Annotated in this window: 38 protein-coding genes and 1 pseudogene; 19 read left to right on the top strand and 20 right to left on the bottom strand. The window is 68.1% G+C overall.

Features of this window, described 5'->3' with window-relative positions; all coding sequences use genetic code 11:
• Window positions 1–54 precede the first annotated feature (54 nt).
• Window positions 55–2,364, bottom strand: coding sequence for a transglycosylase domain-containing protein (locus DWV11_RS06995; RefSeq protein ID WP_115788170.1), 2,310 nt, complete (start codon window positions 2,362–2,364; stop codon window positions 55–57).
• Between the two features lie 157 nt (window positions 2,365–2,521).
• On the opposite strand from DWV11_RS06995, the gene DWV11_RS20370 reads away from it, so the two are divergent.
• Entirely contained in the window at window positions 2,522–3,322 is an 801-nt protein-coding gene (locus tag DWV11_RS20370) for a DUF2637 domain-containing protein (protein WP_245953478.1), read from the top strand.
• A gap of 62 nt (window positions 3,323–3,384) precedes the next feature.
• Here DWV11_RS20370 and DWV11_RS06985 read toward each other — a convergent pair whose 3' ends face one another.
• Window positions 3,385–3,789 carry a VOC family protein gene (locus DWV11_RS06985; RefSeq protein ID WP_074586776.1) on the bottom strand — a complete coding sequence of 135 codons (405 nt, stop codon included), beginning with the start codon at window positions 3,787–3,789 and terminating at the stop codon, window positions 3,385–3,387.
• A gap of 21 nt (window positions 3,790–3,810) precedes the next feature.
• Window positions 3,811–4,236: a helix-turn-helix transcriptional regulator gene (locus DWV11_RS06980; protein ID WP_115788169.1), complete on the bottom strand. Its 426-nt coding sequence runs from the start codon at window positions 4,234–4,236 to the stop codon at window positions 3,811–3,813.
• Window positions 4,237–4,365: 129 nt separating this feature from the next.
• Here DWV11_RS06980 and DWV11_RS06975 point away from each other — a divergent pair, with 129 nt between their 5' ends.
• Both DWV11_RS06975 and DWV11_RS06970 read left to right on the top strand, forming a co-directional pair.
• Window positions 4,366–5,238 (top strand): NAD-dependent epimerase/dehydratase family protein, encoded by an 873-nt coding sequence (locus tag DWV11_RS06975; RefSeq protein WP_115788168.1) that lies wholly within the window; start codon window positions 4,366–4,368, stop codon window positions 5,236–5,238.
• Between the two features lie 18 nt (window positions 5,239–5,256).
• Window positions 5,257–6,288 carry an aldo/keto reductase gene (locus DWV11_RS06970; protein ID WP_115788167.1) on the top strand — a complete coding sequence of 344 codons (1,032 nt, stop codon included), beginning with the start codon at window positions 5,257–5,259 and terminating at the stop codon, window positions 6,286–6,288.
• Between the two features lie 128 nt (window positions 6,289–6,416).
• On the opposite strand, the gene DWV11_RS06965 is transcribed toward DWV11_RS06970, so the two are convergent.
• Window positions 6,417–8,147 (bottom strand): amidase, encoded by a 1,731-nt coding sequence (locus DWV11_RS06965; RefSeq protein WP_115788166.1) that lies wholly within the window; start codon window positions 8,145–8,147, stop codon window positions 6,417–6,419.
• A complete protein-coding gene (locus DWV11_RS06960) occupies window positions 8,147–9,214 on the bottom strand; it encodes an agmatine deiminase family protein (protein ID WP_115788165.1) in 1,068 nt (355 codons plus the stop codon). The genes DWV11_RS06965 and DWV11_RS06960 overlap by 1 nt, the downstream gene beginning before the upstream one ends.
• A 107-nt stretch (window positions 9,215–9,321) precedes the next feature.
• Between DWV11_RS06960 and DWV11_RS06955 the strand changes: the two genes are divergently transcribed.
• Genes DWV11_RS06955 through DWV11_RS06945 form a run of 3 tightly spaced genes read left to right on the top strand, consistent with a single transcriptional unit; the run spans window position 9,322 to window position 10,520 of the window.
• Window positions 9,322–9,963, top strand: coding sequence for a TetR/AcrR family transcriptional regulator (locus DWV11_RS06955; RefSeq protein ID WP_115788164.1), 642 nt, complete (start codon window positions 9,322–9,324; stop codon window positions 9,961–9,963).
• Window positions 9,873–10,127, top strand: a complete 255-nt coding sequence (locus DWV11_RS06950; protein ID WP_115788163.1) for an amidohydrolase family protein — start codon at window positions 9,873–9,875, stop codon at window positions 10,125–10,127. Before DWV11_RS06955 ends, DWV11_RS06950 begins: the two co-directional genes overlap by 91 nt.
• Window positions 10,128–10,187: 60 nt before the next feature.
• Window positions 10,188–10,520 carry a putative quinol monooxygenase gene (locus DWV11_RS06945; RefSeq protein ID WP_115788162.1) on the top strand — a complete coding sequence of 111 codons (333 nt, stop codon included), beginning with the start codon at window positions 10,188–10,190 and terminating at the stop codon, window positions 10,518–10,520.
• 66 nt (window positions 10,521–10,586) lie between these two features.
• On the opposite strand, the pseudogene DWV11_RS06940 reads toward DWV11_RS06945, so the two are convergent.
• Together DWV11_RS06940 and DWV11_RS06935 are read right to left on the bottom strand one after the other, a co-directional pair.
• Window positions 10,587–11,227, bottom strand: a pseudogene (locus tag DWV11_RS06940) (NADPH-dependent F420 reductase).
• Between the two features lie 65 nt (window positions 11,228–11,292).
• Entirely contained in the window at window positions 11,293–12,558 is a 1,266-nt protein-coding gene (locus DWV11_RS06935) for an ammonium transporter (protein ID WP_210725679.1), read from the bottom strand.
• Window positions 12,559–12,897: 339 nt separating this feature from the next.
• On the opposite strand from DWV11_RS06935, the gene DWV11_RS06930 reads away from it, so the two are divergent.
• Entirely contained in the window at window positions 12,898–13,635 is a 738-nt protein-coding gene (locus DWV11_RS06930; RefSeq protein ID WP_115788160.1) for a glutamine amidotransferase, read from the top strand.
• Between the two features lie 1,380 nt (window positions 13,636–15,015).
• On the opposite strand, the gene DWV11_RS06920 is transcribed toward DWV11_RS06930, so the two are convergent.
• From DWV11_RS06920 to DWV11_RS06875, 11 genes are all read right to left on the bottom strand, one after another.
• Window positions 15,016–15,675 carry a hypothetical protein gene (locus tag DWV11_RS06920; protein ID WP_115788158.1) on the bottom strand — a complete coding sequence of 220 codons (660 nt, stop codon included), beginning with the start codon at window positions 15,673–15,675 and terminating at the stop codon, window positions 15,016–15,018.
• A gap of 201 nt (window positions 15,676–15,876) precedes the next feature.
• Complete coding sequence (locus DWV11_RS06915) at window positions 15,877–18,210, bottom strand: SulP family inorganic anion transporter (protein WP_115788157.1); 2,334 nt, start codon at window positions 18,208–18,210, stop codon at window positions 15,877–15,879.
• A 193-nt stretch (window positions 18,211–18,403) separates the two neighbouring features.
• Window positions 18,404–20,014: an alkaline phosphatase D family protein gene (locus DWV11_RS06910; protein WP_115788156.1), complete on the bottom strand. Its 1,611-nt coding sequence runs from the start codon at window positions 20,012–20,014 to the stop codon at window positions 18,404–18,406.
• A 132-nt stretch (window positions 20,015–20,146) separates the two neighbouring features.
• Window positions 20,147–20,884, bottom strand: coding sequence for an aspartate/glutamate racemase family protein (locus DWV11_RS06905; RefSeq protein WP_115788155.1), 738 nt, complete (start codon window positions 20,882–20,884; stop codon window positions 20,147–20,149).
• A complete protein-coding gene (locus tag DWV11_RS06900; protein WP_342767720.1) occupies window positions 20,874–22,112 on the bottom strand; it encodes an MFS transporter in 1,239 nt (412 codons plus the stop codon). Before DWV11_RS06900 ends, DWV11_RS06905 begins: the two co-directional genes overlap by 11 nt.
• Window positions 22,113–22,115: 3 nt before the next feature.
• A complete protein-coding gene (locus DWV11_RS20365) occupies window positions 22,116–22,340 on the bottom strand; it encodes a hypothetical protein (RefSeq protein ID WP_245953475.1) in 225 nt (74 codons plus the stop codon).
• A 215-nt stretch (window positions 22,341–22,555) separates the two neighbouring features.
• Complete coding sequence (locus tag DWV11_RS06895) at window positions 22,556–23,392, bottom strand: alpha/beta fold hydrolase (RefSeq protein ID WP_115788154.1); 837 nt, start codon at window positions 23,390–23,392, stop codon at window positions 22,556–22,558.
• Window positions 23,393–23,570: 178 nt separating this feature from the next.
• Window positions 23,571–25,196, bottom strand: a complete 1,626-nt coding sequence (locus tag DWV11_RS06890) for an FAD-dependent oxidoreductase (RefSeq protein WP_115788153.1) — start codon at window positions 25,194–25,196, stop codon at window positions 23,571–23,573.
• Entirely contained in the window at window positions 25,193–26,278 is a 1,086-nt protein-coding gene (locus tag DWV11_RS06885; RefSeq protein WP_115788152.1) for an alcohol dehydrogenase catalytic domain-containing protein, read from the bottom strand. The genes DWV11_RS06890 and DWV11_RS06885 overlap by 4 nt, the downstream gene beginning before the upstream one ends.
• A 4-nt stretch (window positions 26,279–26,282) precedes the next feature.
• Window positions 26,283–26,591: a YciI family protein gene (locus DWV11_RS06880; RefSeq protein WP_115788151.1), complete on the bottom strand. Its 309-nt coding sequence runs from the start codon at window positions 26,589–26,591 to the stop codon at window positions 26,283–26,285.
• A gap of 105 nt (window positions 26,592–26,696) precedes the next feature.
• Window positions 26,697–27,590: a LysR family transcriptional regulator gene (locus tag DWV11_RS06875; RefSeq protein ID WP_115788150.1), complete on the bottom strand. Its 894-nt coding sequence runs from the start codon at window positions 27,588–27,590 to the stop codon at window positions 26,697–26,699.
• A 40-nt stretch (window positions 27,591–27,630) separates the two neighbouring features.
• Between DWV11_RS06875 and DWV11_RS06870 the strand changes: the two genes are divergently transcribed.
• The 9 genes from DWV11_RS06870 to DWV11_RS06830 all read left to right on the top strand — a co-directional run bounded on the left by DWV11_RS06870 (window position 27,631) and on the right by DWV11_RS06830 (window position 40,652).
• On the top strand, window positions 27,631–28,431 hold the full coding sequence (locus DWV11_RS06870) for an IclR family transcriptional regulator (protein WP_115788149.1): 801 nt from the start codon (window positions 27,631–27,633) through the stop codon (window positions 28,429–28,431).
• Between the two features lie 208 nt (window positions 28,432–28,639).
• Window positions 28,640–30,010, top strand: a complete 1,371-nt coding sequence (locus DWV11_RS06865; protein ID WP_115788148.1) for an MFS transporter — start codon at window positions 28,640–28,642, stop codon at window positions 30,008–30,010.
• A gap of 68 nt (window positions 30,011–30,078) precedes the next feature.
• The gene (locus DWV11_RS06860) at window positions 30,079–31,224 is read left to right on the top strand and encodes a Gfo/Idh/MocA family protein (protein ID WP_115788147.1); all 1,146 of its coding nucleotides are present in this window, start codon (window positions 30,079–30,081) and stop codon (window positions 31,222–31,224) included.
• A gap of 3 nt (window positions 31,225–31,227) precedes the next feature.
• Window positions 31,228–33,276, top strand: a complete 2,049-nt coding sequence (locus tag DWV11_RS06855; protein WP_115788146.1) for an FAD-dependent oxidoreductase — start codon at window positions 31,228–31,230, stop codon at window positions 33,274–33,276.
• 13 nt (window positions 33,277–33,289) lie between these two features.
• Window positions 33,290–34,123, top strand: a complete 834-nt coding sequence (locus DWV11_RS06850) for a sugar phosphate isomerase/epimerase family protein (protein WP_115788145.1) — start codon at window positions 33,290–33,292, stop codon at window positions 34,121–34,123.
• Window positions 34,120–34,971 (top strand): aldo/keto reductase, encoded by an 852-nt coding sequence (locus DWV11_RS06845; protein WP_115788144.1) that lies wholly within the window; start codon window positions 34,120–34,122, stop codon window positions 34,969–34,971. The genes DWV11_RS06850 and DWV11_RS06845 overlap by 4 nt, the downstream gene beginning before the upstream one ends.
• A gap of 67 nt (window positions 34,972–35,038) precedes the next feature.
• Entirely contained in the window at window positions 35,039–36,826 is a 1,788-nt protein-coding gene (locus DWV11_RS06840; RefSeq protein WP_115788143.1) for an FAD-dependent oxidoreductase, read from the top strand.
• Window positions 36,827–36,885: 59 nt separating this feature from the next.
• Window positions 36,886–38,619, top strand: coding sequence for an ABC transporter ATP-binding protein (locus DWV11_RS06835; RefSeq protein WP_115788142.1), 1,734 nt, complete (start codon window positions 36,886–36,888; stop codon window positions 38,617–38,619).
• Window positions 38,620–38,726: 107 nt separating this feature from the next.
• A complete protein-coding gene (locus DWV11_RS06830) occupies window positions 38,727–40,652 on the top strand; it encodes an ABC transporter ATP-binding protein (protein WP_168404592.1) in 1,926 nt (641 codons plus the stop codon).
• An 80-nt stretch (window positions 40,653–40,732) separates the two neighbouring features.
• On the opposite strand, the gene DWV11_RS20055 is transcribed toward DWV11_RS06830, so the two are convergent.
• Window positions 40,733–40,906, bottom strand: a complete 174-nt coding sequence (locus tag DWV11_RS20055) for a hypothetical protein (RefSeq protein ID WP_175453480.1) — start codon at window positions 40,904–40,906, stop codon at window positions 40,733–40,735.
• A gap of 287 nt (window positions 40,907–41,193) precedes the next feature.
• Between DWV11_RS20055 and DWV11_RS06825 the strand changes: the two genes are divergently transcribed.
• The gene (locus DWV11_RS06825) at window positions 41,194–41,625 is read left to right on the top strand and encodes an SRPBCC domain-containing protein (RefSeq protein ID WP_115788140.1); all 432 of its coding nucleotides are present in this window, start codon (window positions 41,194–41,196) and stop codon (window positions 41,623–41,625) included.
• A 21-nt stretch (window positions 41,626–41,646) separates the two neighbouring features.
• On the opposite strand, the gene DWV11_RS06820 is transcribed toward DWV11_RS06825, so the two are convergent.
• The gene (locus tag DWV11_RS06820) at window positions 41,647–42,222 is read right to left on the bottom strand and encodes an MOSC domain-containing protein (protein ID WP_115788139.1); all 576 of its coding nucleotides are present in this window, start codon (window positions 42,220–42,222) and stop codon (window positions 41,647–41,649) included.
• Between the two features lie 101 nt (window positions 42,223–42,323).
• Between DWV11_RS06820 and DWV11_RS06815 the strand changes: the two genes are divergently transcribed.
• A complete protein-coding gene (locus DWV11_RS06815; RefSeq protein ID WP_115788138.1) occupies window positions 42,324–42,683 on the top strand; it encodes an ArsR/SmtB family transcription factor in 360 nt (119 codons plus the stop codon).
• Window positions 42,680–43,177 (top strand): SRPBCC family protein, encoded by a 498-nt coding sequence (locus DWV11_RS06810; RefSeq protein ID WP_115788137.1) that lies wholly within the window; start codon window positions 42,680–42,682, stop codon window positions 43,175–43,177. The genes DWV11_RS06815 and DWV11_RS06810 overlap by 4 nt, the downstream gene beginning before the upstream one ends.
• The last annotated feature ends 62 nt before the right edge of the window (window positions 43,178–43,239 follow it).

Below are 43,239 nucleotides of genomic sequence, written 5' to 3'. Positions count from 1 at the left end.
ACGACGACGGCGGAAGCGTCCGCCGTCGTCGTCCCGCCTGTGCTTCCGGAAACTTCAGCGCTTGGGCGGCTTCGGGCCGGGCGTGGGTTTCGGTGCGGGGGCAGGCGCGGGCGTCGGCGTGGGCGAAGACTCCGGGACAGGAGTGGCGTCCACGTTCTTGACCGGCTCGGGGGCCGGCGGAGGGCCGACCTTGCTGGGGCGCGGGCCCGGGCCGCGCATCATCGACTCCGGCGGATCCGGGAAGGCCCCGCCGGGGTAGAGCTTGACGACGTTGACCATGTAGTTGGCCCACTGCGGACCGGCGATCATGTAGCCGTCCAGCACCTGGTAGAACTTGCCGTTGATGGTGACGTTCCGGCCCTCGCGCTTCTGGCCCTTGGACGTGTCGCCGAAGAACGACGCCGTGGCGAGCCCGCGCGTGTAGCCCACCACCCAGGTGGCGCCGTTGGTGTTGGACGTCCCGGTCTTGGCAGCCGTGGGCATCAGGTCCTGGACCTTCGGGTGGATGTACCAGCCCGAGCCCTGGATCAGGACATCCTGGAGGACGGCGTTGACGCCGCGGGCCACTTCCGGTTTCACGGCGTCCCGGCAGCTGGTGCGGTTCGCGGCCAGCCGGTGCCCGTCCGGGACGACCACCGAGACAAGGGCGATCGGCTCGCAGTAGCGGCCGTCGTTGGCGAAGGTGGCGTAGGCGGTGGCCAGGTCAAGGGGGGAAACGCCGATTGCCCCGAGCAGGTTGCCGATCTGGTGCATGTTGATCTGTGCCCGGTCCACGCCGCTGTGCAGGCCCACGGCGTCCACCATCTTCTGGATGCCGCAGAAATCGAGCTGGGCCGCAGTGGCGAACGTGGCCGTGTTGATCGAGTTGAAGAGGCCGTAGTTGATGGGCATTGGCCGGTAGTAGCCGGGATCGTTGTTCTGCAGGTCGTCGTCGGCGCCAAGGTTGGCGGCCTTCTGCGCCGAACTGTAACCGCCCAGCACCCGCTGGCCACAGCTGGAACGCCACGGGAAGCCCACCGGGTAGACCCGCCGCGAGGCATCCACGATCGCATTCAGCGGCTTGCCCTCGTTCAGCCACTCGGCAAAGGTGAACGGCTTCATGGTGGAGCCCGGCTGGAAGCCGCCCGCGCCGCTGAGGTCGTAGCCGTTGGCGTCCTGGGCATCGACGTTGAAATTCAACTGGGTGTCGAACTTCCCCGGTGCGGGGAGGAACACGGTGTTCTGCGCCATCGCCAGGATCCGGCCCGTACCCGGCTGGACGGTCACCAGGGACGCCCCCCACTTGTCCGGGTTGGCGCCGGCGGACAGGTTCACCTGCGTCTGGGCCGCGGCCTGCAAGCGGCTGTCCAGGGTGGTGGTGATGGTCAGCCCGCCCCGGTACAGCAGCTTCTCGCGGTCGTCGAAGGTGGCACCGTAGGCCTTGTTGTTCAGGATCAGGTGGGACACGTAGTCACAGAAGTAGGGTGCAATTGCGGCCCCGGCGCATCCTTGCCGGGCCGGCGTGATCTTCAGCTTCAATGGAGTGGCGACGGCGGCGTCGTAGGCTTTCTGCCCGATCATGCCCTGGCCGAGCATCTTGGACAGCACCACGTTCCGGCGCTGCACGGCGGCCTTCGGATTCACGATCGGGTTGTAGTAGCTGGGGCTGTTCACGAGCCCGGCCAACAGGGCCGACTGCGGCAGGGTGAGGTTCTTGGCGGAGGTGCTGAAGAACAGCCGGGCCGCGGCCTCGATGCCATAGGCGTCCCGGTTGAAGAAGACGATGTTCAGGTACCCCTCCAGCACCTGCGCCTTGCTGTACTTCTTCTCCAGCTCCAGGGCCAGCTTCATTTCGCGCAGCTTGTCCAGCATGGTCTTCTGGTTGCCGAGGACTATCTCGTCGATGCGCCCGGCGGAGAGGCGTTGTTCATTGAGCACGTTGGACACGTACTGCTGGGTAATGGTCGAGGCACCCTGGCGGTTCCCGCCGCTGAGGTTGACCCGGAGCGCCCTGATGATGCCCTGGGGATCCACGCCTGAGTGTTCGTAGAAGCGGTTGTCCTCCACTGCCACCACTGCTTGGCGGACGTAGGGGGAGATGTTCTCCAGCTTGACGGGCACCCGGTTTTCGACGAAGAAGGTGGCGATCAGCTTGCCGTCGGCGGTCAGCACCTTGCTGGATTGCGACGGCGGACCCACCTTCAGCTCTGCCGGCAGCCCCTTGAAATACGAGACCGAGCCGTTTACGGCGAACCCCGTGGCCGCCACCACCGGCACCACGAGGCTGGCTGACAGGATGCCGCCGATAACGCTCAGGACGAAGTATCCGAAGACCCTGCCGAGGGTCGTCGCCATTGTGAACCTTGGACCGTTCCTCATTGTCATGCCCCAGACCCAATTCCCAGCCATGTGGCCTGTCTCGGATTCCGTAACACCGGCTTAAGGCCCAGACTACGCCCGGAATCCGCCCGGAGGGGAGAGGCCATTGGGCCCGGCGCGGCCGGCGGAAACCGGGGACGGCCCGTGCCGGTAAACTCATCCGGTGAACACCAGGATCCCCAACGAGCCGCACAAGGCCGTACTCCTCACCGCGGTCGGCACCACTGTGGTGATCGCCATCGGCGCCTTTATTCTGTCCTTCGCGGCGCTGACCGACCTGGCGCAGCGATCCGGCATTGAGGCCCATCTTGCCTGGATCTGGCCGATCATCGTGGACGGCATGATCGTGGCTTCCACCGTGGCCATCGTGGCGCTCAACGGGCACAGCCGCAGGGCCATGGTGTACCCGTGGACGCTGCTTTTCTTCGGCGCGATCGTCTCGACGGCGGCCAACTCCGTGCATGCGATCCTCACCGTGGACGCGATCCGTTCGGGCATCCCGCCGATGGTCTCCGCACTGGTGGCCGCGATGCCGCCCGTGGTGCTCCTGGCCATCACCCACCTCACGGTGCACATGTACCAGAAACGCGCGGAGGCGGCCGAGCTGCACCGCGAATGGGCGGCCCAGGCGGAGGCCGAATCCTACGAGGCAGAACGGGAGCGGGCGGCACTCGAAGAGGCCTACCTGGCTCCGGATTACCGCGCCCCCGAACACCACGCCGCGCCTACGTATGCTCCGCCCGCGCCCGTGTCGGCCCCGGTCACTGCCGCACTTCCGACGCAGGCTCCCACCCAGCGGGAGGACGACGTCGTCCCCGCCCTTTACGAGGAAATGGTCCAGGCACTGGACCCGGTGGATCCGGCTCCGGCCGGACTCGCCGGGGTCAGCTTCTCCGACGAGGAGCTGAGCCAGGAGGACCTGCCCGACGACGACCCCCGGCTCACCGCTCCGGCGAAGGCCTGAGCCACCCGCCAAAGAAAGCACGACGGCTGCATCCCGCCGTCGTGCTTTCCGTGCCCGGCCGGCTAGGACTTCTGGTTGAAGCGGACGTGGTTTCCCGAAGGGTCGCGGAACGCGCAGTCCCGCGGGCCCCACGGCTGGTCGATCGGTTCCTGCAGCACCTCGGCACCGGCGGCGCGGAGGTGTTCAAACGTGGCGTCGACGTTGTCGGTGCGGAAGACGATCACCGGCAGGACACCCTTGGTCAGGAGCACCTGGAGGGCATCGCCGTCGTCCTTGGAACGGCCGGCGTGCGGCTCGGACAGCACCAGTTCCAAGTCCGGCTGGGAGGCGCTGCCGAGGGTGACCCAGCGCTGCCCGTCGGAGCCGACGTCGTTGCGCACTTCGAGGCCGAGTGCGTCACGGTAGAAGGCGAGCGATTCGTCGAGGTCGTTGACGGTGATCTGTGAGTACTGAAGTGAAATGTTCATGCCTCAAACGTATGGCGGCGTTCAGGCGGATGCTTCTTCAATCCTGCTCGGCTTGCGGTCCGGCTTGGTGCGCTGCCGGGCGATGCAGGATGGCATGGCCTTGACCGCTTCGTGTTCCCGGTCCCGGTAGGCACTCGGGGTCATCCCCACCACCTCGGTGAAGCGCGAACTGAAGGAGCCAAGGGAGGTACAGCCCACCTCCATGCAGGCATCGGTCACGCTGCTGCCGGACCGCAGCAGGGCCATGGCCCGCTCGATCCGCCGGGTCATGAGGTAGTTGTAGGGCGTCTCCCCGTAGGCGGCCTTGAACTGGCGTGAGAAATGCGCCGGCGACATCAGGGCGCCGCCCGCCATGGTGGGCACGTCCAGCGGACGGGCGTATTCGCGGTCGATCAGGTCCTTGGCCCGGCGCAGATGCGCAAGGTTGGCCAGTTCCTGGGGAGTCATGCGGCCAGTCTAGCCCCAACGCGGGGTCACTTAGGGCCCATGTTTGGCAGCAACATGGGCCGTAGCTGACCCCGCGTTGGAGTGGCGCCTAGAGTGTTACGACAGAATCCCTTGCAGAGGAGACCCCCGATGAGAATTGCTGTCACTGGCGGAAGCGGAAAACTTGGCCGGAGCGTGGTCCGGAGGCTGGGCAGGGATGGCCACGAGGTGTTGAACCTGGACCGGGAAGGCCGGAAGGGGCCCGGGTACGTCAACGTTGACCTGCGCGACTACGGGCAGGTCCTCGACGTCATCCTTGGCCTGGATGACCGGCACAGCGGATTCGACGCGGTGGTCCACTTGGCCGCCATCCCCGCCCCGGGCCTGGCGCCGGATGCTGCCACCTTCGAGAACAACATGCTCTCCAGCTACAACGTCTTCCAAGCCGCCCGGCGGGCGGGAATCAAGAAGATCGTCTATGCCTCCAGCGAGACCGTCCTCGGCCTGCCCTTTGACGTGGCTCCTCCGTATATTCCGGTCGATGAGGAGTACCCGGCCCGGCCCGAGAGCACGTACTCGCTGGTCAAGCACCTTGAAGAGCAGATGGCCATCCAGCTCACGCGCTGGGACCCTGAACTGAGCGTCGTGGCCCTGCGCTTCTCCAACGTGATGGATCCCGAGGACTATGAGGCCTTCCGGTCCTTCGACGCCGATGCCAGGCTCCGGAAATGGAACCTGTGGGGCTACATTGACGCCCGCGACGGGGCCCAGGCGGTGGCCCGCGCCCTGGAAAACGGGCAGCCGGGATTCGAGACCTTCATCATCGCGGCCTCGGACACGGTAATGGGCAGGTCAAGCGCGGAACTGGCCGCCGAAGTCTTTCCCGGCGTCGAGGTGGTCAAGGAACTGGACCGGCACGAAACCCTGTTGTCCATCGACAAAGCCCGCAGGCTGCTGGGCTTCGAGCCTGAACACAGCTGGCGCGACTACCACTCGAACCTGACGACACCCACCGAAGACTGAAACGAACTGAGGAGCAGCATGGAATACCGCACACTGGGCAGCAGCGGTGCTGTCGTGTCCGCTTACGCGCTGGGAACCATGACTTTCGGGGCCGAGGCGAGCGAAGAGACTTCCCACCTCATCCTGGACGACTACCTCGACGCCGGCGGCAACTTCCTGGACACCGCCGACGTCTACAGCCAGGGCGCGTCCGAGGAAATCATCGGGCGCTGGTTGGCCAGCCGGAGCGGCGCCCGGGATCGGGTGGTGCTCGCCACCAAGGGACGCTTTCCGATGGGAAAAGGCCCCAATGACCTCGGCACGTCACGCCGGCATTTGGGCAAGGCACTGGACGACTCCCTGCGCCGCCTGGGTGTGGAGCAGATCGACCTGTACCAAATGCACGCCTGGGACCCCATCACCCCGCTGGAGGAAACCCTCCGCTTCCTGCACGACTCCGTCTGCAACGGAAAGATCGCCTACTACGGCTTCTCCAATTTCCTTGGCTGGCAGCTGACGAAGGCCTTCCACCTGGCGAAGGCACACGGCTGGAACCTTCCGGTCACCCTGCAGCCCCAGTACAACCTGCTGGTGCGGGACATTGAACTGGAGATTGTTCCCGCGGCGCTCGACACCGGCATCGGCCTCCTGCCGTGGTCGCCACTGGGCGGTGGCTGGCTTTCGGGGAAGTACAAGCGCGATGTGGACCCGAGCGGCGCCACCCGCCTGGGGGAGAACCCGAAGCGTGGCATGGAAGCCTGGGAAGCCCGGAACGCAGACGAACACACCTGGCGGGTCCTCGACGCGGTCGAGGCGACAGCATCGTTGCACTCCGTCAGTCCCTCACAGCTTGCCCTCGCGTGGCTGGCCGGCAGGCCCGCGGTGACGTCGGTGATCCTGGGCGCACGGACCCCCGATCAGCTGGCCGACAACCTGGCGGCGGCGGATCTTGAGCTGACATCCGAGGACATCGAGCGGCTGAACGGGGCGAGCAACCCCCGGCTCGGGGTGTATCCGTACGGGCCGAACGCGCAGGAACAACGCAGCCGCAAGATGGCGGGTGGCCGCTGAAGGCCGGGCCGTAAGGCGCACGAACGCGGTCCCGGGAGCTTCCGACGGCGGTGCTGCCGCCGCCGGAAGCTGCGGAATGCCGGAAAACTGCTAGGGGCCGGGTGCTACCCGGCCCCAAGCAGATCAGTTCAGTCCAGCCGCGGGGTGCGCGGCGGGACGGTGCGGCGGGAGCCCGTTGCTTCGAACGCGGCTGCGAGGGTCAGCAGCGCGGTGTCGTCGTAGGCGCGGCCAGCGAAGGTCAGGCCCACCGGCATGCCGATGTCTGACATCGTTCCCATCGGCACGGTGACCGTGGGAATCCCCAGGTGCCGCGGTACCAGGTTGCCGTTGGCCACCCACACCCCGTTGCGCCAGCCGAGGTCCGCGGAGGCCGGGTTCACGTCCATGTCCGCCGGTCCGACGTCGGCCGCGGCCGGGAACAGCACGGCGTCCAGGCCCAGCCCGTCCATCCAGTCCTCGAGGTCCAGTTTGCGGGTCAGCTCCAGGCCCCGGACGCCGGCGGCGAGTTCCGGGATCCCGGTCACGGACTGTACCGGGTTCGAACGGACGTGGGCGGGGTAGCCGGAAATGTTGTCATCGAATCCGTCATAACGGTCCGGCAGGGCGCCTTCCGGGTGCGGGAAGATCGCGGCGCCGTCCACCTGCGACAGCGACTGCAGCGCCGGGTCGCCGTTGGCGGCCAGGAAATCGTCCCAGGACCAGGCGGAGAGGTCCACGATTTCGCGGTGCAGGTACTCCGGGCTGACCAGGCCGCGGCTGAAGATGGTGGGCGCGCCGGGCCGGTCGCCCTCGTAGTTGCTCACCACGGGGAAGTCCACCAGCAGCACCTCGGCGCCGGCGGCTTCCAGGTCGCGGCGCGCTGCCTCCCACAGTTCGATCACGGAGGCACGGGTTTCGATTCGCTGCCCGGTCGGGCCACCGATTCCAACAGCCCCGCCGATCCCCGGCGCCTCACTGGTTCCTGCCTCGGAATCGGCGTTCACGTACATGCGCGGCACCCCGAAGCGCTTGCCCCGCAAAGCCGCCCGGCCGCCGTCGGGATCCGCCGGAGCGAGCGCCGGGTACGATTCCGGCCGCACTTCGGAGGCCTTCGGGATCTCCACCCAGGGCTGCACACGCCAGAAATCCCCGCGCGTCTCGGCGTCGTCCGCCACGATCACATCCAGCAGTTCCAGCAGGTCCGCCATCGAGCGGGTATGCGGCACCACCACGTCCATGGTGGGGACCAGGGGCCAGTTGCCGCGCACCGAGATGACGCCGCGGGAGGGCGTGTACGCGCACAAGGCATTGTTCGACGCCGGTGCGCGGCCGCTTGACCAGGTCTCCTCGCCCAGGCCGAAGGCCGCGTAGCTGGCCGCCGTCGCGGTGCCGGAGCCGTTGGAGGAACCGGATCCGAAAGCCGCCGTCAGGAAGTCCGCGTTGTAGGGGCTCTCGGCACGGCCGTAGACGCCGCGCTGCATGCCGCCGTTGGCCATGGGCGGCATGTTGGTCAGGCCGATCAGGACCGCGCCGGCGTCGCGCAGGCGTTCGATGGTGTAGGCGTCGCGCTGGGCTACGAGGTCCTTGAACGCCGGCGAGCCGGCGGCCGCGGTGAGGCCCTTGGCCAGGTAGGAATCCTTGGCGGTGTAGGGGATGCCCTCCAGCGGGCCCAGGCTCTCGCCGCGGGCGCGGCGCTCGTCCGAGGCGATGGCGTCTGCCCGCGCCGCCGGGTTCATGACCACCATGGCGTTGAGTTCGCCGTCGTAGGCTTCGATGCGTGCCAGGTACGCGTCCAGGAGTTCCACGGACGTGGTTTCGCCGGATTCGAGTGCCGCGCGCAATTGGGCGATGGACGCCTCGACGACGTCGAAACGGGCCATTACGCCACCCCTCCGTTTGCCGGGACAGGGTTTGCCGGGACAAGGGCAGGCTGCTGCTGGGTGATGCAGTGGATCCCGCCGCCGCGGGCCAGGATGGGCCGGGCGTCCACGGTGACTACGCGCCGGCCGGGGTAGGCCTCGGCCAGGATCTCGGCGGCGAGGGCGTCGGCGCGTTCTTCGCCGTAGCCGCAGGCGATGACGCCGCCGTTGACCACCAGGTGGTTGACGTAGCTCCAGTCCACGAAGCCGTCCTCGTCGCGCAGGGTCTCCGGGGCGGGCAGCTGGACGATTTCGAAGGGCTTGCCCGCGGCGTCCGCCTGGGTTTCCAGGAACGCGAGCAGGCTGCGGCTGACTTCGTAGTCCGGGTGCTCCGGGTTGCCCTGCGAATGCAGCAGGATACGGCCGGGGGCTGGCAGGGTGGCCACCATGTCGATGTGGCCGCGGGTGCCCATGTCCTCGTAGTCGCGGGTGAGGCCGCGTGGAACCCAGATGACCTTGGTGGCGCCGATGGTGCGGGCCAGTTCGGCCTCCACCCGGGCCTTGTCGGCGTAGGGGTTCCGGCTCGGATCGAGCTGCACCGTCTCGGTGGCGAGCACAGTGCCTTCGCCGTCCACGTGGATGGCGCCGCCTTCGTTGACCAGCAGGGAGCTGACCAGTTCGGCCCCGGACTGTTCGGCCACGAAGCGGGCCATCCCGGCGCTCTTTTCCCATTCGGCCCACTGCGGTGCGCCCCAGCCGTTGAAGACCCAGTCGACGGCGCCAAGCACGCCGGGACGCTCGTCGTCGAGCACGAAGGTGGGTCCGACGTCGCGCATCCAGAATTCGTCGAGGGGGGCCTCGAGCAGTTCGATGCCGTTGTCGAGCATGCGGGCGGCACGCCCGCGCTCGCTGGGGTCCACCACCATGGTGACGGGTTCGAATTCGGCCACCGCGTGGGCGACGGCGGTCCAGGCCGCGTACGCCTCCTCTGCCGAGGCGGCGTCGTCGCCGAGCGTCAGGCCGGTGCGGGGGAACGCCATCCAGGTGCGTTCGTGGGGTGCGGTTTCGGCCGGCATTTTCCAAGCCATGGAGACTCCTCTGTACTGCAAGCTTCTGTGCATGCAAGCTCGTTGAGTGCGAAGCTTGTTGATCATGCGATCAATAATGCTGAAAAGTTACTTTAGACTGATCTGTGATGTCAAGCACCACGCAGAAACGCGCTACCCGGAAGTCCCCCGCCGAGCGCGCCGCCGAAATCACCGAAGCCGCCCGCGGAATCGCCCTGGAGCAGGGGCTTTCCGCCATCACCCTGCGCAATGTCGCCTCCCGGGTGGGTGTGGCCTCGGGCCTGGTGGCGCACTACGAGCCGAACGTGGATGCCCTGGTGGCCGGCACCTTCACGGCAATCGTGGCGGCCGAAACCGAGGAAGTGGCGGGCATGCTCGCGGCCCTTCCCGGTCCCGTGGAGCGGCTGGCCTTCCTGCTGGGCACCCTCATGGATGGCAGCCGGCTCGACGTCACCGCCGTGTGGGTGGAGGCCTGGACCCTGGGCCGCCGGAACGAGGCGCTCGCCGAATGCGTGCGCGAACAGATGGACGCGTGGCAGGCCGTGTTCCAGGCCGTGGTGGAGGATGGCGTTGCCGGCGGCCACTTCAACACGGGCGACCTTGACGCAGGCGACGCCGCCTCGCTCGCCTGGCAGATCCTGGGCATGATCGACGGCCTCACCGCCCAGTCCCTGGTGCGCTGGGGCGGAGTGAGCGACCGCGGCACGCACCTGGCCCGCGCCGTCGAGGGCATGGTGGGCGCCGCCCGCGGCTCGCTGCAGATGCGCTGATCCGCGGAACGGCGGCCGGGCTCAGCGCGGTGACCGGGTCCATCACGGCCGGGAAACGCGCCGACTTCACGGTCTTCGCCCGCGACCCCCTGGCCGTGGGTCCCGAGGAACTGGCCCGCACCGCGGTCGTCGCGACGCTCCTGGACGGGGTGCCGGTGGGCTGAACGGGTCGGCATAGCCCGTCGCTGACCCGGCCCGCGGGCGGGGCGTGCCATGATGGCCCCATGACTTTCGCAAATGTGGGAACCTTGGGGACGAAGGCCGGCCAACGTGACGCACTCGTGGAGATCCTGCTCCGGCCCAAGCCCGCGCTGCGCGAGGCCGGATGCCTGCTGTACGAGGTAGGCATCAATGACGACGCGCCGGACACCGTGTTTGTCTGCGAACTTTGGGAATCCGCCGAAGCACACCGGGCATCGCTGCAGCTGGCGGGCGTCCAGGCCGCGATCAGCGAAGCGATGCCGCTGCTGTCCGGCGACAACGGCGGCCACCGCTTCACCGTGCTGGGCTCGCCGCTCCGCACGGACGGCGCGCGCCAGTCGCGGCATTCGCTCTAGAGGCACACAAGCGCAGAAGACGACGGCGGGAGCACCCGCCGTCGTCTTCTTTCCTGTGCTTTCGCGTCAGATGGTCCGTTGCGCCCTGGCCAGGTTCGCCTCAAGTTCGGCAGCGTCCTGCCGGACCACGTAGGCGGGACGGTCCCGTTCGGCCCGCCAGCTCTCGGAAAGCGGGCCGATGTTCACGGTGTCGAAGCCGAATTCGTCATAAAGCCTGGTGACCAGTTCGGCAGCCTCCGGATAATCGCTGGCCGTGGCCAGGGCACGCCGGCCGGGAGTTCCCGAAGGCAAACCGTCCGCGGTGATTTCCTTGGCGCGGATGTGGTTGAAGCCCTTGGCCACCTTGGACTGCGCGAGATGTTTCTGGACCAGCCCGAGGTGGTGGCCTGGCCGGCGTCGAGCGCCGGGACGCGGCCGTCCCGCTCCCAGTAGTAGTTGTTGGTGTCGATGACCACCTTGCCCGCCAGCTCATCCGCCGGAAGGTCCCGGTAGTGCCCGAACGGGACGGTCACGACGGCGAAATCGCCTGCCGCGGCTGCCTCCGCCGCGCTTGCCGCACGGGCCCTGGGGCCGAGTTCCGCGACCAGCGCAGCGAGTGTCCCGGGTCCGCGGGAGTTGCTGATCACCACGTCGTAGCCGAGTTCAACCGCCTTGCGGGCCAGCTGGCTGCCGATGTGTCCTGCACCGATGATTCCGATTGTCGTCATATCTGCGGCAACACCGGCTGGCCGGCTCCGATTCCATGCGTTACGCCGGGTGTCCCGGCGGGGATTCAGTCCTTGGCCGGTGCCGGTGCCGGCACGGCTGCCGGGTGGAGCGCCGAGTGGAAGTGGCTGCGGGACATCTCGCCGAACTCGTACGCGGTCTCGGCGTGCTCGGAAAGGTCCACGCCCACGGTCTCAGCCTCGTGGCTGACGCGGAAACCGATGGTCTTGTTGATGACCAGGCCGATGACGGCGGTCATGACGCCGGAAACCAGCATCGTGATCACCACAGCCACGGTCTGGGCGGTCAGCTGCCCGAAACCGCCGCCGTAGAAGAGGCCGCCGCCCACGCCGTCCACCGGCATGGCAATGAAGCCGAGGGCGAGGGTGCCGATGAGGCCGGCGCCCAGGTGCACGCCCACTACGTCGAGCGAGTCGTCGAAGCCGAACTTGTACTTCAGGTCCACGAACACCACGCAGGCCGCGCCGGCCACCGCGCCCAGGCCGAGGGCGGCCACCGGGCTGACGTTGGCACAGGACGGGGTGATGGCTACGAGGCCGGCAACCACGCCGGACGCGGCACCGAGGGAGGTGGGGTGGCCGTGGCGGATCTTCTCGGTAATGAGCCAGCCGATCATGGCGCCGCACGGCGCGAGCAAGGTGTTGACCCAGATCAGGCCGGCCTGTTCCGCGCTGCTGGCGGCGCCGCCGTTGAAGCCGAACCAGCCGAACCACAGCAGGCAGGCGCCGAGCATGATGAAGGGAATGTTGTGCGGGCGGTGGTTCGGGTCCTTGCCGAAGCCGTGACGCTTGCCGAGGATGAGGGCCAGGACGAACGCGGCGGTACCGGAGCTGATCTCCACGACCGTACCGCCGGCGAAGTCGATGACCTGGCCGAACACCGCGGTCAAGGCGCCGCCGGCGCTCATCAGGCCGCCGCCCCACACCATGAAGGCGAGCGGGCAGTAGACCAGGGTGACCCACACGGGAACGAAGACCGCCCAGGAGCTGAACTTGGCACGGTCCGCGATGGCTCCGCTGATCAGGGCCACGGTGATGATCGCGAACGTGGCACTGTACCCCACCTTGATGAGGTCGGGGGAGCCGATGAGGTTGGCCAGGCCGAAGTGGGCGAAGGGGTTGCCGAACAGGCCGAGGAAGCCCTCGCCGCCGATCATCGAGTATCCCCAGAGCGCCCAGACCGCGCCGGCGATGGCCGCGGCGAGGAAGCTCATCATGATCATGTTGAGGGAGGACTTGGCACGGGTCATGCCGCCGTAGAAGAGCCCCAGTGCCGGGGTCATCATGAGGGTGAGGGCTGCCGCCACCATCATCCAAATCTGTTCCGCAGTGATGTGCACTTGCGTGTTCCCTTCTCCGTCAGCAGTCCGTCTGCGGGAGGCCGTGGCTCCCGTATTCATCCCCCCGTACCAGTGGCACGGTTCAATGGTTCACGGCTTGTGTTTCAGGAAAGGAGGGAAAAAATTGCGGCCAAGTTACAGAAATCCGGCCCACGTGAAGACCGCATGACGGCCATGTTTCAAGCATGTTTCCACGGTCGTTTTGGCTGCGGTTTGCGGGCTGACGCGACCCGACGTTTCCTCCATGTAAACCCAGGCTCACCTGCTTTCCCGCCACTGGCGCAGCGTCCGGGACGGGCGCAAACTTGCTGTGTGAAGCCGTTCCTGTTGCTCGCCTCCCGTGCTGAAGACATTGCGGCCGAGGAGGAATACCGCTCATACCTGCGTTTCGGCGGGCTCGACGAGTCCGAGCTGAGGCGCATCCGGCTCGAGGCGGGACCCCTGCCGGAGCTGGACCTGGCTGACTACTCCGGGGTGATTGTCGGTGGCAGCCCTTTCACCTCCAGCGACCCGCCGGAGCGCAAAAGCGAGACCCAGCACCGCGTGGAGCGTGAACTTGCCGGGCTGCTGGACCGCATCGTGGCGCTGGACTACCCGTTCCTTGGGGCCTGCTACGGGGTCGGCACGCTGGGCCGCCACCAAGGCGCCGTCATCGACCGCACCTACGGCGAAACCCTGGGTGCTGTGACCGTCAAACTGACCGCCGACGGCATCCAGGACCCCCTGCTGACCGGAATGGACGAGCGCTTCGAAGCGTTCGTCGGCCACAAGGAGGCCTGCACGGTGCTGCCGGGCCATGCCGTCCTCCTGGCCGGGTCGGCGGCATGCCCCGTGCAGATGTTCCGGATCAAGCGGAACCTCTATGCCACCCAGTTCCATCCGGAGCTCGACGCCGACGGGCTGGCCCTGCGGATCAACACGTACCGGCACGCGGGCTACTTTCCGCCGGACGACGCCGAGCGGCTCATCATCGAGGCCCATAAGCATACGGTGACTGAGCCGATGAAGCTTTTACGGAACTTCGTGAGCCGCTACGCAAGCCAGCAATAGCTTCAGAGCGTAAGCACAACCTGCCCGGCCACCATGACGCCGGCCGTGCAGTCAAGCTGACTGCACGGCCGGCGTCGTTTCTTGTCTATCGTTCTTGCCTTCAGGCGCCTGGACGCCTCCGGTGGCTATGCTCCTTTCCGCATGGGGTCGGGCCAGTTGCCGATGAATGCGTTGAGGTGATTGCTGCGGTCTTGAACGTGGATATGGTCTCTCATGGCTTCTCTTCTTGACTGAGGCCGGATCCTGCGCGGTGTAGCGCAGGTGGTCGTGCCTGCCCAGGGCAGGGACGGCCTGCTCAGTCGGGAGAAGAGCCGGGATCGAACGCAGGTCCGGCTGCGGGGACCTGTGGTCCGTCGCGGACGGCCGCGTTTCCCTTCGGTGGTGCCAGTGCCCGTTGATCAGGAAGATCTGCGGCGCCATGGGCTGAACCGCCCTGTGGTCCGTTCGTAGCCCCGGCTTGGGCCGGGGGTGTGGCCGGAGGGAGGGGCTTGCCCGGCGGGGCACCATCTGGAGGCGGTCTTTCTGCCGTCGCCGACAATGCAGCGGGCACAACGACCAGCAGGTGCGGGATGAATCCGGGGCTCCCTGTGTTCGTTGCCGGTCCGGCCTGGGCCTTTGGCGGAAGCACGTTGGTATGGCGAAAAGCGGTGGCGGCAGCCGGCACGCGTGGTCCGGCGGCGGACGCGGCGGGATCGGAGCCGGGAGCCAAGGGCAGCAGCCCGGGCACCGGCAACTGCCCGGGCACCGGCAGCGTCGGCCTGTCGACGGGGTCAATCAGGGGCGTCACGGCGTCGATCACCCCGACGACAGGTGTTGCGACGGCATCCGGCAGCTCATTGATGACGGCTTGCGGAATCTCGGCTAATTGCGTCGGTGCCAGCGGAAGGGTAGGAGACGGGATCGTGGGGACGGCAGGTATCGAGGGCACTGCCGGGCCGAGGTCCAGGGCTGATGGCACTGTAGGGGCCACTGCCAGGTCCAGAGTGGGGGCTGGCGCCAGATCCAAGGTCGGCGTCGGGGCCGGGGCCAGCGAAACGGCCGGCAACGGAACAGTGGGGAGGGTGGTTGTCGAGGGTCCCGCCGGAACCGGGGGCAAGAGATCACTGGCCTGCGACGGACCGGCGAGCCACACCAGCCACACCAAGGCGCCAAAAAGGGCGGGAAGAGCAGGGCGAAGAAAGGAAACGGCGCCATGGCCTAAATATCTGGCCAAAACACTCACCTCCCCAGCACAGCGTTTGGACGTTAAGTTACGCCGGTCGCGGTCGTCGGTCCAGAGCAACGGGTCCGTTGGGCGGGGGGTCAACGATCCCGCGTTACTGTGAACGCTGAAGGTGAACGCTGAAGGTGTTTTCCCGGGTCCCTGCGGCCCGGGTTCCGCTACGCAACCGGGCCCGGGATATCGGGCAGTTCGACGTAGATGGGCTTGCCCGGAACCAGCCGCGGATGCGTCCATACCGGGCGATAAACGTGGCCCTGGGGATCAGTGACCCGGAGATCCCCATGCTGGCGCAACGCAGCGGTGCGGTGATCGACTTCCGGCAGCGCCGGAAGGTCCTCGGTCCTGCCATCGGCCATCACCTGCCATGGATTTCCGGGCGCCGGTGCGCCTTGCTCGAGGGCAAGGGTTTCGAACAGTCCTGCCAGCAGTCCGGCGCGTGCCGGCAGGAAGCGGCGCAGCCGGTGCGCCGAGGGATGGGTTTTCAACGCGTCCGTCCAGGCCCGCATGAGCCATTCCAAATCCACTTCTCCAAGGCCTTGGCCGAGGCGCAGCTTGCGGTTTCTGTCCAGCACAAGCCGGTGCTGGATGCCTGCCCGGTCGAGGATGCATGCCGCCTCCTCGACATACTCAAACCCGGCAAGCAGGGCCGCTTCGGAGGGATGGTAGGCGAACTCACCAGTCTCATCGATCGAAACATAAGCCCCGCCTCCGGAAGCCGGTGTGCCTTCCTGCGGTCCCCTGGCCATCTCTGGATCTCCTGTCCGGAAGGTATTGGCGCTGTTTGCGCCGGCTTTCACCTTCCATGGGAACACCGCCATTGCTTTTCCGACACAGGCCTTAACGAATTCCAAACGCCGGCATTGGACGCTGAAGGACGGACAGCCGTCATGCCGGCCGGGTGTCAAGGACCCGTCAAGGGTTCGGCTGCGCCGGGTCTGAGTGGTGGAGTGTTGCCGGCTACGGCCCCCGCCTCTGCGCACGGCGGAGACGGGGGCCGTAGCCATCTACAAGTGCATCCCCTACCGGACCGCCGCCATGCTCGGATCCAGTTGCTCGATGCCCTCCGTGGTCACGAGGACCACGCGGGCCGTACGGATGTCGTAGAACAGCCCGGTGGCCTGGACCGCGCCCGACGCCAGGGCAGGGCCGGTGACCGGGTGCTCTTCGAGTTTCCGGAGCTGGACGGCCACATTCACCATGCTGAGCTGGTCGAGGCGGCTGTACCCTGCCGCCTCGGCGGCCAGGGCGACAGGATGCCCCGCCATCAGCTCGCTGTAGCTCGGGCGGGCGTGCCCGAGCCAGGTGTCAAAGCCGGAGCCCAGGGCGGCGTTGCCCGCACCTTCGGCATCCGCCAGGACGGCTTTCATGGCGCCGCAGTTGGAATGGCCGCAGACCACGATCGAGTCCACCGACAGTCCTTTGACCGCGAACGACAACGCCGAGTCAATGGAGGCATCGTGGCCATCGCTGCACACCACGTTGCCGATGTTGCGCAGCGTCAGCAGGTCGCCCGGGCCGCTGCTGGTGATCAGGTTCGGGTTCACGCGGGAATCGACGCAGGCCACAAAAAGCGTGTCCGGGTTCTGTCCCTCGGCAAGGTCCCGCACCAGCGGGCGGACCTTGTCCGCATGCCGCCGGTGGTACTTGTCGATCCCCAGGAGGATCGAGCGCAGGCGCGGCTGCCCGTCGTCGTCGACGGCGGCAGGGGAGTCCGCTGGGAGCGGCGCCTGCCAGGAATTCCTCGGCGGGAGCGGAAACTCCCGCGGGTCCCGGCGCTGCGGCGTCCGGTCCGCGGCGTCGCGGAAGGCAGTGGTGCCGTGTTCTTCCAGCACCACGGAGGCACCGGTGCTCCGGTGCCGGCTCTGCCAGGCGAGCAGGGCTTCGCGGAAGGCATGGTCAAGGTAGTCGGCGTTGAGTTCCACCATGACGTCCTGGCCCTCGGGCACGGAATGGAGGACACGGTTCAGCCGGGGCAGGGCGAAGAAGCTGCAGGACCCGGCGATGGTCACGCGCCACGGAAGGTGCGCGGCGGTGGCTTGGTGGGCGTGGATCTGGGCCCGGAGCACCCGCCACAACACGCACAGCGCGGCCAGTGCCAGGCCGATGATGACGCCTTCGAGCAAGTTGAGGAAGACGACGCAGGCCAGGGTGACCACGTACACGAGGAGGTCCCCGGTACGGCGGCTCGTCCGGATGTCGGCCACTTTGATGAGTTTGGCGCCGATCACCAGCAGGAGGCCGGCCAGCACGGCCAGCGGGATGAGCTGGATCAAGCCCGCGGCGAGGACGGAGAACACCAGCACCCACACGCCGTGCAGGATCGCCGAAGCCCGGCTCGCGGCGCCCGCCTCCACATTGGTGGCGCTGCGGACGATCACGCCCGTGACGGGGAGGCCGCCGAGCATGCCGGAGACCATGTTCGCGGAGCCTTGCCCGACGAGTTCGCGGTCGAGCCTGGTGCGCGGCCCCGAGTGCATCTTGTCCACGGCGACGGCGGACAGCAGCGATTCGATGCTCGCGATCATCGCCACGGTGAGGACGGCCATGGCTGCGGCACGCCAGTTGCCGTCGGGCAGGCTGGGCAGTGCGACGGCGTCGAACAGGGAACCGCTGAAACTGATGCGTTCGACGCCAGGCGCCACGGGCACGGACAGCGCTGTGACGAGTACGACGGCGGCCAGCGGCCCGGGAACCTTCCGCACCGCGGCGGGCAGGAACTTCCAGGCGAGCAGGATCGCCACGACGGCGATGCCGAGCAGGGCGGAGTGCAGTTCCACGTTCGTGATGGCCGCCGGCAGGGCAGTGAGGTTTTCGACCGCGGACCCGGCGGCTTTCCCTCCGAGCAGGACGTGCAGTTGCTGCAGGATGATCGTGATGCCGATGCCGGCAAGCATCGCTTTGACCACCACCGGGGACACCGCCAAGGCGGCGCGGCCCACGCGGCTGACTCCAAGGAGCAATTGCACGACGCCGGCAGCGGCGGTAATCGCGCAGGTCACCTGCCAGCCGAACTCGTCCACGAGGCCCGCGACGACGACGGTCAGCCCGGCGGCCGGGCCGCTCACCTGCAGGGGCGAGCCGCCCAGGCTGCCGGCCACGATTCCGCCGATTGCTGCTGCGATCAGGCCCGCCATGATGGGTGCCCCCGAGGCCGCGGCGATGCCGAGGGAGAGGGGGAGCGCTACCAGGAAGACCACGAGTGAGGCGGGGAGGTCGGCGCCCAGGCTGCTGAGGAAGGAGAGCCGCCTTGTGCCGGGCCCGCCGGCCTTGCCCGCCTTGTTGCCCGCCGGAGGCTCGCCCGGCGGGCTGTGGGCGTCGTTGGGAACGGCTGCGGAAGCTGATGGGTGAGGCATGGTCTGTCCTTGGCTCGGGAATACTGACCCGTTAACTCAAGGAAATTTCCGGAGAGAGTGACAAGAAAGTGTGACGCTTGTGACAGAACCTGTAAATATTTGCCGTCGCACTATGACAAAGAGGAACTTTTGGCCGGGCGGCTGCGTTGGTGAGGCCGCCCGGCCTGAAGCCGCAGCACCGCCCGGCCTGAGGTCAGGCGCGCGCCTGCAGCCCGGGCACGGTGTCCACGATGTCGAAGGAGGCCTTGGTCCGCACCGCGGAGCCGGGGGTGCTGACATAGTCCAGTACCCGGAAGTCGGCCCGCATGGCGTCCTTTGTGATCTTCGTGTTCACGTAGCCGCGCTGGTCGTTGTAGAACTTCAGGTGCTGGTTCCAGGCCATGGTGGCATCGGTGGCGGTGGCGCTTCCGTTGCCGCCGGAGGTGATGGAACTGCACACCAGTTCCGAACCGACCACCGGGGACTCCGGATCCTTGAAGTCCACCTTCAGGTCGCCGGCCCAGTGCCGGTGCACGTCGCCGGTGAGCACCACGGCGTTGCGCACGCCGGCATCCACCCAGCCCTGGGTGATGCGGCGCCGGGATGCGGCGTAGCCGTCCCAGCCGTCCATGGAGACGTCGTCCACGTCCAGTGCCTGGGCCCGGTCGCGCTCGGCGAAGAACACTTGCTGGCCCAGCACATCCCAGCGGGCCCCGGACGCCTTGAAGCCGTCCAGGAGCCATCTTTCCTGCTCGGCGCCGGTGATGGTGCGGTTCTCGTCGAAGCGTTCCATGACGTTCTTCTTCCAGCCGTCGCCGGCGAGCTGGTCGTCGCGGTACTGTCGCGTGTCCATCATGTGGAAGTTGGCCAGGCGGCCCCACTGGACGCGGCGGTAGATGGTCATGTCCGCGCCGGACGGCAGGGCCGAGGGGCGCAGCGGCATGTTCTCGTAGTACGCCTGGAAGGCGGCGGCCCGGCGCAGGCGGAAGTGCGCGGCGGAGTCGTTCAACTGCGCCGGATCCTGGTTTTCCGGGATTTGGTCCGCCCAGTTGTTGTCCACCTCGTGGTCGTCCCAGACCACCAGCCACGGCGCGATGGCGTGCGCGGCCTGGAGGTCGGCGTCGGCCTTGTACTGGGCGTGGCGCTGCCGGTAGTTCGCAAGGGTGACGGTTTCGGGGCCATCGTGGTCGCGGACGTTTCCGCCGCCCACCACGTACGAGTCCTTCTTGTACTCGTACTGGTAATCGCCCAAGTGCAGCACCAGGTCCGGCTGGTCTTCGGCCATGCGCTTGTAGGCGGTGAAGAAGCCGTGCTCGTACTGGGCGCAGCTGGCGAAGGACATGGCCAGGGCGGCGGGCATCTCATTCAGGGCCGGGGCGGTGAGGGTGCGGCCCACCGGGCTGAGGTAGCGGCCGCTGCGGAATCGGTAGAAGTATTCGCGGCCTGGGCGCAGGCCGCGCAGTTCCGCATGCACCGAGTGGGCGGAGCCGATCGAGGCGATTGCCACTCCGCGCTTGACCACGCGCGCCATCCGCTCGTCCTCGGCGACTTCCCATTCAACGGGGACATCACGGGACGGCATGCCGCCCAGGCCGTCGTCTGCCAGCGGGTCCACGGCCAGGCGCGTCCAGATGACGAAGCCGTCCGGCCACGGCTCGCCCGAGGCGATGCCCAGGCTGAAGGGGTCCGTCCTGAGTCCCGCCGGACCCTGGTTCGTGGACGCGGCGGCGATGCCCGTCCCGGGAACTGCGACGACGAGTCCGGCGCCAAGGCCGGCAGTGAGCAAGGACCTGCGCGAAATATTCGAGCTGCGTGAAATAGTCATGCCTGTCACGCTAGGTGTCACATTTTGACAGCCCTTGAAGGGCGTGTGAATACAGCTTGAACTGTGGCATTCGCGCACAGGCATTCGCGCGGCGAAGTCCGGCGCCCCGCAGCAACGGGGGCGCCGGACTTCCTAGTGCACCGAGTCGGCTGGAACGCCGAGCTGTTCCAGCAGCAGCGCGCAGGCGCCGGGAATCGGCTGGATGATCTCGGCAGAGGTGGTCCGTGCCAGGCGGCGGGCCGTTTCGCTGAGCGGACCGCCCGCGATGATCACCGCTTCCGCGCCGTCCAGCGTGGTGGAATCGCCGACGGCGGCGGCCAACTCCCGGTACTGCCGTTCCGGATCCGCGGCGAGCACCAGGGGTTCGGAAGCGGTAAGCCGGACCCCGCTGAAGTTTTCCGACTTTCCGTGCGAGCCGACCAGCGCGGCGAGGGAATCCGCCAGCAGCGGCGTGCTCGTTGCCATCCCGAAGCGGCGTCCACCCTTGGACGCTTGGTGGATGGAGCCCTGGCCGATGCCGAACACGGCAATGTCCTGCCCTGTGAGCTCCAGGGCCAGGGCTTCCCGGCCCGGGTCGCCGATGGCGGAGACGATCACCGCGGCCACCGTGCCGCCGTCGGGCCCTGCCAGATAGTCCAGCACCGCGGTGCGGACGTGCGCCGCCGAGGCGGCCAGCGACTCCGGGTCGATGATCATGGCCGGGCCTTTGGCCGCGGTGAGCCCGACGACCCCGAACCCAAGGGGTGCGAGGGATTCTTCCGCCAGCCCGGCCATCATGGCCGTGGTGCGGGAATTGCTGTTCGGGTTGACCAGCAGTACGGTGCGCCGCGCCCGCAGTCCGGAACCGGTGCGTCCGGAGTCAGTGCCCATGGATCGCTGCCTCCTCTTCGCCGGGCGCCTCGCCGTCTTCCTCCATCGGCTTGCCGAAGGTTTCGGGCGGGAACTGCACGGCGACCGCGAGCACGATGAACAGGATCGCGAGCGTGGTGAACATGCCGCCCAGGCCTGCCGAGTCGAAGACCGCGCCGGAGATCAGCGGGAAGAGGCCGCCCGAGAGCGAGCCCGCCGCGAGGATGATCGACGTGCCGAAACCACGGGTGCGGGTGGGGTAGAGCTCCGGGGCGAACAGCCAGATGGTGGTGTTCAGGATGATCACGGAGAAGTTGAACAGGGCACCGAAGACCACCACGAGCACGATGCTGCTGGCCAGGAACGCCATGGACAGGCCGGCTGCGCAGCCCAGGACCGCAGCTGCGGTGAGGACCTTCTTGCGGGGCAGGCGGCTGGCGAGGAACGCCGCGGTGCAGGCGCCCAGGAGCGAACCGGACTGCATGATCAAGGTGAACCACAGGCTGGTGTTCACGGCATAGCCGAGGGATACCAGGATGGTGGGCATCAAGGTGAGCATGGAGATCTGGGCGGCGTAGGACATGCAGACGGCGATGCACAGCAGGACGGTGCGCTTGAGGAGCTTGCCGCGCAGGGCGTCCTTCCAATGGCCCGTGGACTTCGCCTCGACGGGCTCCGGGGCGGCCGTAATGAACTGCCCGGGATCGTTGATGGGTCCGGAAAGCTTGCCCCGGGCGAGGCGGGTGATGACCAGGTTGGCTTCGTCGAGCCGGCCCTTCGATGCCAGGAAGCGCGGGGTTTCGGGAACGAAGCGGCGGAAGAACATCACCAGCAGCGCCGGGATGAAGAGCAGCCCGAAGACCCAGCGCCACTTGTCCGGGCCGTCGAACAGGGTGAAGACCAGGATGCCGAAGGCCGGGGCGAGCATGTTGCCCAGGCCCGCTGCGGTGACGTTGATGAGGCCGACGGCCGTGCCGCGCTGTTTCGCCGCGAAGAATTCGGCCATCATGATGACCGCGACGGCGATTTCGCCGCCCAGGCCGAAGCCGACGATGAAGCGGCCCGCCGCGAGGACCGGATAGTTGGGTGCAACAGCGCAGAGGAGCGAACCGCCGGCGAAGATGATCAGGTTGATGACCAGCATCTGGCGCCGGCCGTACTTGTCGACGATCAGGCCGGTGGCAATGCGGCCGAGCGCGGTGGCCGTGAAGGTCATGGTGTTGAGCAGGCCGATCTCGGCGCCGCCCAGGCCTCAGGACTGGCGCAGGATGGGGCCGGTGATGCCGACGGCGTTTTGTTCCAGGGCGTCGAAGAAGACGCCCAGGAGGATCATGAAGACGATCTGGCGGTGGGCGCCGGTGACGCCGATCCGCTGGTAGGCGCCCTCGATCTGCTGCGCCAGGGAACCCTTGCGGGGGCCGGCTTCGGGGCCGCCGGCTGGCCTTGTGGCGGCTTCCGGGGAAGCGTTTCTCTCCACGGTGTGCTCCTCACTGAGCTGGAAGGGGATCGGTCGGCGCCTCCAGGCGCCGTTCCATGATGCGAAAATGAGTTTTCATTGCGGTGACGTGTGACTCAGGTTACATCTTGGGATCCCAGAAGCTCAATGCTTAGGCGGCAAACAAAATATGACCGCCGACCCACAACTGGGCCGGCGGTCATACGCATATTTCGGCGGAATTCGCGGGGGTGAGGCTACTTCCGGAGGAAGGCCAGGAGCGCCTCGTTGATCTCGGCGCCATGCGTCCAGAGCATGCCGTGCGGGGCGCCGTCGATCTCCACATATTCGGCGTCCGGCAGCGCGCGGGAGAACGGGCGGCCGGTGACATCGATCGGCAGGATCCTGTCCGCCGTGCCGTGCACGATCAGCGCCGGGACGTCGATCTTGGGAATGTCCGCCCGGAAGTCCGTGGGCCAGGTGGGCTGCGCGGCCACGGAGGCAAAGGCTCCCGACTGCGCGGCCAGTCCCCAGCTGGCCCGGACGGACTCCTCGCTGAGCCGCGGCGTGCCCAGGAAGGTGTCGCTGTTGTAGAAGTTCTTGAAGAACTCGGTGAAGAAGGCGTACCGGTCCGCTTTCACCGCCGCCAGGAGCCCGTCGAACACGTCCTGCGGAACGCCGTCGGTGCCTTCCTCCGGGTCCAGCAGGTACGGTTCCAGCGAGCCGAGGAACACGGCCTTGGCCACCCGTGCCGAACCGTGGTTGGAAAGGTAGCGGGCCACCTCGCCGGTGCCCATGGAGAATCCGACCAGCACGGCATCGTTTACCTCGAGGGTGTCCAGCAGGGTCTTCAGGTCCGCGGCGAAGGTGTCATAGTCGTAGCCGGTGGTGGTCTTGCTGGATTTGCCGAAGCCGCGGCGGTCGTAGGTGATGACGCGGAATCCGGCGTCCAGCAGCGCAGCGGTCTGTTTCTCCCAGGAGGAGCCGTCCAGCGGATAACCGTGGATCAGCACCACCACCTGCCCGCTTCCGTGGTCTTCGTAATAGAGCTCGATGTCAGTGCTGTTCTCGGTTCCGACGGTGACAAAAGCCATGGCAATGCATCCTTCCGGTGACGGTGACGATCGTTCCCCAGCCTAACCGGCGAGGGACCCGAATCGAGCGGAGCGAGATTTGGGAGCCGGTTCGGCGCTAACCGGCGAGGGACCCGAATCGAGCGGAGCGGGATTTGGGAGCCGGTTCGGCGCTAACCGGCGAGGGACCCGGCCCCCGTCACACGCTGCCGGCCAAGTGCTCGCCCACGGCGAAGGCCCGCGCAATGGCGGAGCCAAGGGTGGCGCCGCCGCCGGGGTAATTGTTCCGGAAGGCGCCGGCGGACACGTTTCCGGCTGCGTACAGTCGGGGGACCGGGGACCCGGTCCGGTCGAGCACCCGGCCCTGGAAATCGGTGGCCAGGCCGCCGGAGGTTCCCAGCGTGCCGGCCGCAATGGGCACCGCGTAGAAGGGCGCCCGGTCCAGCGGCGCCAGGCAGGGATTGGGCGTGTTGCCGGCATCTCCGAGGAAACGGTCCTGCGCAGTGGCCCCGCGGCCGAACTCCGAATCAACACCCGCCGCAGCATCGGCGTTGAACGTCTCCACGGTTGCGCGCAGGCCGGCCGGATCGATGCCGAGCCGGCCGGCCAGCTTCTCCAGGGTGGGCGCGGCGGTCATCCAGTCGGCGGGTTTCCCCGGGGTGGATCCTGCCACCGGGTACTTGGACAGGTAATGCGAATCGAAGACCAGCCAGGCCGGGTTGTTCTGTTGGCGGCCGGTGCGGGGGTCGATCGAGGCGAACACGCGGGAGGCATCGTGGTAGTTGAGGGCTTCGTTCACGAAGCGCTTGCCCGCCGCGTTGACAGTGATGGAGCCAGGCAGTGTCATCTCCACATTGCCCATGCGTCCCGATTGCACGCCGTCGTACACATGGGCCGGCGTTGAAATCACGGGCACTCCCCAGAATGCCGTCATGTCCTCCACGGCGGCGCCGGCCCTGAGGCCCAGCTCCAGGCCGTCGCCTTCGTTCGACGGCGCGCTGATCGGCGTCACGGGGAACGGCAGGAACGCCCGCCGCAGGCGGGGGTTCCATTCGAAGCCGCCGGAGGCGATGACGACGGCGGCGGCCCGGACCGGGGTGGCCTCACCGGAACTGCCACCCAGCTGCACCTCCCAGCCATCCGACGTCGGGCCCAGCTCCGTCACGGGGGCCGGGGCTACGATCCGGACGCCGCGGTCGAGGGCGCTCGCCAGCAGGCTGCCCACCAGGGCGCCGCCCATGGTCCGCACCCCGGTGGCCGCACGCTCGGCCAGCAGCCGCGGCTCGGCGGCCCGGCCGTTGAGGGCGTCCCGCTCGGTCATGGTGAGCAGGGGAAAGTACGACGACGGCCGGATCAGTTCCGCCATTCCCGGATAATCCGAGGGGTCGAACGCGGAGTTGTCCAGGCTCCTGCCGCCGTCGGCCGCTCCTTCCCACTCCAGGTGGTAGTCCGGGCGCCGGATGGGCTCAAGCGAAACCCTGGTGCGGGAGGTCAGGTACCGGACGGCTTCGGCGGCCGTGCGGACGTACCACTCGATGTCCCCGGAGCTGAGCACGTGGCCCGCCGCGCGGCGCAGGTAGGCGACCGCGGCTTCATGGCTGTCCGGGAAGCCCGCCGCGCCGGCCAGGTGGTTGTTCGGCGCCCACATGACGCCGCCGCCCACCGCGGTGGTTCCGCCCAGCTGCCGGGCCTTTTCGGCCACGAGGACGGACAGGCCGGCGTCGGCTGCGCGCACCGCGGCCACCAGGCCTGCCGCACCGCTGCCCATGACCACCACGTCATAGGCAGGGGCCAAGTCCGCAAGCGGGGTCAGGATCCCGTTCATGCCGGAACTCCCGCCGCTACGGCGGCCGGCCCAAGCACGGGAGCGGCCGCGGCGGGCAGGTCTATCACGATCTTGCCCACCGGCTCGCTGCGGCCCTGCATCAGCTCGAACGCCTGCTGCAGTTCCCCGAAGGGGAAGCGGTGGGTCACCAGTGTCCGCGCCAGGTCAGGATGGCGGGAAAGCAGCTCGAGGCCCTGGGGGATGAGGTTGAGGCTGTTGCGGCTGCCCATGATGTCCAGCTCCTTGAAGGGGATGTCCTTCATGGACAGCATGGCGATCCGCGGCGAAATGCCCACCTGGACGATGCGCCCGGCGCTGGCCACGAGCCGGACGGCTGCCTCGAACGAAGACGCCACGCCGGTTGCTTCGATCACCAGTGCCGGGCCGTCGCCGCCGCTGAGCCGGTCCAGCAGGGCGGCCTGGCCGGCGTCGGGAAGCCCGACGCCGGGAGTCACCAACATGGTCCCCGCCGCGCCGAAGCGCCGGGCGAGCTCCAGGCGGCTGGCTTCGGTGTCGGCGCACACCACGTTGACGCCGAGTTCAGTGAGGTACAGGGTGGCCAGCAGCCCGATGGGTCCGCTGCCCAGGACGACGGCGGTTTCCCCCGCCTCCGGCCGGCCGCGGTTGACGGCCTGCATGGCGATGGACGTCGGCTCGCCCAGGGCCGCGAGGTCGAGGGGCAGCGCCTGGGGGACGGGGCAGAGCTTGGCCACGGGAACACTCAGCACTTCGACGAGGGCCCCGTCGGAATAGCAGCCGATGCACCCGATGCTGCTGCAGACATTCGGGCGGCCCGTCCTGCACGGGCGGCACTGCCCGCAGTAGGTCATCGGGCTGACGGCGACTCTGTCACCGGGCTGGATGCACAGGCCATTGGGTCCGATGGCCTCCACGATGCCGGAGCACTCATGGCCCTGGACGATGGGCAGCTCCGTGGGGTAGTCGTCCTCCCAGATGTGCAGGTCGGTTCCGCACAGGGTGACGTGGTGGATGCGGACCAGGGCATGGCCTGGCTCCAGGCGGGGCTCCGCCGCGGTTTCGTGGCGGATGGTCTCCCGGGCTGTGGTGCGGGCAATGAGCATGGCGCTATTCCTGGTTCGCCGCGGTCGTGGAGTCGGCGCCGAAGAAGATGTTCCACTGCCGGACCGTGCGCTCCTTGATCAGCCCCTCGCGGTGGAAGGGGTCCTGGTCCAGGAGGGCCTCCACTTCGGCCTTGGATCCGCCGGCGAGCAGGAGCAGCGCCCCGGGTGCTTCTTCGGGACCGAAGGGTCCGCTCTTGACGAGGCGGCCGGCGTCGAATTGGGCCTTCAGGAAGTCGACGTGCCGTGGCCGGTGTTGATCGCGGGCCTCGGTGCTGCCGTCGGTGTAGGCGTAGGTGACTGCGTACGTTGCCATGGGGGCGGTTCCTCTTCATTGAGCCGGTGGGATAGCTCCATGGTGCGGAACGGATTCAGATGCGTCCAATACTTAGTTGGTCAGAGACTATGTGCTGAATGCACATTATCGGGGCGTTGGCAGGATCTCCTCGGCCAGCTCCAGGGCCCGCTGCAGGGCCGGCGACACCGCGTCCGGATTCCATGCAAGGCCCGAGCTGAGGGTCGGCGGCTTGCCGGCCAGCGGCAGGAACACGGTGCCGCCGGGCATGATCCCGGCGATCGACTCCGGCATCAGGCTCACGCCGACCCCGCCTGCCACCAGGGACAACGCGGTGAACGGGTCGGCCACCTCCTGCGCGACGTCCGGCCGGAAGCCGGCAGCCGCGCAGGCCGCGAAAGTGACCTCGCGCAGCGTCGAACCCTGTGCGGCGGGCATCGTGATGAACTGCTCGTCCGCGAGTTCGGCCAGGGCGATGGCGTCGCGCCCCGCCAGGGGGTGGTCCACCGGGACGGTGGCTCCGAGCTTCTCGACGGCGATCTGCCGGGTCGCGAGGGATGGCGCACGGACCGGCAGGCCGATGAATGCCAGGTCGAGGGAACCGCTGGCCAGCCGCTGGAGGGATTCGTGGGTCAACAGGCCGCCGTGCAGGCTGAGGTCCACCTGGGGATAGCGCCGACGGAGGGCCCGCATCAGCGGCGGCAGGGTCGCGTGGTTCAGGGCGCCGGAAAAGCCGATGGCAAGCCTGCCGTAGACCGTGCCGCTGCCGGCGGCGACCGAGCGCCGCGCGAGGTCCACTTCCTCGACGATCCGGCGGGCATGGGGCAGGAAGTTCAGGCCCGCCGTCGTCAGGGCGACGGCCCGGGTATTGCGTTCGAAAAGCTCCGCCCCGAGGCTCCGCTCGAGCTTCCGGATGGTCTGGCTCAGGGGCGACTGCGCCATCCGCAGCCGTTCGGCGGCACGGCCGAAATGCAGTTCCTCGGCAACGGCCAGGAACGCCTCGATCTGGCGCAACTCCATGGGTGCTCCTTTTCTTCCGCGCTTCACTATATTGGGAGTCATGGCGAACTCAGCGTCGGGGGAGTCCGTCATCCAGCGGGTCGTCAAGATCATGGAAGCGTTCTCCAAAGGCCACCCCCGCTTGTCACTTACGGAACTGGCGCACGGAACGGGCCTGTCCACCAGCACCGTGCACCGGCTTGCCGCGGACCTCGTGGAAAGCGGCCTCCTGGAACGGGCCGCGACCGGCGAATACCTGGTGGGCAAGAAGATGTGGGAACTTGCCGCGCGGGCCAACCCCTTGGAGGAATTCCGTCGCCGGGGCCTGCCGTTCCTCGAAGGCGTCCATGCCGCTGTGCGGGAAAACGTCTCCCTGTCTATTCCCGACGTCGAATCCGGGAGCATCCTCTACGTCGAACAATTGGACCGCCACGGGACGGTGGTGAACCTGGCGGAGGTGGCAGGACGGCTGGACATCCACACCACGTCTTCAGGAATGGCCATGATGGCCTTCATGCCGGGGTTCATCCAGGACCGGTTCCTCGCCAGGCAGCTGCCCAAGGTCACGGACAACACGGAGACCGATCCGGCGCGCCTGCGGGCCCACTTGGCCCTGATCCGGGAGCGCGGCTACGTCCGCATGGCCGGTGTGCTGGTGCCCGAAAACACCGCCTTCGCGGTCCCGGTCTTCGGCCCCGGCAACAGCGTCATCGGGGCGATCGCCGTCGTCGTCCCCACGGCCGAAGCGAACCCCGGGGTGATCCTGCCGGTCCTCGTCTCGGCCGGACGCGGGCTCTCGCTCAGCATGGGCGCGGAGCGCCGGCCGGCCGGCACCCGGCCTTGGCTGGAGCGCACGCAGTAGCTCCCCGGCCCATCCCGCCAGCGCCGGTACCGGCACTTCCCGTTCAACGGGAAAGTTCGCCACTGTCCAGGAAGCCGCTCCTACAGTTTTCCTCAGGGCACCGCAGCTGTGATCCGGAACACGGCCCGCGGTCAACCCGACCCCCAACGCTTCGCGGAATCCCGGCCCTTCCTTGCCGGGGACCCGTGGCACTCAATGAGGAGACATCATGGGACACGTCAGGCCTGAGCCTTTGGACACCCTTCCGGACCTGCCGACGACACCGGCGACGGCACCGGCAGGCGCAACGCATACCAAAATGCCCGGGAAAGCCGCCTTGGCTTCCTTCCTCGGCTCCACCCTGGAGTACTACGACTTCTTTATCTACGGCACCGCTGCGGCCCTGGTCTTCCCCAGGGTCTTCTTCCCCGGCGGGGACCCCGTGGTTGCCTTGCTCGGCGCGATGGCGACCTTCGGCGTCGGCTACCTTGCGCGTCCCCTCGGCGGCGTCGTCATGAGCCACGTCGGCGACCGGCTCGGACGCAAGCAGGCCCTCCTGGCCACGCTGGTCATCATGGGCGTGGCATCGATCGGAATCGGTTTCCTGCCCACGTACGGACAGGTCGGCTACTGGGCCACAGCCCTGCTGCTGATCGGCCGACTGGCGCAGGGATTCTCCGCCGGCGCCGAGGCCGCGGGCGCCTCCACCCTCACCATGGAGCACTCCCCGGACGGCCGCCGCGGTTTCTTCACCAGCTTCGTCATGACCGGCTATGCCTCAGGCATGGTGCTGTCCACGGTGGTCTTCATTCCGTTGGCCGCCCTGCCCGAGGAGCAGTTGCTGGCCTGGGGTTGGCGCGTTCCGTTCTGGCTCTCCGTGGTGGTCCTGGCCGTGGCCTACTGGATCCGCACCCGCCTGGACGAGACCCCGGTCTTCGAGGAGATCGTGGAACAGGACAAGCCCCGCTCCGTCCCCGCGGCCGCGGTGCTCAAGACCCAGTGGCGCGACGTCCTGCGGGTCGCCGTCGTGATGCTGTTCTCCGTGATGCAAACCACCTTCACCGTGTACGCCCTCGCCTACGCCACCGGACCCGCCGTCGGACTGGACCGCACCTTGATGCTGACCGTCAACGCCGTCACCGTCGGCCTGTCCATGGCCACCATCCCCATCGCCGGCATCATCTCGGACCGGATCGGCCGCAAGAAGGTCCTCCTGGTGGGCGCCGCCGGCTGCGCAGCGACGTCCTTTGGATACTTCTGGGCCATCAGCGAACACAACATCGTTCTGCTGTTCCTCTTCGGCTTCCTGAACATGTCCATCTTCTACTCCTGCTGGAACGGGGTGTGGACCGTGTTCTTCCCGGAAATGTTCCCCGCCTCCGTCCGCTACTCGGGCATGGCGATCGGCAGCCAGGTGGGGCTGATCCTCACCGGCTTCGCTCCGGCCATCGCCGCCCTCCTCGCCCAGCCGGGCCCCAGCGGTTGGATCCCCGTGGCGGGATTCACCGTGCTCTGCCTCCTTGCCTCGTCGATCGCCATCATGACCGCCCGCGAAACCTACAACGTTCCCCTCGAGGACCTCGGCAAGCCCCGGCGCTGAGCCAAGCCCCTTCGCCGGACTGAACGCACAACCCAAACAGCACCACAGCACTGAAAGTTGGAGACTCCATGACCCCGTCCACAGCAGCTTCCCGCAGCTACCGCGTCGGCATCGCAGGATGCGGCGCCATCTCCCGCAACCACCTTGAAGCTTTCCGGGCCATGGAAAACGTTGAGATCGTGGGGGTCTGCGACGTCGACCCGGACCGGGCGCGGGCCACCGCTGCAGAGTGGGGCGTCCCCGCCGCCGTGACCACCGTAGATGAACTGCTCGCCCTGGGCCTGGACATCGTCTCGGTCTGCACGCCGCACCCGACCCATGAGGACGTGGTCCTGAAGGCCGCCGCGGCGGGAGTCCACGCCCTCTGCGAAAAGCCGATCGCCACCCGGCTGGACGCCGCCGAGCGCATGGTGGCCGCCTGCGAGGAAGCAGGCGTCCGGCTCGGGGTCCTGTTCCAGCGCCGCTTCTGGCCGGCGTCGCAAAAGATCCGCGCCGCCATCGACGACGGCACCCTCGGCCGCCCCATCCTTGCCCAGTGTTCGGTGATGCTGCACCGCGCCCCCGAGTACTACTCCAAGGACGCCTGGCGCGGCACCTGGGAGAACGACGGCGGCGGCGTCCTCATGACCCAGGCCGTCCACTACATCGACCTGCTGCAGTGGTACCTCGGCGAGGTCGCGGAAGTGTACGGAAGGATCAACACCTACCGCCATGGCGAGAACATCGAGGTGGAAGACTCCGCGACGGCGGTCATCACCTTCACCTCGGGCGCCATGGCAACGGTCGAAGCCTCGACCGCGGTCTCGCCGAACCTCGGCATCCAGTTGCGGATCACCGGTGAAACGGGCGCGTCGGCGTCGCTGACGGAATTCCCGGAAGGCAGCGACGGCCGCCTGGACCTGTGGGCGGCCGGCGGGACGATCGCCGTCGAGCCCGTCCACCCGGAAGGCGTGGACGGCAACGTGGACCTCTCAACCATCAACGGCCAGCTGGTTCCGCACCACACCAGCCAGGTCCGCGACTTCATCCGGGCGCTGGACACCGGCACGGAGCCGGCCATCACCGGCCGCGACGCCGTCAAGTCGCTGCGGATCCTGCTGGCGGTTTACGAGTCGTCCCGGACCGGCCGGCCCGTGCGCTTCGCCGAGCCGCCGGTGTCCGCCGCCATCGCACCGGAAACCCGGGCGAAGGTGCCAGCGGAAGCGGCGGTCTAAGCCATGAAACAGACCCCCTTCGCGACACAACCGCTGACGCTCGGCCGCAACGGCCGTCCGGCCAGGACCCTGCGCAACCGACTGGCCTCCGCGCCGATGGAGCGCAACTACGGCACTCCCGATGGCCGGATCACCGCGCAGTACGTCGACTACCTGGTGACCCGTGCCAAGGCCGGACTCGGCATGGTCACCACCGAGGCCACTTTCGTCCGGGCTGACGGCAAGGGCCGCACCCACCAGCTCGGCCTGCACGACGACGCCATGGTCCCGGGGCTCCGCGCCCTCACCGATGCCCTGCACGCCGAAGGTGCCCTGGCCGCCGTCGAACTCAACCACGGCGGACGCACCGCACAGGCCGCCGTGTCCGGCTTCAAGAACGTGGCGCCGTCGCCGGTTCCGTGCCCGACGGCGGGCGGCGAGGTGCCGCGGGAACTCACCACCGCGCAATGCCGTGAACTCGCGGCCGCCTATGCGGAGGCGGCCGTCCGCGCGGCAGCCGCCGGCTTCGACGTCATCAATATCCACGGCGCCCACGGCTACCTGATCCACCAGTTCATGTCGCCGATCTCCAACCACCGCAGCGACGAGTTCGCCGCTCCCGAACGCTTCCTGAACCTGGTGATCGACTCCGTCCGCGACGCTGTGCCGGACATGATCGTGGGCCTGCGGGTTTCCGTGCTGGAAGGGCCGGCGGAGGGTATCAGCGCCGAACAGCAGGTGGAGATCATCTCCAAGGCGCACCTGGACAAGCTCGATTTCCTGGACATCTCCGCCGGCAGTTACGACGCCGGCGAATGGATCGTGCAGTCCGGCGAGTGGAAGCCGGGCATCCTGGCAGACTACGCCAAGGCCTACCGCCGCTTCGGCCTCCCCCTGGGGATGGCCGGGCGGCTCAACAGCCCGGCGATCATCGAGGAGGTCCTGGCCGAGGGCACCTGCGACTTCGTCAGCCTCGCCAGGGCCATCCACGCCGACCCCGCTTTCGTGGGCGGGGTGCTCCGCGGCGAACGGTACCGGCCCTGCATCGCCTGCAACGTCTGCATCGACAACCTCGGCCTCGGCCAGGTGACCTGCTCCGTGAACCCGGCCGTCGGACGGTCCCGGGTCCCGGTCCCGACGCCGGCTGTCCGGGACGGCGCGCGCGTGCTGGTGGTGGGCGCCGGACCGGCGGGGCTCACCGCAGCCCGGGAACTCGCCGAAGCGGGTGCGGGCGTCACGGTGCTCGACGACGGCGCGCGGCCCGGTGGCCAGTTCGCGCTCGCCGAGCGCATGAAGTCCACGCCCGACTTCCACCGCTTCGCCGAATGGTCGATAGCGGAGAATGCCCGGCTGGGCGTTGACGTGGAGCCGGGTGTCCGCGCCGACACCTCGGACCCCGCCGCACTGGCCCGCAGCTACGGGGCGGATGCCGTGGTGATCGCTACGGGCGGCCGCCGTCCCCGGGCAGGTTTCGCGGGCGATGAACTGGCCGGTGTGATTGACGTGCGGGACTGGCTGGCCGCGCACCCGGAAGCGCTTGACGCCGGGGGATCTGTCCCGGAGGCCGTGACCATCTGGGGCGCCGACTCCGTGGCCATGAGCGTCGCCGACACCCTCGCGGACCGCGGAACCGCGGTGCTCATCATTGGCCCGCAGGAGGTCATCGCGCCCGAGTCCGGACGCCGCGCCAAGATCCTTGCCGTACCGCGGCTGCAGGGCAACCCGCGCGTCCGGATCGTCCTGGACTCCATCATCGAGGAGTACGACGGCGCCCGGGTACGGGTCACCGGCCCCGGACACCCTGACGGCGGCAGCTGGCTGGACGCGCCCGGCGACCTCCTCGTCTCCCGCTCGGTTGTGCCGGTTGAGGACGGCGTTTCCCTTCAGGAGCGGGGCGGGATCCCTGTGGCGTTCGCGGGCACCGCCATCGACCGCACCCCCGCCATCGTGTCCAACGCCGTGAAGAGCGGCTATGACGCCGCCCAAGGCGTGGCGGCGGCGCTCGCTGCCGCTGAACCGATCGGCCGTGACCAGTCGGTCCCGGCCGAAGACCCAATCCTGAGCCAATCCTGAACGGAGCAACCGCATGACAGACCACGGACGCCACCTGGGGCTCGCCCAGCTCTCCCTCCTGGGCACCGCCCCGTCCGGGCTCGTAACCATTGCGGCTGAGGCGGGTTTCGACTTCATCGGGGCCAGGGTCCGGCCAGTCACCGGCAGCGAACGCCCCTACGACCTCCAGCCCGGCTCGCCCCTGCTCAAGGAGACGCTGCAGCGCATGGCCGATACCGGCGTCACCGTAAGGGACATCGAGTTCCTGCTGATGGACGGCTCCGAGCAGCGGGACGCCTGGCTTCGGATGATGGAGGCCGGCCAGGCTTTGGGTGCTTCAACCTTGACAGTCGCCTGCTCGGACCCGGATCCCCGGCGCTTCGCCGACAACCTGGCCCGCATGACCGAGGATGGCCGGAGCTTTGGCATCCTGCCCACCCTCGAACCCATCTCCTACCAGGCCGTCCGCTCCATCCCGGACGCAGCGGCCTTCGCCCGCCAGGCCGGATGCGCCGTGGTGGTCGATGCCCTCCACCTCAACCGTTTCGGCGGCACGCTGGAACAGTTGGAGACCGTCAGGGACCTGGTACCCCTGCTGCAGCTGTGCGACGGGCCGGCCCGGGCTCCCGAGGATCGTGAGGGCCTGGTGGCCGAATCGCGCTCCGAACGCGGGGTTCCCGGCGATGGCGGGTTCGACCTCCCCGCCCTCGTGGCGGCGTTCCCGGACGATCAGCCCGTCAGCGTGGAGGCGCCGTCGGACCGCCGCGTTGCCGAACTCGGTGCACTCGGCTGGGCACGGACCCTCAAGGCAGCGGCAGACGCCGTCCTCGCTGCCGCCCGGCAACTCCAGGAAGCAGGCGCAGAATGAGCAACATGCTGCAAAGCACGACGACGGAAATCACCCCGGGCGTCCGGATTCCCCTCATCGGGCTGGGCACCTGGCCCATGGTCGGCGAGGAGGCGGCTGACGCAGTCGCGCGTGCCATCGGCCACGGATACCGCCACATCGACACCGCCGAGAATTACGCCAATGAGGACGCCGTCGGCGAGGGGATCCGGCGCAGCGGGATCCCGCGGGAAGACGTCTTCGTCACCAGCAAATTCAACAAGGAGTGGCACAGCAAGGACGGCGTGCGGACGGCGCTCAGCAATGCCACCCGCCGGCTGGGCACCGACTACCTGGACCTCTTCCTGGTCCACTGGCCCAACCCTGACTGGCCCGCGCCGGGCCAGGGCCGCTTCGTGGAGGCCTGCGAAGCACTCCAGGAACTGATGGACGACGGCGCCATCCGGGCCTGGGGTGTCTCGAACTTCACGCCGCGCCACCTGCGGCAGGTGCAGGCCGCCGGGCTGACCGTCCCGATCAGCCAGATCCAGCTGGACCCGGCCACCGGGCAGCGGGAACAGCTTGCCTTCCACCGCAAGCACGGAATCGCCACGGCCGCCTACAGCCCCCTGGGCCGCGGAGGCGACTTCCTGGCCCACCCCGCAATCACCGCTCCGGCGGAACAGCTCGGCGTGGCCGCCGGGCAGGTGGTGCTTCGTTGGCACGTGCAGCACGGCCGGGTCGCGACTCCCAAGTCCGCCAGCGACCAGCGGCAGGCCCAGAACCTCGACGTCTTCGGTTTCAGCCTTTCGCCGGGCCAGATGGCGGCCATCGATGCCCTCGACACCAACGCCCGTCCGCGGCTCGACCCTGACCACTTCGGACACTGACCACTTCGGACACTGACCATTTCGGACACTGACCATTTCGGACACTGACACCAGCATGGAGAACCACATGAAAGCACCCGCCGAAACCTCCGCCGCGCCAAGCGGCACGGCCGCCGGGCCCCTCCCCGCCGTCGGCTGCGACGTCCTCGTGGTCGGATCCGGGGCCGGCGGACTCGCCGCTGCCGTGACGGCTGCGTACCACGGACTCAAGGTCATCGTGGTGGAGAAAGCTCCGGTCTGCGGCGGCGCGACCTCCTGGTCCGGGGGCTGGGCCTGGACCCCGGGCAATCCGCTGGCCCGCGCCGCCGGGGTGGACGAAAGCACGGACACCGTCCGCGGCTACCTCAGGCAGGTGCTGGGGGAGGACTACCGGCCGGAGAGAGTGGACGCGTTCCTGGAAGCCGTCCCGCACATGGTGGGCTTCTTCCACCACAAGACGTCCCTGCAGTTTGTCCCCGGCAGCAGGATCAACGACATCTACGGCAACGTCCCCGGTGCTGGGACCGGCAACCGTTCCGTGGGTCCCAAACCCTTCAACGCACGGAACATCAAGCCGCAGCTCCGGGCCAGGATGCGCCACCAGCTGTACGAAACGTCCTTCCTGGGCATGGGCATCATGGCCGGTCCGGACCTGTCCAAGTTCCTCTCGGCGTCGCGGGGCAATCTGCGGGGAATCTTCCATGCAGGCTGGCGCTTCGGCTGGCACCTCTTCGATCTCGTCACGCACCGCAGGAACATGCAACTGGTCAACGGAACCGCCCTGACCGGCCGGCTGCTGAAATCCGCCGATGACCTCGGCGTTGACATCCGCGTCTCCACGCCGGCCCGCCGGCTGCTGAGCGACGAGGACGGCCGGGTGACCGGCGCCGTCGTCGAGACCCCCGAAGGCGAGCTGCAGATCAACGCGGGCCGCGGCGTCGTACTCGCGGCGGGCGGGTTCCCCCACGACGTCCGGCGCCGCCGGGAGCTGTTCCCCGGGACGCCCACAGGCCGCGAGCACTGGACGCTCGCGCCGCGGGAAGCCAGCGGCGACGGCATCACCCTGGCGCAGGCGGTGGGCGGCCGTTTCACGACGGCGGTCAAGTCGCCGGCCGCGTGGTGCCCGGTCTCCCTGGTGCCGTACCGGAACGGCCGGACCGGGGTGTTCCCGCACATCATGGACCGGGCCAAACCGGGCAGCATCGGCGTCCGCTCGGACGGAAAGCGGTTCGTCAACGAGGCCAACGGCTACTACGACTACGTCGAAGGGCTCCTCGCCGCGACCCCCGAGGGTGAAACCGTGGAGTCCTGGCAGATCGCGGACAGCCGGTTCGTCCGCCGCTTCCCGCTGGGCATGGCCAAGCCCCTGCCGGTTCCGCTGTTCCCGTACCTCCGCTCCGGGTACCTGAAAAAAGGGCGCACCCTGGAGGAACTGGCCGGGAAGTGCGGCATTGATCCGGCTGGGCTGCGGGAGACCGTGGAGCGGTTCAACGCCCATGCACGGGCCGGCGTCGACCCCGATTTCGGCCGCGGCGGGACGCCGTTCAATCGCTATGGCGGGGACCCGTCCAACACCCCGAACCCGTCCCTGGGGCCGATCGACAAGGGGCCGTTCTACGCCGTGCGGGTGGTTCCCGGAAGCTTTGGCACCTTCGCCGGACTGGACACCGACGGCCGCAGCAGGGTCCTGAACGGGGACGGCGAGCCCATTCCGGGCCTCTACGCTGCCGGGAACGACCAGGCCAGCGTGATGGGCGGCCACTACCCGGCCGGCGGCATCAACCTGGGCCCGGCCCTGACCTTCGGCTATATCGCCGGCCGGGACCTTGCGGGCGTCACCGGATACGAGGACGGGACGCTTCCAAAGACCCCCTAGTTGCCCTCAGCAACCAGTCGTAAACTGTCCTTCGAAGCACTCACGGACGGGCGGTTCTTATGCTCTGGAAGCTCCTTGTTCAATTCCTGCGGCCGCATCAACGGCTGCTGGTCGCGGTCGTCGTCTTCCAGCTGGCCCAGTCGATCGCCTCCCTCTACCTGCCCACCCTCAACGCCGACATCATCGACGAGGGTGTGGCCAAGGGAGACACCGGCTACATCCTTGGCACCGGCAGCTGGATGCTGCTCATCACGCTGCTGCAGATCGGGTGCTCGGTCACCGCCGTGTACTTCGGGGCCAAGGCGGCCATGTCGCTCGGCCGGGACCTGCGCGACGCCGCCTTCGCCCGGGTGGGGGAGTTCTCGGAGCAGGAAGTGGCGTATTTCGGGGCCCCGTCGCTCATCACCCGGACCACCAACGACGTCCAGCAAGTCCAGCAACTGGTCCTCATGACGTGCACGCTCCTGGTGGCGGCCCCGATCCTCAGCATCGGCGGCGTGGTCATGGCGATCAGGCAGGACGCCCAGCTGTCCTGGCTCATCGCCGTCGCCGTCCCTGTGCTGCTGACCGCGGTGGGGCTGATCGTCTCGCGGATGGTGCCGCTGTTCCGCAAGATGCAGACCCGGATCGACACCGTCAACCGCGTGCTGCGTGAACAGCTGGCCGGCATCCGCGTGGTGCGGGCCTTCGTCCGCGAAGGCATGGAGACCGAACGCTTCGCCGCCGCGAACTCCGACGTCACCGAGATGGCCCTGCGGGCCGGCCGGCTCATGGCCCTCATGTTCCCTGTAGTGATCCTCGTCCTGAACGTCTCCAGCGTGGCCGTGATCTGGTTCGGCGCCTTCCGGATTGAGGACGGCTCCATGCAGGTGGGCACCCTCATCGCGTTCCTGAGCTACCTGATGCAGATCCTGATGTCCGTCATGATGGCCACGTTCATGGCCGTGATGATCCCGCGCGCCGCCGTGTCCGCGGACCGGATCGGGGAAGTGCTGCGGACCGAGTCGAGCGTGCGGCCTCCGCTGGACCCCGTGCTCAGCAGCGCCGGCCGCGGTGAACTGGAGCTCGTCGACGTCGGATTCGCCTACCCGGGTGCCGAGCAGCCGGTGCTGGAGGGCATCAGCTTCACCGCCCGTGCCGGGCAGACCACAGCGATCATCGGCAGCACCGGTTCCGGCAAGACCACCCTCGTGAACCTGCTGCCCCGCCTGTTCGACGCCGGCAGCGGCTCGGTGCGCCTGGACGGCGTCGACGTCCGCGAACTGCATCCGGACCTCCTGTGGGGCCACATCGGCCTGGTGCCGCAGAAGCCCTACCTGTTCTCCGGCACCGTGCGCAGCAACCTGCTTTACGGGAAGCCCGACGCCGACGAGGACGAGCTGTGGGCTGCGCTCGCCATCGCCCAGGCCCGCGACTTCGTCGAGGAGTTGGACGGCGGCCTGGACGCGCCGGTCTCGCAGGGCGGCACCAACCTGTCCGGGGGGCAGCGGCAGCGCCTCGCGATCGCCCGGGCACTGGTGAAACAGCCGGGGCTCTACATCTTCGACGACTCCTTCTCGTCCCTGGACACCGCCACCGATGCCCGGCTCCGCCAGGCACTCAAGCGCAGCACCGCCGGCGCCACCCTCGTGATCGTCGCCCAGCGCGTCTCCAGCATCATCGACGCCGAGCAGATCCTGGTGCTCGACGACGGCAGGATCGTCGGGCGCGGCACCCACCACTCGCTCATGGAGACGTCCGAAACGTACCGCGAGATCGTCTCCTCCCAGCTCTCGGCGGAGGAAGCGGCATGAGCGGCGCAGGCGGAACCCGCGGAACCCGGCCCGCCGCCGTCGGGCAATCGGGCTCAGGGCAATCCGCAACGGACAATGCGGGCGTCGGCCGGCCGCAGCGGCCGCCGATGGGGCCGGGACGCGGCGGCCCGTTCGCCGGTATGAACATCCCGGCGGAGAAGGCCCTGAACTTCCTGCCCTCGGCAAAACGGCTCCTCGGCACCCTGCGGCCGGAGCGCTTGTGGCTGGTGTTGGTGCTGGTCCTGTCCGTGGCGAGCGTCGCGCTGCAGGTGATCGGGCCGCGGCTGTTGGGCGAAGGGACCAACCTGATCTTTGCCGGCGTCGTGTCCAAGCAACTGCCCGCCGGGACAAGCAAGGAACAGCTCATCGAGGGGCTGCGGGCCGCCGGCCAGGACACAAGGGCGGACATGCTCGGCCCCATGAAGCTGACGCCGGGCCAGGGCATCGATTTCACCGCGCTGTCCTCGGTGCTGCTGTGGGTGCTGGTGCTGTACGTGCTGGCCTCGGCGTTCGGCTGGATGCAGGCGTACATCCTCAACGGCGTCATCCAGCGCACCGTGTACCGGCTGCGTGAAGAGATCGAGGCGAAAATCAACCGGCTGCCGCTGCGCTACTTCGATTCCGTGAAACGCGGCGAACTGCTCAGCCGGGTCACCAACGACGTCGACAACATTTCGCAGAGCCTGCAGCAGTCCATCAGCCAGGCCGTCACGTCGTTGCTGTCCGTGGCGGGCGTGATCTTCATGATGACCCTGCTCTCGCCCCTGCTGGCGCTGCTCACCATGGTCACGGTTCCCCTCACCCTGGTGACCACCATGCTGATCGCGAAGCGCTCGCAGAAGCTGTTCGTGGCGCAATGGAAGAACACCGGCGAGCTCAACGGGCAGATCGAGGAAAGCTACACCGGGCACGCGCTGGTGAAGGTCTTCGGCCGGCAGCGCGAAGTGGAGAAGCTCTTCCGTGAGAAGAACGCGGAACTGTTCGCGGCGAGCTTCGGCGCCCAGTTCATCAGCGGCCTGATCATGCCGGCCCTGACCTTCATCGGGAACCTCGTCTACGTGGGCATCGCGGTGGTGGGCGGCTTGCAGGTGGCGTCGGGAGCCATGCAGCTCGGCGACGTCCAGGCGTTCATCCAGTACTCCCGGCAGTTCACCCAGCCGCTGGCGCAGCTGGGGTCCATGGCGAACCTGCTGCAGTCCGGCGTCGCCTCCGCCGAGCGCGTGTTCGAGCTGCTGGACACCGAGGAGCAGGCCCCGGATCCTGTTCCTGCAGCGTCCCCGACGGCGGCCCGCGGCCGGCTCGTGTTCGAGAACGTGTCCTTCTCCTACTCGCCGGACAAGCCGCTCATCAAGGACCTGAACCTGGTGGCCGAGCCGGGCCAGAGCATCGCGATCGTGGGGCCCACCGGGGCCGGAAAGACCACCTTGGTGAACCTCATGATGCGCTTCTACGAGCTCGATGCCGGCCGGATCACACTGGACGGCGTGGACATCGCCACCATGCGCCGGGACGATGTGCGCGGGCGGATGGGCATGGTGCTGCAGGACACCTGGCTCTTCGGCGGCACCATCCGGGACAACATCGCCTACGGCCGGCCCGTCGCCTCCGAGGAAGACATCATGGAAGCCGCCGGGGCCGCGTACGTGGACCGCTTCGTGCACTCCCTCCCGGAAGGCTACGACACCGTGCTCGACGACGAGGGCGGCAACATCTCAGCCGGCGAGAAGCAGCTGCTCACCATCGCCCGGGCCTTCCTCGCCCGGCCGTCGGTGCTGATCCTGGACGAGGCCACGAGCTCGGTGGACACCCGCACCGAGGTGCTGGTGCAAAACGCCATGCGGGCCCTGCGCTCGGAGCGCACCAGCTTCGTCATCGCGCACCGGCTGTCCACCATCCGCGACGCCGACCTCATCCTCGTCATGGAGTCCGGGCAGATCGTGGAGCAGGGGAACCACACTGAGCTGCTCACGGCGGGCGGCGCCTACGCCCGGCTGTACGAGGCGCAGTTCGCGGCCCCGGCGGCGGAGGTCTAGCGGCTGCCTGTTCCCGCGCTTAACGACCGCGACGGCGGGAGGTAACCTCCCGCCGTCGGCGTCGTTTTCGGTTTTGGCGCTTAGGCCGGAACCGAAACGGTGAAGGTGTTGGGGCCGCTGGCGGTGACGGCGATCTTGCTGGTGCAGGTGTCGTGGCGGACCGAGAGTTCGTTGACGAGGGCGTCGAGGGTGTGGTGCACGGCGGTGCGGTCCCAGATCTTCAGGGTGACGGATTCGGCAGTTTCAAACGTCATTGTTCGGCTTCCAATCATGAATTTCGGTTGCCGGCCTCGCGCCAGTGCGGAGCCGGGTGGTGCTGATCCATGAACGCCCGGTGCCTCGGGGCGGCTCTGCGAGCCCACCGCTTTGGCCTCGTTGCGTCCAGCAGATGAAGGGATCGGCCTGGGCGTGGAACCCGGGCCAACTTTTCCATGGTGCCCGGCCGCGGACCGGCGGCTCAATCGACTGGATCACAAGCAGGGGTGATCCTGCTCACATCCGGGCCTTACGGCTCCTGCGGCCGCGGAGTAGGGTCGGGGCCATGACTGGGAACTATGTGGCGACGTCGGACATCACCATCGCGGCGCCGGCGGACCGGGTTTGGGCTGTCCTTACGGACCCCGCCGCGGTCAAGGAATTCATGTTCGGAGCCGCTGTGGAGACGGACTGGTCGCCGGGCAGCACGATCACCTGGCGCGGCGAATGGGAAGGCAAGGAGTACGCGGACCGGGGTGAGATCCTCGAATCCGAGCCTGGGAGCCGGCTGGTCATGACGCACTTCAGCCCACTGAGCGGCCAGGAAGACAAGCCGGAAAACTACCACACGCTCACCTGGACGCTGGAGGACGGAGCCGGCGGCACGAAGCTGACCCTCTCGCAGGACAACAACGCCAGCCCCGAAGAGGCGGAGCACTCCCAAGGGATGTGGGACCAGCTGGTGGCGAGCGTGAAGGAGATCGCGGAGCGGACGTAGGCATCGGCTCCCGCCGCGGGCCTACGGTAGTCGCGAAGGCCGCAGCACCGTCGCCTCGCCCGCGCGTTCCGGGTCCAGCGGCACGGGGCTGAGCAGCACCGCCGGGCCGCGCTGCAGGACGCCGCCGGACAACACCCTGCAGCGGATACCGCCGCGTCCGCGCATCGCCTTGTGGGCACCCGGGGCGAGCATCTTGTCCATCCAGGCGCAGGGGTGGGCTGGCCGTCCGGCATGCAGCCGCACCTGTTCTCCGCCTTCTCCGCCGGATTCCAAGGCGAAATCATGGCCGAGCAGGGGCGCCAGTTCTGCGCCGCGCAGGAAGACGTTGCGCCGGGTCAACAACGGGTCGAGGGGGCCGGCGTCGAGTTCTGCGGCGATGGACTCCAGAGCCTCGACGGCGAAGAGCGTGACCGCCGCGTCCATGTGTGCCGCTTTGCCGAAGAAACGGTCTCCCACGATGCCCTTGCCGGCCACCAGCTCCACCTGCGCGGCGTCCGTGGCGGGCACCTCGGCGGCCCCGTCCTTGGCGCGGCCGAAGTAGGCGTGCTCCGGCGAGACCAGGAGGTGCACGACGTCCACTTCGTAGCGATAGCTCATGGCACCAAATTATCCTCCCGGGCGCTGCCCGGGGCGGCCATGATCCCGGGCCCGGCAGGAACCATTGACACTCCCGGGCGACCGGCCTATTCTACAACCAAATGGTTGTAGATCAGTTGGATGATGCCGGGATCGACCGCCTGTTCCAGGCGCTTGCGGATCCCACCCGCCGGGACATCGTGCGCCGGGTGACGCTGGGGGAGTACTCGGTATCGGGCCTTGCTGCGTTGTACGCCATGAGCTTTGCCGCCGTCCAGAAACATGTGGCGGTGCTGGAACGTGCCTCCTTGGTCAGCAAGGAGAAGCGCGGAAGGGAGCAGATCGTGCGCGGCAATCACGAAGGACTGCAGAATGTCCGCCGGCTGCTTGATGAATACGAGGAGATCTGGCGGCAGCGCGCCGCCCGGATCGCAGACATCCTCGCAGAAGAACCGAAAAACAACAGGAGGGTTCCGCAATGACTGTCATCAGCACAACGACGAATCCCGAGGCGCTCAGCCTGACGCTGGTCACGGAGTTCGATGCCGACGTCGAACGCGTCTGGCAGGTCTGGGAAGATCCGCGCCAGCTCGAGCGCTGGTGGGGCCCTCCCGGCTACCCGGCCACCTTCGACAAGCACGAATTCACGCCCGGGGGCGAGGCCGGCTACTACATGACCACTCCCGAGGGGGAGAAACCCCGTGGCTGGTGGCGCTTCACCAGGATCGAGCGGCCTTACCGCCTCGAGCTCGAGGACGGCTTCGCTGACGAGAACGGCGCTCCCGTCGAGGAAATCGGGGCCGGTCACGTCGTCGTCACCCTCGAGGACCTCGGCGGCCGCACCCGGATGACCGTCCAGTCAACCTTCGAATCCGAAGAACAGATGACCACAATGCTTGAGATGGGCATGGAAGAAGGCATGAAGGAAGCCGCGGGGCAGATCGACTCCCTCCTGGCCGAATACTCACCCGCCTAAGGCGCAAGGACGGACGACGACGGCGGGAGGCTTCCGCCGTCGTCGTCCGTCCTTAGGGTCAG

It is taken from the genome of Arthrobacter silvisoli (assembly GCF_003369445.1).
GTDB classification, from domain to species: domain Bacteria; phylum Actinomycetota; class Actinomycetes; order Actinomycetales; family Micrococcaceae; genus Arthrobacter; species Arthrobacter silvisoli.
The sequence above is the reverse complement of the archived record's forward strand: the minus strand, read 5'-3'. Positions and strand labels throughout refer to the sequence as shown.

Excerpts from the sequence above, each read along its gene's own strand:
- DWV11_RS06955 (WP_115788164.1), top strand. The coding sequence starts at position 9,322 with ATGTCAAGCACCACGCAGAAACGCGCTACCCGGAAGTCCCCCGCCGAG.
- DWV11_RS06945 (WP_115788162.1), top strand. The coding sequence starts at position 10,188 with ATGACTTTCGCAAATGTGGGAACCTTGGGGACGAAGGCCGGCCAACGT.
- DWV11_RS06815 (WP_115788138.1), top strand. The coding sequence starts at position 42,324 with ATGGTTGTAGATCAGTTGGATGATGCCGGGATCGACCGCCTGTTCCAG.
- DWV11_RS06850 (WP_115788145.1), top strand. The coding sequence starts at position 33,290 with ATGACAGACCACGGACGCCACCTGGGGCTCGCCCAGCTCTCCCTCCTG.
- DWV11_RS06895 (WP_115788154.1), bottom strand. The coding sequence starts at position 23,392 with ATGGCTTTTGTCACCGTCGGAACCGAGAACAGCACTGACATCGAGCTC.
- DWV11_RS06910 (WP_115788156.1), bottom strand. The coding sequence starts at position 20,014 with ATGACTATTTCACGCAGCTCGAATATTTCGCGCAGGTCCTTGCTCACT.
- DWV11_RS06860 (WP_115788147.1), top strand. The coding sequence starts at position 30,079 with ATGACCCCGTCCACAGCAGCTTCCCGCAGCTACCGCGTCGGCATCGCA.
- DWV11_RS06985 (WP_074586776.1), bottom strand. The coding sequence starts at position 3,789 with ATGAACATTTCACTTCAGTACTCACAGATCACCGTCAACGACCTCGAC.
- DWV11_RS06825 (WP_115788140.1), top strand. The coding sequence starts at position 41,194 with ATGACTGGGAACTATGTGGCGACGTCGGACATCACCATCGCGGCGCCG.
- DWV11_RS06920 (WP_115788158.1), bottom strand. The coding sequence starts at position 15,675 with ATGGCGGTGTTCCCATGGAAGGTGAAAGCCGGCGCAAACAGCGCCAAT.
- DWV11_RS06810 (WP_115788137.1), top strand. The coding sequence starts at position 42,680 with ATGACTGTCATCAGCACAACGACGAATCCCGAGGCGCTCAGCCTGACG.
- DWV11_RS06870 (WP_115788149.1), top strand. The coding sequence starts at position 27,631 with ATGGCGAACTCAGCGTCGGGGGAGTCCGTCATCCAGCGGGTCGTCAAG.
- DWV11_RS06885 (WP_115788152.1), bottom strand. The coding sequence starts at position 26,278 with ATGCTCATTGCCCGCACCACAGCCCGGGAGACCATCCGCCACGAAACC.
- DWV11_RS06905 (WP_115788155.1), bottom strand. The coding sequence starts at position 20,884 with ATGGGCACTGACTCCGGACGCACCGGTTCCGGACTGCGGGCGCGGCGC.
- DWV11_RS06835 (WP_115788142.1), top strand. The coding sequence starts at position 36,886 with ATGCTCTGGAAGCTCCTTGTTCAATTCCTGCGGCCGCATCAACGGCTG.
- DWV11_RS06965 (WP_115788166.1), bottom strand. The coding sequence starts at position 8,147 with ATGGCCCGTTTCGACGTCGTCGAGGCGTCCATCGCCCAATTGCGCGCG.
- DWV11_RS06980 (WP_115788169.1), bottom strand. The coding sequence starts at position 4,236 with ATGACTCCCCAGGAACTGGCCAACCTTGCGCATCTGCGCCGGGCCAAG.
- DWV11_RS20055 (WP_175453480.1), bottom strand. The coding sequence starts at position 40,906 with ATGACGTTTGAAACTGCCGAATCCGTCACCCTGAAGATCTGGGACCGC.
- DWV11_RS06970 (WP_115788167.1), top strand. The coding sequence starts at position 5,257 with ATGGAATACCGCACACTGGGCAGCAGCGGTGCTGTCGTGTCCGCTTAC.
- DWV11_RS06975 (WP_115788168.1), top strand. The coding sequence starts at position 4,366 with ATGAGAATTGCTGTCACTGGCGGAAGCGGAAAACTTGGCCGGAGCGTG.
- DWV11_RS06960 (WP_115788165.1), bottom strand. The coding sequence starts at position 9,214 with ATGGCTTGGAAAATGCCGGCCGAAACCGCACCCCACGAACGCACCTGG.
- DWV11_RS06880 (WP_115788151.1), bottom strand. The coding sequence starts at position 26,591 with ATGGCAACGTACGCAGTCACCTACGCCTACACCGACGGCAGCACCGAG.
- DWV11_RS06995 (WP_115788170.1), bottom strand. The coding sequence starts at position 2,364 with ATGACAATGAGGAACGGTCCAAGGTTCACAATGGCGACGACCCTCGGC.
- DWV11_RS06915 (WP_115788157.1), bottom strand. The coding sequence starts at position 18,210 with ATGCCTCACCCATCAGCTTCCGCAGCCGTTCCCAACGACGCCCACAGC.
- DWV11_RS06830 (WP_168404592.1), top strand. The coding sequence starts at position 38,727 with ATGGGGCCGGGACGCGGCGGCCCGTTCGCCGGTATGAACATCCCGGCG.
- DWV11_RS06875 (WP_115788150.1), bottom strand. The coding sequence starts at position 27,590 with ATGGAGTTGCGCCAGATCGAGGCGTTCCTGGCCGTTGCCGAGGAACTG.
- DWV11_RS06820 (WP_115788139.1), bottom strand. The coding sequence starts at position 42,222 with ATGAGCTATCGCTACGAAGTGGACGTCGTGCACCTCCTGGTCTCGCCG.
- DWV11_RS06840 (WP_115788143.1), top strand. The coding sequence starts at position 35,039 with ATGAAAGCACCCGCCGAAACCTCCGCCGCGCCAAGCGGCACGGCCGCC.
- DWV11_RS06935 (WP_210725679.1), bottom strand. The coding sequence starts at position 12,558 with ATGATGGTGGCGGCAGCCCTCACCCTCATGATGACCCCGGCACTGGGG.
- DWV11_RS06855 (WP_115788146.1), top strand. The coding sequence starts at position 31,228 with ATGAAACAGACCCCCTTCGCGACACAACCGCTGACGCTCGGCCGCAAC.
- DWV11_RS06845 (WP_115788144.1), top strand. The coding sequence starts at position 34,120 with ATGAGCAACATGCTGCAAAGCACGACGACGGAAATCACCCCGGGCGTC.
- DWV11_RS06890 (WP_115788153.1), bottom strand. The coding sequence starts at position 25,196 with ATGAACGGGATCCTGACCCCGCTTGCGGACTTGGCCCCTGCCTATGAC.
- DWV11_RS06865 (WP_115788148.1), top strand. The coding sequence starts at position 28,640 with ATGGGACACGTCAGGCCTGAGCCTTTGGACACCCTTCCGGACCTGCCG.